This window comes from Streptomyces sp. SDr-06 (genome assembly GCF_003324565.1).
In the GTDB taxonomy this organism is placed as follows: Bacteria; Actinomycetota; Actinomycetes; order Streptomycetales; family Streptomycetaceae; genus Streptomyces.
Window position 1 is genome coordinate 114,784 of the sequence record NZ_QOLA01000010.1, and the last position, 56,750, is coordinate 171,533.

General features: G+C 69.3%; 52 protein-coding genes and 3 pseudogenes (1 of these 55 running past the window's edge). 17 read left to right on the top strand and 38 right to left on the bottom strand.

The genetic code is table 11. From position 1 onward, the window contains the following. Nucleotides 1-575: 575 nt before the first annotated feature. Nucleotides 576-5,102 carry a hypothetical protein gene (locus tag DT019_RS21250; protein ID WP_147267335.1) on the top strand — a complete coding sequence of 1,509 codons (4,527 nt, stop codon included), beginning with the start codon at nt 576-578 and terminating at the stop codon, nt 5,100-5,102. Nucleotides 5,103-5,158: 56 nt separating this feature from the next. On the opposite strand, the gene DT019_RS21255 is transcribed toward DT019_RS21250, so the two are convergent. Further along, a complete protein-coding gene (locus tag DT019_RS21255; protein ID WP_147267336.1) occupies nt 5,159-5,758 on the bottom strand; it encodes an SMI1/KNR4 family protein in 600 nt (199 codons plus the stop codon). Between the two features lie 99 nt (nt 5,759-5,857). Here DT019_RS21255 and DT019_RS21260 point away from each other — a divergent pair. Then, nucleotides 5,858-6,336: pseudogene (locus DT019_RS21260) on the top strand (transposase); the annotation flags it as partial. A gap of 819 nt (nt 6,337-7,155) precedes the next feature. Here the strand turns inward: DT019_RS21260 and DT019_RS21270 are convergent. Continuing rightward, nucleotides 7,156-8,430 (bottom strand): hypothetical protein, encoded by a 1,275-nt coding sequence (locus tag DT019_RS21270; protein WP_223279688.1) that lies wholly within the window; start codon nt 8,428-8,430, stop codon nt 7,156-7,158. 986 nt (nt 8,431-9,416) lie between these two features. On the opposite strand from DT019_RS21270, the gene DT019_RS21275 reads away from it, so the two are divergent. Further along, nucleotides 9,417-10,370 (top strand): hypothetical protein, encoded by a 954-nt coding sequence (locus tag DT019_RS21275; protein WP_114038465.1) that lies wholly within the window; start codon nt 9,417-9,419, stop codon nt 10,368-10,370. A gap of 68 nt (nt 10,371-10,438) precedes the next feature. Here DT019_RS21275 and DT019_RS39170 read toward each other — a convergent pair. Both DT019_RS39170 and DT019_RS21290 read right to left on the bottom strand, forming a co-directional pair. Then, a pseudogene (locus DT019_RS39170) lies at nt 10,439-10,630 on the bottom strand (IS5/IS1182 family transposase); the annotation flags it as partial. Nucleotides 10,631-11,082: 452 nt separating this feature from the next. Continuing rightward, the gene (locus tag DT019_RS21290; protein ID WP_114038467.1) at nt 11,083-12,108 is read right to left on the bottom strand and encodes an ArsR/SmtB family transcription factor; all 1,026 of its coding nucleotides are present in this window, start codon (nt 12,106-12,108) and stop codon (nt 11,083-11,085) included. Nucleotides 12,109-12,650: 542 nt separating this feature from the next. Between DT019_RS21290 and DT019_RS21295 the strand changes: the two genes are divergently transcribed. Beyond that, nucleotides 12,651-13,241, top strand: coding sequence for a hypothetical protein (locus tag DT019_RS21295; protein ID WP_147267337.1), 591 nt, complete (start codon nt 12,651-12,653; stop codon nt 13,239-13,241). A 68-nt stretch (nt 13,242-13,309) separates the two neighbouring features. Continuing rightward, nucleotides 13,310-13,498: a peptidase inhibitor family I36 protein gene (locus DT019_RS39675; protein ID WP_189389794.1), complete on the top strand. Its 189-nt coding sequence runs from the start codon at nt 13,310-13,312 to the stop codon at nt 13,496-13,498. 1,247 nt (nt 13,499-14,745) lie between these two features. On the opposite strand, the gene DT019_RS21310 is transcribed toward DT019_RS39675, so the two are convergent. After that, nucleotides 14,746-15,663 carry an alpha/beta hydrolase gene (locus DT019_RS21310; protein WP_114038470.1) on the bottom strand — a complete coding sequence of 306 codons (918 nt, stop codon included), beginning with the start codon at nt 15,661-15,663 and terminating at the stop codon, nt 14,746-14,748. Between the two features lie 246 nt (nt 15,664-15,909). Between DT019_RS21310 and DT019_RS21315 the strand changes: the two genes are divergently transcribed. Further along, entirely contained in the window at nt 15,910-16,773 is an 864-nt protein-coding gene (locus DT019_RS21315) for an LLM class flavin-dependent oxidoreductase (protein ID WP_114038471.1), read from the top strand. Between the two features lie 269 nt (nt 16,774-17,042). On the opposite strand, the gene DT019_RS21320 is transcribed toward DT019_RS21315, so the two are convergent. From DT019_RS21320 to DT019_RS21355, 7 genes are all read right to left on the bottom strand, one after another. Beyond that, the gene (locus DT019_RS21320) at nt 17,043-17,261 is read right to left on the bottom strand and encodes a hypothetical protein (protein WP_114038472.1); all 219 of its coding nucleotides are present in this window, start codon (nt 17,259-17,261) and stop codon (nt 17,043-17,045) included. A 416-nt stretch (nt 17,262-17,677) separates the two neighbouring features. Beyond that, nucleotides 17,678-18,199, bottom strand: coding sequence for a hypothetical protein (locus tag DT019_RS21325; protein ID WP_223279689.1), 522 nt, complete (start codon nt 18,197-18,199; stop codon nt 17,678-17,680). 887 nt (nt 18,200-19,086) lie between these two features. Beyond that, entirely contained in the window at nt 19,087-19,653 is a 567-nt protein-coding gene (locus DT019_RS21335; protein ID WP_114038473.1) for a dihydrofolate reductase family protein, read from the bottom strand. Nucleotides 19,654-20,167: 514 nt separating this feature from the next. Beyond that, entirely contained in the window at nt 20,168-20,551 is a 384-nt protein-coding gene (locus DT019_RS21340) for a VOC family protein (protein WP_114038474.1), read from the bottom strand. Between the two features lie 415 nt (nt 20,552-20,966). Beyond that, nucleotides 20,967-21,386 carry an arsenate reductase ArsC gene (locus DT019_RS21345; RefSeq protein WP_114038475.1) on the bottom strand — a complete coding sequence of 140 codons (420 nt, stop codon included), beginning with the start codon at nt 21,384-21,386 and terminating at the stop codon, nt 20,967-20,969. Beyond that, nucleotides 21,379-22,485, bottom strand: a complete 1,107-nt coding sequence (gene arsB, locus DT019_RS21350; RefSeq protein WP_114038476.1) for an ACR3 family arsenite efflux transporter — start codon at nt 22,483-22,485, stop codon at nt 21,379-21,381. The genes DT019_RS21345 and arsB overlap by 8 nt, the downstream gene beginning before the upstream one ends. Further along, nucleotides 22,482-22,871: an ArsR/SmtB family transcription factor gene (locus DT019_RS21355; protein WP_114038477.1), complete on the bottom strand. Its 390-nt coding sequence runs from the start codon at nt 22,869-22,871 to the stop codon at nt 22,482-22,484. The genes arsB and DT019_RS21355 overlap by 4 nt, the downstream gene beginning before the upstream one ends. A 103-nt stretch (nt 22,872-22,974) precedes the next feature. On the opposite strand from DT019_RS21355, the gene arsM reads away from it, so the two are divergent. Beyond that, nucleotides 22,975-23,793 carry an arsenite methyltransferase gene (gene arsM, locus DT019_RS21360; RefSeq protein ID WP_114038478.1) on the top strand — a complete coding sequence of 273 codons (819 nt, stop codon included), beginning with the start codon at nt 22,975-22,977 and terminating at the stop codon, nt 23,791-23,793. Between the two features lie 49 nt (nt 23,794-23,842). Here arsM and DT019_RS21365 read toward each other — a convergent pair whose 3' ends face one another. From DT019_RS21365 to DT019_RS21400, 9 genes are all read right to left on the bottom strand, one after another. Next, on the bottom strand, nt 23,843-24,745 hold the full coding sequence (locus DT019_RS21365) for a TauD/TfdA dioxygenase family protein (RefSeq protein WP_114038479.1): 903 nt from the start codon (nt 24,743-24,745) through the stop codon (nt 23,843-23,845). 12 nt (nt 24,746-24,757) lie between these two features. Beyond that, nucleotides 24,758-26,104 carry an LLM class flavin-dependent oxidoreductase gene (locus DT019_RS21370; protein WP_114038480.1) on the bottom strand — a complete coding sequence of 449 codons (1,347 nt, stop codon included), beginning with the start codon at nt 26,102-26,104 and terminating at the stop codon, nt 24,758-24,760. Continuing rightward, nucleotides 26,101-26,874: an ABC transporter ATP-binding protein gene (locus tag DT019_RS21375; RefSeq protein ID WP_114038481.1), complete on the bottom strand. Its 774-nt coding sequence runs from the start codon at nt 26,872-26,874 to the stop codon at nt 26,101-26,103. The genes DT019_RS21370 and DT019_RS21375 overlap by 4 nt, the downstream gene beginning before the upstream one ends. Further along, a complete protein-coding gene (locus tag DT019_RS21380; RefSeq protein ID WP_114038482.1) occupies nt 26,850-27,698 on the bottom strand; it encodes an ABC transporter permease in 849 nt (282 codons plus the stop codon). The genes DT019_RS21375 and DT019_RS21380 overlap by 25 nt, the downstream gene beginning before the upstream one ends. Before the next feature lie 5 nt (nt 27,699-27,703). Beyond that, entirely contained in the window at nt 27,704-28,777 is a 1,074-nt protein-coding gene (locus DT019_RS21385) for an ABC transporter substrate-binding protein (protein WP_114038483.1), read from the bottom strand. 239 nt (nt 28,778-29,016) lie between these two features. Further along, a complete protein-coding gene (locus tag DT019_RS39680) occupies nt 29,017-29,169 on the bottom strand; it encodes a hypothetical protein (RefSeq protein ID WP_189389796.1) in 153 nt (50 codons plus the stop codon). 78 nt (nt 29,170-29,247) lie between these two features. Beyond that, nucleotides 29,248-30,429 carry an ROK family transcriptional regulator gene (locus DT019_RS21390; RefSeq protein WP_114038484.1) on the bottom strand — a complete coding sequence of 394 codons (1,182 nt, stop codon included), beginning with the start codon at nt 30,427-30,429 and terminating at the stop codon, nt 29,248-29,250. A gap of 384 nt (nt 30,430-30,813) precedes the next feature. Then, entirely contained in the window at nt 30,814-32,133 is a 1,320-nt protein-coding gene (locus DT019_RS21395; RefSeq protein ID WP_114038485.1) for a uracil-xanthine permease family protein, read from the bottom strand. Next, nucleotides 32,130-33,266 carry an aryl-sulfate sulfotransferase gene (locus DT019_RS21400; RefSeq protein WP_223279690.1) on the bottom strand — a complete coding sequence of 379 codons (1,137 nt, stop codon included), beginning with the start codon at nt 33,264-33,266 and terminating at the stop codon, nt 32,130-32,132. Before DT019_RS21400 ends, DT019_RS21395 begins: the two co-directional genes overlap by 4 nt. A 131-nt stretch (nt 33,267-33,397) precedes the next feature. On the opposite strand from DT019_RS21400, the gene DT019_RS21405 reads away from it, so the two are divergent. Then, complete coding sequence (locus DT019_RS21405) at nt 33,398-33,961, top strand: helix-turn-helix domain-containing protein (protein ID WP_114038486.1); 564 nt, start codon at nt 33,398-33,400, stop codon at nt 33,959-33,961. Between the two features lie 472 nt (nt 33,962-34,433). Here DT019_RS21405 and DT019_RS21410 read toward each other — a convergent pair whose 3' ends face one another. The 6 genes from DT019_RS21410 to DT019_RS21435 all read right to left on the bottom strand — a co-directional run bounded on the left by DT019_RS21410 (nt 34,434) and on the right by DT019_RS21435 (nt 41,276). Further along, nucleotides 34,434-35,177 carry a GAF and ANTAR domain-containing protein gene (locus DT019_RS21410; protein ID WP_114038487.1) on the bottom strand — a complete coding sequence of 248 codons (744 nt, stop codon included), beginning with the start codon at nt 35,175-35,177 and terminating at the stop codon, nt 34,434-34,436. Nucleotides 35,178-35,182: 5 nt separating this feature from the next. Continuing rightward, complete coding sequence (locus DT019_RS21415; RefSeq protein ID WP_114038488.1) at nt 35,183-36,001, bottom strand: GAF and ANTAR domain-containing protein; 819 nt, start codon at nt 35,999-36,001, stop codon at nt 35,183-35,185. 413 nt (nt 36,002-36,414) lie between these two features. Then, complete coding sequence (locus DT019_RS21420) at nt 36,415-37,548, bottom strand: XdhC family protein (RefSeq protein ID WP_114038489.1); 1,134 nt, start codon at nt 37,546-37,548, stop codon at nt 36,415-36,417. Then, complete coding sequence (locus DT019_RS21425; RefSeq protein ID WP_114038490.1) at nt 37,541-39,715, bottom strand: xanthine dehydrogenase family protein molybdopterin-binding subunit; 2,175 nt, start codon at nt 39,713-39,715, stop codon at nt 37,541-37,543. The genes DT019_RS21420 and DT019_RS21425 overlap by 8 nt, the downstream gene beginning before the upstream one ends. Next, nucleotides 39,712-40,722: an FAD binding domain-containing protein gene (locus DT019_RS21430; RefSeq protein WP_114038491.1), complete on the bottom strand. Its 1,011-nt coding sequence runs from the start codon at nt 40,720-40,722 to the stop codon at nt 39,712-39,714. Before DT019_RS21430 ends, DT019_RS21425 begins: the two co-directional genes overlap by 4 nt. After that, entirely contained in the window at nt 40,719-41,276 is a 558-nt protein-coding gene (locus DT019_RS21435) for a 2Fe-2S iron-sulfur cluster-binding protein (protein WP_114038492.1), read from the bottom strand. The genes DT019_RS21430 and DT019_RS21435 overlap by 4 nt, the downstream gene beginning before the upstream one ends. 327 nt (nt 41,277-41,603) lie before the next feature. Here DT019_RS21435 and DT019_RS21440 point away from each other — a divergent pair, with 327 nt between their 5' ends. Then, entirely contained in the window at nt 41,604-42,182 is a 579-nt protein-coding gene (locus DT019_RS21440; protein WP_114038493.1) for a TetR/AcrR family transcriptional regulator, read from the top strand. A 154-nt stretch (nt 42,183-42,336) separates the two neighbouring features. Here the strand turns inward: DT019_RS21440 and DT019_RS21445 are convergent, their stop codons facing one another. Then, on the bottom strand, nt 42,337-43,113 hold the full coding sequence (locus DT019_RS21445; RefSeq protein ID WP_114038494.1) for an alpha/beta fold hydrolase: 777 nt from the start codon (nt 43,111-43,113) through the stop codon (nt 42,337-42,339). 93 nt (nt 43,114-43,206) lie between these two features. Here DT019_RS21445 and DT019_RS21450 point away from each other — a divergent pair, with 93 nt between their 5' ends. Further along, on the top strand, nt 43,207-44,052 hold the full coding sequence (locus DT019_RS21450; RefSeq protein WP_411292721.1) for a helix-turn-helix domain-containing protein: 846 nt from the start codon (nt 43,207-43,209) through the stop codon (nt 44,050-44,052). 538 nt (nt 44,053-44,590) lie between these two features. Continuing rightward, nucleotides 44,591-44,727, top strand: a pseudogene (locus DT019_RS40345) (GntR family transcriptional regulator); the annotation flags it as partial. Between the two features lie 10 nt (nt 44,728-44,737). Here the strand turns inward: DT019_RS40345 and DT019_RS21465 are convergent. Beyond that, nucleotides 44,738-44,956: a hypothetical protein gene (locus DT019_RS21465; protein WP_114038496.1), complete on the bottom strand. Its 219-nt coding sequence runs from the start codon at nt 44,954-44,956 to the stop codon at nt 44,738-44,740. A 241-nt stretch (nt 44,957-45,197) separates the two neighbouring features. Here DT019_RS21465 and DT019_RS39685 point away from each other — a divergent pair, with 241 nt between their 5' ends. Beyond that, on the top strand, nt 45,198-45,347 hold the full coding sequence (locus DT019_RS39685; RefSeq protein ID WP_189389798.1) for a hypothetical protein: 150 nt from the start codon (nt 45,198-45,200) through the stop codon (nt 45,345-45,347). Here DT019_RS39685 and DT019_RS21470 read toward each other — a convergent pair. Then, nucleotides 45,325-46,173, bottom strand: coding sequence for a helix-turn-helix transcriptional regulator (locus DT019_RS21470; protein WP_114038497.1), 849 nt, complete (start codon nt 46,171-46,173; stop codon nt 45,325-45,327). The genes DT019_RS39685 and DT019_RS21470 overlap by 23 nt on opposite strands. Nucleotides 46,174-46,259: 86 nt before the next feature. Between DT019_RS21470 and DT019_RS21475 the strand changes: the two genes are divergently transcribed. Then, nucleotides 46,260-47,045 (top strand): SDR family NAD(P)-dependent oxidoreductase, encoded by a 786-nt coding sequence (locus tag DT019_RS21475; RefSeq protein ID WP_114038498.1) that lies wholly within the window; start codon nt 46,260-46,262, stop codon nt 47,043-47,045. Between the two features lie 374 nt (nt 47,046-47,419). On the opposite strand, the gene DT019_RS21485 is transcribed toward DT019_RS21475, so the two are convergent. Beyond that, nucleotides 47,420-47,725: a hypothetical protein gene (locus tag DT019_RS21485; RefSeq protein ID WP_223279692.1), complete on the bottom strand. Its 306-nt coding sequence runs from the start codon at nt 47,723-47,725 to the stop codon at nt 47,420-47,422. 446 nt (nt 47,726-48,171) lie between these two features. Between DT019_RS21485 and DT019_RS21490 the strand changes: the two genes are divergently transcribed. From DT019_RS21490 to DT019_RS21500, 3 genes are read left to right on the top strand one after another with little or no spacing between them, the layout of a single operon-like run. Further along, nucleotides 48,172-48,633 carry a hypothetical protein gene (locus DT019_RS21490; RefSeq protein ID WP_114038500.1) on the top strand — a complete coding sequence of 154 codons (462 nt, stop codon included), beginning with the start codon at nt 48,172-48,174 and terminating at the stop codon, nt 48,631-48,633. A 4-nt stretch (nt 48,634-48,637) separates the two neighbouring features. Beyond that, the gene (locus DT019_RS21495; RefSeq protein ID WP_114038501.1) at nt 48,638-48,988 is read left to right on the top strand and encodes a hypothetical protein; all 351 of its coding nucleotides are present in this window, start codon (nt 48,638-48,640) and stop codon (nt 48,986-48,988) included. 9 nt (nt 48,989-48,997) lie between these two features. After that, nucleotides 48,998-49,324: a DUF4288 domain-containing protein gene (locus tag DT019_RS21500; protein WP_114038502.1), complete on the top strand. Its 327-nt coding sequence runs from the start codon at nt 48,998-49,000 to the stop codon at nt 49,322-49,324. Nucleotides 49,325-50,035: 711 nt separating this feature from the next. Here DT019_RS21500 and DT019_RS39690 read toward each other — a convergent pair. Both DT019_RS39690 and DT019_RS21505 read right to left on the bottom strand, forming a co-directional pair. Then, the gene (locus DT019_RS39690) at nt 50,036-50,185 is read right to left on the bottom strand and encodes a hypothetical protein (protein ID WP_189389816.1); all 150 of its coding nucleotides are present in this window, start codon (nt 50,183-50,185) and stop codon (nt 50,036-50,038) included. Between the two features lie 172 nt (nt 50,186-50,357). Beyond that, entirely contained in the window at nt 50,358-51,272 is a 915-nt protein-coding gene (locus DT019_RS21505; protein ID WP_223279693.1) for an alpha/beta fold hydrolase, read from the bottom strand. A gap of 282 nt (nt 51,273-51,554) precedes the next feature. Between DT019_RS21505 and DT019_RS21510 the strand changes: the two genes are divergently transcribed. After that, on the top strand, nt 51,555-52,145 hold the full coding sequence (locus DT019_RS21510; RefSeq protein WP_114038504.1) for a TetR/AcrR family transcriptional regulator: 591 nt from the start codon (nt 51,555-51,557) through the stop codon (nt 52,143-52,145). A 162-nt stretch (nt 52,146-52,307) separates the two neighbouring features. Here the strand turns inward: DT019_RS21510 and DT019_RS21515 are convergent, their stop codons facing one another. From DT019_RS21515 to DT019_RS21535, 5 genes are all read right to left on the bottom strand, one after another. Next, the gene (locus tag DT019_RS21515; protein ID WP_114038505.1) at nt 52,308-53,525 is read right to left on the bottom strand and encodes an acyltransferase family protein; all 1,218 of its coding nucleotides are present in this window, start codon (nt 53,523-53,525) and stop codon (nt 52,308-52,310) included. A gap of 309 nt (nt 53,526-53,834) precedes the next feature. Further along, nucleotides 53,835-54,737, bottom strand: a complete 903-nt coding sequence (locus DT019_RS21520; RefSeq protein WP_114038506.1) for a hypothetical protein — start codon at nt 54,735-54,737, stop codon at nt 53,835-53,837. Further along, entirely contained in the window at nt 54,734-55,072 is a 339-nt protein-coding gene (locus DT019_RS21525; protein WP_114038507.1) for a PadR family transcriptional regulator, read from the bottom strand. Before DT019_RS21525 ends, DT019_RS21520 begins: the two co-directional genes overlap by 4 nt. A 414-nt stretch (nt 55,073-55,486) precedes the next feature. Beyond that, nucleotides 55,487-56,497 carry an aldo/keto reductase gene (locus DT019_RS21530; RefSeq protein WP_114038508.1) on the bottom strand — a complete coding sequence of 337 codons (1,011 nt, stop codon included), beginning with the start codon at nt 56,495-56,497 and terminating at the stop codon, nt 55,487-55,489. 170 nt (nt 56,498-56,667) lie between these two features. Beyond that, on the bottom strand, nt 56,668-56,750 hold the end of the coding sequence (locus DT019_RS21535; RefSeq protein ID WP_223279694.1) for a cupin domain-containing protein. The gene runs 355 nt beyond the window's last position; only the last 83 of its 438 coding nucleotides appear in the window; its start codon lies off the right edge, out of view — the gene reads right to left on this strand; its stop codon occupies nt 56,668-56,670.

Consider the following 56,750-nt stretch of genomic DNA (forward strand, 5'->3'; position numbering starts at 1 on the left):
CCGGCGTGTAGGCGGGAAGCTCAGCAGTGTGTGGTGATCGAGGCCTCGACTGATGACATCGCAACGCATGGGGGCTGGTTCTGTGCCGCCGCCACGGCCGCTGGATCAAGCCTGTGGGTACGAGTCATGTGTGTTTCCCCCCGGAACCGTACGTCGGGCGTGACAGTACCTGACGTGCGCACAGGAAACCAACAGGAACTTCACAGCTCATCTTCCAGATGCCTCAGCCGCAGAGCCAAGGGGATGTTGGCCCTTTTCGAGTCCTTCGACGACCCTCGGAACAACTTGACCGCCCCCCAGGGGCCCGCGCCGGACTGCCGCCCGCCGAGAAGGACTTGACACCCCTGCATCAACAGGGCAGGGCGGGGACGAAGCTGTGTGCTTCATGTTGGTTTCCTGTGAACGCGTCCGGTAGCGTCCGTGCTGCAAGTACGGCGGGGGGAGGCGCACGGGGCGTCCCGTACTGGCTTCACAGGGGGATGGTGTGCGTCGTACCCGGCAGGGAACCGGGAACCACGACGCACGGCCACTGATGACGCCTTCCTTCAGCCTGCGCGACCATTGAAGGAAGATCAGTGACGTTCTCTCCAAGAACGCGTACGTCTTGGGCGGTCCTGACCGCCGGGGCGGCGCTGGTGGGCCTCATACAGGCCACCGCCTGGGCCCAGGAGCCCTCCCCACCATCCGCAGCGGCGGCGGCCGAGGATGCGCGGACACAGATACCGGCGAAGTCCCGGGATTCCATACTGGGCAAAGGCTGGAAGACATCGCAGGACCGGGCCTGGACCACCAGTGGTGACGGTTCAGGCTTCCACATCCTGACGGCCGACAAACGCGACGGGTACGCCTGGCACACCGCTGCCACCCTGTCCGAGCCGGGCTTCGACGTCGATACCTGGATCGGCAACGCCTGTGTGACCGGCTCAGGCAGGCGGGCGGTGGTGGCCTATGCGCCGCGGACCTTCACCAACAAGCCCGAACTCATGGCTCGCGGCGCGTTCACCGCAGTCGTCGATCTGGACACCGGCCGGGTGACCAAACTGAACCGCCAGGCCTCTTTGGCCTACTTCTCCCCCGGCTGCGGCACCGATGAGAGCGCCGTCCTCACCCAGTCCGGCGGCGAGGACAAGAACACCACGCGGCTGCTCAAGGTGAACGCCGCCACCGCCTCTCTGGGCAAGCCGCTGGAGGTCGCCGGCCAGGTCACCTCCGCCGTCCCGGTGAACGGCGCGATCGTTGCGGCCGACGCCAACCGGCTGGTGCGCATCACCGATGACGGCCGACGAACGCAGCTCGTCCGGACCCAGCGCATACCCTTCCTTCTCAAGCCGGACACAGACGGCGGCGTGGTCTACATGGACCGCTCCGGCGCGAGCGGCGACACCGGTGAGGTGCGGCGCCTCGCCCAGGCCGCTGGGCCCGTACTGAACCGTGGCCTGTCGAGCCCCCTCAACAGCCCGCTCGGCGGCCCATCAAGCGCGACGGTGCCCGCGCAGGCCCAGTCCAGCCTTCTGGCCACCGGTCCGCTCACGTCCATGGATCTCACCTCCAGCGCGGCGGGTCGCGTCTACATCACCGGGGCCGCCAAGGCCACGGCCCCGCTGCCCCCTTCCGTGGAACTGCGCCCGCAGGCTCCGGTGGAGTCCGTCGCCACCACCCGCGGTGAGTCGATGGTGACCCGCACCACATGGGCCGACGGAAACGCGATGGCCACCAACGCCGCGGAGCGGCCTGCCGCCATCACGCTGGCGCCCGTTGCCGCTCACGAGACCTACGCCTTCACGGTTGCTCCCTCGGCCCGGGTGCTGGAGCACTCCGGGACGGGAGCCGAGCGGTCGCCCGCCCTGGCCGCGCCGGCCGCACCGAAGGCGGCTGCGGGCAACAAGCCCGCAGCCGGGGCGCGTTCACTGGCGGGGCCACCCGCCGAAGGGACGGACACCCGGTATTGCGCCGTGGCCCGTAATGACCCGAACAAGCAGGCCATGCAGCCCAAGCCGCGCCAGGTGGAGTGGGCGGTGGACCAGGCCATCACCGGAAACCTGAACAAGTTCATCTCCCGCCCGGCGAACTGGAAGAACCTGGGGATGGCGGCCTACCAGCCGCAGTTCCTCTTCCCGCTGCACGATCTCGACGGGGGTGGCCGTGTGCCTGCGCAGGTGATGCTCGGCATCACCGCGCAGGAGTCGAACATGTGGCAGGCGTCCCGCGTCGCGGTGCCGGGTGTCACCGCCAACCCGCTCGTCGGGAACTTCTACGGTGTCCAGACCGCCTCCAGTGGTCAGCAGCCCGACCCGTGGGCGATCAACTGGAAGGAGGCGGACTGCGGTTACGGCATCACGCAGGTCACCGACGGAATGAGGCTCGCCGGCAAGGAGAAGCCGAACGAGACGGCGATGAGTGTGACCCGCCAGGAGGCGGTGGCGCTCGACTACACGGCCAATATCGCCGCCGGGGTCAACATCCTCATCGACAAGTGGAACGACACCCGGCGCGGAGGGTTGGTCATCAACAACGGTGACCCCAAATACTTGGAGAACTGGTTCTTCGCGCTCTGGTCCTACAACACCGGGTTCTATCCCAAGGACAAGGCCGCCCAGAACCACGGCGTGTGGGGGGTCGGCTTCACCAACAACCCCGCCAACCCGATCTGGAAGGCCAACCGGCGGCCGTTCCTGCAGGCCGCGGGTGGCGGCGACAACTACGCTGACGCGGCGCACCCGCAGGACTGGCCCTACCAGGAGAAGGTACTGGGATGGGCTGCCCGGCCGCTGTCGGCCCTCGAGTCGCCCGGGACCATGGTGGCGGGCTACCGGCAGGCGTGGTGGAACAACGACTACTACCGCACCATGGTCAAGCCTGCCGAGTCGCTGTTCTGCACGGCGGCCAACGAGTGCGACCCGAGCAAGATCGGTGACAATGACCGCAACGTGCCGGGATTCGGCGCTTGCAACCGCCAGGATCTTTACTGCTTCTGGAACCAGCCGGTGACGTGGAAGAACTGCGCCAACGGCGAGTGCGGCAACGAAACCCTGCGCTTCAACAACACCCTTCCCGAAGAGCCCGACGGCACGGCCTACCCGCCGAACTGCGCGACCACGGGCCTGCCCGCAGGGGCGCTGATCGTCGACGACGTACCCAACGCGACACCCGTCCACCGGCCCAACTGCACGCCACCGGCCACCACAGGGTCGTTCGACTTCGACTTCGCTACCGAGTCCTCGCGGATGGACCTGCACCAGCTCGGGGCCGGCTTCGCCAGCCACTTCTGGTTCACCCACACCCGCAAGAACGACGCCACCGGCACCCGGATGCAGGTCACCGGCACCTGGAGCCTGGGCCGCACCATCCCTGAGGGGCAGGCCAAGGTCCTCGTTCACCTGCCCGACCACGGAGCACAGACCGCGCAAGCCACCTACCAAATCATCACGACCGACGGCGTCCAGACCAAGACCGTGAACCAGAAGGGCAGCGCCAACCGCTGGGTGGAACTGGGCACCTACCGCTTCAAAGACACCGTGCCTCAGGTGAAGCTCACCAACATCACGGCGGACGGCACCGGGGATCAGGACATCGCCTACGACGCCGTCGCGTTCGTTCCAGGACGCTTCACCGGCGTGGACATCACCCTGACCGAAGTCGACCCGAACGCGCCGAACGTCGACTGGGCCAGTATCAACGGGCCCGCCTCCATGACCCCGCCGACAGGCGAAATTATCTCGCCCACTCAGCAAGGCACCTCGGCACTTCGATCGGCCCTTCCCCGTCTGGACTCCGCCGACCACCGCCCCGCGGCGGCGGCACCCCCAGCGGCGAAGGACGACTGCGGCGCGCCCAACGCCCGTGGCATCAGGGGCTGTCTGCGGGCCCTGCCGCAGCCGGTCAAGCCGGCTGGCCCCCTGGCAATGAAGCGGTCGGCGGCAGCGGGCGCGACCGGTGACCTCGTCTCCTGGTGTGTGCCCGGCACCAACCAGTTCACCCGGTTCGAGGCCTGCATGCACATGCAGTTCCAGTACATCGGTGAGCGCATCTACCCGAACAAACCGCCGGAGGTGATCGGAAGCGCCGATTTCGACGTCAACTGGCAACTCCAACTGAATCAGAAGTCGGGCTCCTTCAAGCAGCAGATGTCCGTGCGGGCCACACGTATCGACACCGCCCTGGGCGGCGTCAGTCTGACCACTCGCTTCCACTGCTTCGAACCCCACGTCGACTGTGTTGACCAGCCCGTGCAGTGGCAGGGCGCGCAGGAATGGGCCCTCGGGGACAGCCACACTGCCACCGCCACCAAGGAGAACGCCTGGACCAATCCGGCCAGCGGAGCCAACGGCGCTCCCGCCCCCGGATGGGACCCCATCAACTTCACCTGGGCCTTCATCGGCAGCTCCCCCACCGCCTCCACGCCGACCCGCGGCCTGCGCGTGATGGACGACGATGCGCTGTTCCAGTGCGACAACTTCGCCATCAACAACACCGTCGGCTGCTCCTTCGGTGCGTACGTACCCACCTACCAGTTCAACTCCAAGAAGTACCCGGCCGCAGCCGCACACGCCTGGCTGGTGCAGAACGTGCTGCCCTCCCACCTGGGCAGCAAGACCAACCCCATGCACTTCCTGCCCAACAAGAAGAACAAGTGGGGACGCGACACCGATGACAACCGCAAGGTGATCTGCCCCGACAATTGGCCTCGCCATCCCGACGTGGACACTCTCATGGCACCGGAGCTCACCACCTCGACCAACCCCGACAGCCGCTCCTGTGACGAGTTCGCCTTCGCTGGAACGTATGAGTCCGGCGGAATGCCGCGCGCCATGAACGGCCGCAATGAGGTGGAGTCGGGCGGCCAGTGCCTGCAGACTGTGGCCAGGCGGGTCGGCGGTGTCCCCATGCTGCAGGAGGACGAACGCTCCGCGCTCCCCACCTTCCAGGAGGCCTGCGGGCGGTCGTCGATGTCGGGCTACGTCAACAGCGGTTCGATGAACCGCATGGGTGGCTTCGCCCAGTATTTCCGGCTTCTCGACTCCGACACGTACTACGTGAGCGTCCCGGGATTCCAGAACTGCCCCACGCAGGGGCCGTTGATCCAGTGCAAGATGACGCCGTGACCCGTCCGGGCCGGTAAAACCAAGGGGGGTGCGCGGGCTGCGCACCCCCCGTTTCTTCAGCGCTGCCAGACGAGAATGTCGTCCGTCACCTGCGGCAGCACTGGCCGCACTCCGACGGCCGCACTCGGCGGCGGACTCCACGCCGCGACGGGCCGCACCTCCTCCAGCGCCCCGGCGGTGTCCGCCAAAAAGGCGCCCAACGAGGGCCACCAGCCCAGCTCACCGCCACTCTCGTCGAAGAAGGAACCGATGTGTCCCCTCCCGGGGCCCACTCGGGCATCGATGAACAGACAGTCCATGACACCTTCGGACTTCGTGGCGAAGGGCACCCACTCCGGGTGCCACCAGTACCCCGCAACTTCCTCATCGACCAGCCCATTCGCTGCCGTGCGAAAGGCAGCAATCTCCTGCACGCACATGAGCCGGTTGCCATGCGGCAGGAACGCGGCACCCCGCGCATCCCGGTCGGCACCGTCATGGATCGCCAGCAACTGCGCAAGCTCGTCGGGCAGACCCGCGGCGCACTCGCGCCGCACGTTGCCCCATCTATCCCCCGCCCCGACAGGCCCCCGCAACGCCGCCGCACTGCGCGGAGCCATAACCTGCAGCCAGTCAACGATGCGTGCCCACTCACGCGCGACATCGTGGTCAGCCAAGACCCCTCCCCCATAGCAAAAAGACCTGCCCTCCACCCTAAGGGCTTCGTCTTCCACCCTGCCGGAGACGACCCACGTGCCCAGGACCGGCCCACCCCCCTGGATGCCCAGTTGATCAGCCAGCTGGTTGACCGGGCCCAGTCCGACGGGATCAAGCTGACCGGCGAGGGCGGGCTGCTGCAGCTGACGAAGAGGATCCTGGAGTCCGCCTTGGAGGGCGAGATCACTGCTCGTCCCGGCCATGAGAAGCACGAGAAGACGGCCTCGGGCAACACGCGCAACGGCATCCGCTCCAAGACGGTGGTGACTGAGGTGGGCCCGGTCCGACCCGATGCTCCCCGTGACCGGGAGGGCTCGAGCCTCAGATCGTGAAGCAGCGTCAGCGGCGGCTGACCGGGGTCGACGAGACGGTGCTGGCGTTGTCGGCCCGCGGCCTGACCCATGGTGAGAACTCCGCCCATCTGGCCGAGGTCTACGGCGCCGAGGTCTCCAAGACCACGATCTCCACGATCACCGACAAGGTGCTCACGGGCATGCACGAATGGCAGAACCGTCCTCTCGACTCGGTCTGTCCGGTCTCGTCCACATGGCCGTCATGAGCCTCGACCCGACCAGGCAGGGACGCAAGCGCTGGTCGCAGCCATGGAAAGCCGCCTTGAGTGCCACGTGATCCACCGCGCACCTGGCGGTGCTTGGCGGGATCGAGGTCACGGAGCATCGCGACGTGATGACCGTGGGGGTGATCGTCGGGTTCGCAAGCCACGCGGTCGGGGGCGGCATCGGCACCGGGGACAGAGGGGCGGAATAGGCCCGCCGAACTCACTTGAATGAGGTGGGACTTGGACGGCCGGGAGGGCGGGCAGCTGTGGTGCCGGATCAGCCCCACCTGTTCCCCTTCGGCAAGACCATCCACTGGCAAGCCTCTGGCTGGGCCCAGAAAACCGCGAGGCCGGCTGGGCCAGCTTGGCCCCGCCCCCGGGCCGAAGACCGCGCCGGGCAGCCAGGAGGAGGCAGAATCCGGTGATGTGGGCCGTCCGCACCGAACGTTCGCAGCGTCGGCGGCCACCGACGACCCTGTAACGGCTTGCGAGGACCCGCGATGGCCTTCCCCTTTCTTTCATCTCGCCGGCCAGCCGCTCGGCCGCGAGGTCGGTGTCGTGGAGGTAGTTCTGGCGGCGGTAGAAGAAGTCGCGGTGATATCTACCGTCGCTTCAAGGGATCCGCACCCAGCTTGTCCACGGGCGATGACCGGGGCCCACCCTTCGCTCCGTATGCAGCAGGGGAGATTGGGCCGCGGGCACCGGTCCTGAGGCCGGGCTCGGGACAAAGGCGCGGAAGGCCCCGCACGGGACCGGTAGGCCGGCACGTGCGGGGCCGCGCTCACGGAGCGGGGGCGGTCAGACTCCGGTCAGGGCGTAGGTACCCGTGCCGTCCTGCCTGCCGCTGGAGTACTGGCGGATCAACTCGCCGTCCGCGTAGCGGTCGTGGCCCATCATGGAGCCGGTGTACTTGTTCTGCAGACCAATCTTCGAGCTGCCGGGTACGTCGCGGTAGATGTAGAAACGCTGGAGGTCGTCCTCCCCGCAGTTGGCCGTAGTCAGGTAGGCCTGCTCCTGGTTGGCGATGTCCGCCGGGATGGTCGCGCATCCCCCGTTGCCCCAGTTCCACAGGGATGCCTCGATGACGCCGTTGTTCTCCGTCACGTTGCACAGGCGCCAGTTGTCCAGGTGGGCGCTGAAGAAGCTGGATTCGCGCAGGCGGATGCCGTCGTTGGCCAGGAGCGGTGCGCTCCAGTTCAGCACCTTGCCGGGGACGTCGATCCGGTAGACGGCGGGCTGGCAGTTCAGGGCGGCGAACGGGGCGGGCTTGGCCGCCTGGGTGGCCTTCATACTCTGGACGGCCTTAGCTGCGTTGTCGGCGTCGCGCTTGGCCTGCTCGGCCTTGGCTGAGGGGACGGGACCTGCCAGGTGCTTCGCGGTGGCGGCGGGTGAGCCGCAGTCCAACAAGCCCTGGGCCTTGGCCATCATGCTGTTGGCGGGAACCTTGTCCTGACAGCGCACCGCGCCTTCTTCGAGAGTGGTGAAGGTGGTGTAGCTGCCGGTGTCGGGGCCCTCGGTCCACTTCAGGCCGCCCGCATCCGAACGGTTGCAGTTGAGGCTGCCGTAGGTGCCGGTGACCTTCTTCGTCCCCTCGTACAGGCCGTAGTAGCCGGGCTGGCGGAAGTTCCACGAGATCGACTGGGAGGTGCTGGATGTGTGGGTGTAGTTGACCTGGACGTTCAGGCCCAGGCTTGCGCCGACGGAGCCGAGGGCCTCGACGGCGAAGCTGCCCTGGACGGTGCCGTTGAGGCCGACGGAGACGGAGATGGTCTCCGTGGTGTTCGTGTTGACGCTCTGGGTGCCGGTCGAACCTTCGGTGACGTACCAGCCCTTGAAGTGCGTGATGGTGGGAGCGACTTCGGCGCTCTTGATGATTGGGTGGCGGGTCCCGAGGTCGGCGGAGGTGCAGGCGTCGCCGAGCTTCGGCTTGTCGGCGGTTGTGGCGGGTTTCGGATGCCCTGCCGCAGCGGCGGGGCCGGCCACGGCAGTTATGGCGGCCAGCGTCGATGCGGCGGTTACGGTGAGGGCGACCAGCCCTCTGGCCCAGCGGCCGGAAGATCTCAAGTGGCTCATCATGCCCTTCCCTGGCCGGGCGTCATGTCGACCCCAAGCCGGAGCTCTGCCAGTTATGTGGTGGGGACCGGTGGTCGATCAATGCGAATTTAGCGTCGGCAGCGACACAGTGGCGACGACGGAACCAGCCGGTCCGAGGCGAAATCCATGACCCTTCATGGGCTGTAAGGAAGCCTTGACCTGCCCCCGGTTCATCAAGATTTCATCGACAGAACTAAGATCCCCCACCGGCGCCGCAAAAATGGGCTGTTTCAGTCGTGATTCCGCTGCTGTCACCTCGCCGCCGGTGACCTCCGGACCAGCCTCTCAACATCCGCCAGCGCAACCGACTGCCACCAAGGCATCACGATATTCGGCCAACTTGCCCATTCTGAAACCGATGACCTTCGCCGACCGTGGCGCCTTGAATGTTTGCGCGCCAGCGTGAGCGGCCCTATGAACGATGGGGCGCAGACAAAGTCGGCACAGCAGAGGGGAATTCAGCGGATCGAGCCAGACGGTGTCTGGCGGTGATCCGGAAGCAGGAACGCCGGTCCCGACGACCGGCCCGGCAGCGTCTGCATGAGTCTCGAGCGCTCCAGCACGGGCACGAAATCCCGGCCAATCGGAAACCTCAGGAGAAAACGAACATGCCCTTACCACGTTTACATCGCCACCACGAACACGTCAGACGAGGCATGGCGGCGATAGCCTCGCTCGCCGTCACCGCCGCCCTGCTCGCCGCGGGCGCCTCCCCGGCCACAGGCGCGCCGACCGCTCCCCGGGGGTACGGAAATTGCAAGGTTGTCCCCGCCGGATCGGATCTGCACAAGCGTGGTGCGGCCTGGTCCTGCTTCGGTCCCGATTCTGACCGCCGGGCCCCCGACATCGCGCCGACCGCTCGGGACATTGCCCGAGCCCCCGCAGACGGTGCGAATGCGGTCAAACTATGCCTCGCGCACTCTAGTGAACGTGTCGTCTCCGACCGTCACGCGTACTGCGCGCGGATGTTCCTCAGAGAAATTCTCCTCGACAGGGACAACGTTGAGATCGGCGTTGGCCACGTCAGCGTTCTCGCCGTGGGCCTGCTCGACTCCTACGCGGGGAAATGGACCGATCACATCATCGTTGTCCCCGGCGATATGACCGGCAGGGTGACCGGTGTGGAGGTGTCCGTGGATTCTGCGTGCAGCGGCATGTGCAGTGTGCAGGGACCGGCCTGGGGTGGCGGATACGCGACCGTGGAGAAGGGCGGAGGAAACGAGGAGGGCGCCATCAATTATGTGTCTAGCGTCGCCGCCAATACGGACATCTCCTACATCAACGTCACCTATACCGTGAGTGGCGCCGCCGTCGGCGGGGTCGGCATCGCCGGGTACGACACCGCGATCTACGACGGCCCCCAGGTGCGCTGTGACGCGACGATCGGCGACACCAAACCTGTACCCGGCTGTATCGTCTTCGCCGGGCACACGCCCAACGTGACGTTTTCCAGGGCGAAATACCGGGGGGCGGCCGTCGCCTACGAGTGGGCGCAGAAGAATCTCACGGGTCAATACGGCACCCCCGGCCATCTGCTGTCGCGGTATGTCGACCCGGATGACCCGGATGCCGAAAAGAGGCGTGGCGTGACCTGTGACCGTGGGCCGTACAAATTCCCCCGGGGCGCCACCGGTATCCTCAACGACTCTTGTGACGAGTACCCCTTCGCCCGGTCCTCGGAGGGAGGGAACCCCGGCGACCAGTGTGTGGACATCACCCCGCGCCCCGTCGGCGGCGTATGGGACGTCTCCGGCGTCACCGTCGACCGGGGCACCGGCGTGAGCCCGTACAACGCGCCCTGCATCCGGGCTCATGTCGACAACAAGGACAACACCGCTGCGGGCGGCGAGCTGGGGCGGGCGGTGCAGTCCGACCGCATCCTCAACAGCGAGTGGTATGAAGTGATCATCGTCCCGTAGGCCCCTGGTCTGCCGCCCCGGGCGCCCGGGGCGGCAGACCAGGGGCCGGTCAGGGTTCGTCTGACGGGTCATGCACGAAGCGACAGGCGTATGGCCGCAAGGGTCACGGTGCCGTGCAAGACATAGGCTCGTTTGTCGAACCTCGCGGCAACTGCCCGGGTGGTCTTCAACTTTCCGATCAGTCGCTCCCCTTCGTTCCTGCGAACGTAGCGGGCCCTCTCAAAGCTGGTGGGCCGGCCGCCTCGGCTCCCACGGCAGCGATCGGCCTGCTGGTGTGATCAGTAAAGCCAGGCCGAAGAACGACAAACGGCGTAACAGGACCTGCGGCACTGGCGGGCCGAACGAGTTCGTGGGGGCGCCACCGGTGTCCCCCGCGGCTCTTGTGACGAGTACCCTCTTCGCTGGGTCCTGGCAAGGCGGCAATGATGGGAACCACAGACATCACCCCGCGTGCCGTCGGCGGCGTGTGGGATGTCTCGGGAGTCACCGTCGACCGGGTCGTCAGCCCAACCCGCCCTGCACCGCGTCCTGTATCCAGGCCCATATCGGCAACAAGGGCGACGGTGACGCAGGTCTGCAGTACCCGCAAGTTCGCGCTTGTTGAGCCGCTCGGGCCTGCCGACAGTGCTGACGCACGTGACACCGAACCTTGATGTCCTGCGGCGGCCGGCCTACCGCTCGGACGGGCCGTCGCGACGCGGCGGCCGCACACCTATGCGCGGGGGCACCCGGCATCGGTGTGGGTGTTAAGGAGAGCGATCCCAAGGGCGGTGGGACTGTGCAGTGCTGTGTGGCGATGCCGTGCGGTGCGGACCAGGCCGGCTGAGCGGAGCGTGGTGGTGTGTTCGCTGGCGCTGGGGGGCGCGAGCCGGGTGAGTGCGGCGAGTTCCTTGGTGGAGCAGCCGGGGTGTTCGGCGATGGTCTGGAGAACGGCTGCCCTGGTACGGCCCAGCAGCGACACCAGTGGGGTTCGCGCTCCGGAGGAATCGGGGGCCGACGGCGTAACGGCGGGGGGCAGCAGGAGGGACGACTGCTCGTTGATCGGGTACCTCAGCACGGGCTGGGGCTCTGCGTCGATGTCGATGCTGGGTGATTCGGGTGGGAAGACCGAAGGAACGAGCAGTAGTCCCCGTCCTTCCAGGTGCAGGTCGCCTTCGAAGCCGGAGACCGTCGCCAGCTCCAGGACGGGCGGATTCCAGCGGACGCGCCGCGGGTGCAGCATGGTGAGGAGGTGTTCCATGCCGCCGTCGAGTGCCTGGCGCATGCGCACCCCCCGATCGGCCGCCGTCGCACTCGTGATCTGGCTCCAGTGGGGGGTCAGCAGCACGGAACAGACGTGGTTGACGCTGTCGAATAGCTGACGCAACAGGGCCGAATCGTCCGTCAGTTGGTGCGCCCAGGCAGGGAGCGGCTGCCACTGGGCCACGTGGTCCAGGTCCTTGCGGATCTGTGCGCGCGGCGTGGCACGGAGGCGGTCCAGTAGTTCCCGGGGGTCGCCGCCATCGGCAGAGGCCAGGAAAGTGGGAGCCCAACCGCGGGGCGGGATCAGATCCAAGACCATGCGTGCGTCGGGATGGAGGCGGGCGAGGGCGTGGTTTCTCCAACCGCCGAACCGGACCGGGTAGCAGCCTGTTTGCAAGGTCCGTGTCGCGGCCGTCAGTTCCAGTAAGGGCGGCGGGTCCTGCGTGAGGCGGGTGCGTGCCAGGTCCTCAACGGTGAAATGGATGCGGTAGACCACGTTCTCCCTCCTGTCCGACCGGGCACGGTCTTGCCGATCCTCCGAGAGTGCCGCCGCTTGGTACAGACCGATTCACGCCGAGGGGCAGCCCTCGATGCCCGGAAGTTGCTCACGGTCCCAGCTGGCGCGCCCGGCCCTTTACTTGCCAGTGCACGGAAGGAGCGCACGACCCGGCCAAGGAGACGGGGGCTTCCTTCTCTCCTCGCCCAGTACGAGAGCGCGCATTCTGTCATGCCGCAGCGCCACCGGGTGGCCACCGCATCGTCGAGTACCGCGGCGCGGTGTTGCAGGACCAGTCGACGGGAGGGCGGCTACGCCCGCTCGGGTGACCCGAGGACGCGCATGCTGTTTGCCCCATATTCGCTGTGGACCGAATCTTGTCGATCGGCTGCGACAGCCACGGAATCCTGGTGGGGCGGGCCGGGACGCAGAAGCACCCCGATTCCCCGAAGACGCACTCCCCAACTTCGGCCGCGCCACCTTCCGTTCGTCCAAACGAACGCCGTCCACAGTGCGTTCAGAGATGAAGGAGATCAACTAAGATGCCCATTCTTGCGTGGAGGAACACCGTCGCGCTGGCAGCTGCCGGTGCCGCATTGACGGGACCTGCCTTCGTCACGCCCGCTCACGCCCAGCCCGCGCCCACCCCCGCGACGGCGTTCACGGCGCAGGTCGAGCACGCGGGGCTGTCGCGGTCCCAGGCCACGTCCCTGCAGCAGGAAGTGCAGCGCTACCTGGACCAGTTGGGCGGCACCCAGGTGTCCGCCAACCGCATCGACTGGCTCGATGGGCACATGCTGGTCGCAGTACCCGGAGAGAAGCTCGCGCGTGACCTGCGGACCGGAGAGGTAGCCAGCGGGATCAACGACTGCGACTACAAGAACTTCTGCGGCTGGAAGGGCGCGAACTTCACCGGGTCGTTCTGGGAAAGGGAGAGCTGCACCTACCACGAGATACCGGACGGGTGGAACAGCGGCGGCTCCTGGTGGAACTACCAGACCCCCGGCACGGTCGCCCGGATGTACGGGAAGAGCTACAACCTCGTCTACCAGACCAAACCCGCCAGCCGTGACTACGAGGTCTTCGACCAGCACGGCAACTGGGGTCCGGTCTGGTATGTGAAGCCCTGCTAGCCCGTTCCGGGCCGCTCGCCCCCGGCGGTCGGCCCGGCCCTGCCACCTCACGTGTCGAAGGAGGCACCGTGACGGCATTGAGGACGAGGCTCGCTCCGCTGGCAGGAGCGGTGCTTGCGCTGGCGGGCCTTGTCGTGGCTCCTCCCTCGGTAGCAGCAGCGGCCGAGGGCCACGGCGGACAGGCCAGGCCGACCTGTCCGCCCGGCACCTTCTGTGTCTACCGGGCGCCGGACTACCAGGGCCCGTCCTGGAGCTGAACGGGTTGTGGTGCGCGCGAGACGCCACTCGCCGGAGTTGGCGCGTACGTCAACAACACACTGTACTGGGTGCGGATGTTCGACCGGCGCGAGGACATCGTCTTCACCGCGCCACCCGGCTCGGAGGCAGCTTCTTTCGACTGGACGGGCGTCCGGTACCTCCAGATCTGCTGACTCGATTTTCACCCGCAGCACAGCAGGTATCAGCCCTGCTCGCCCGTCGGGCTGGCTTACGCGCGCCACCTGTCCGCGCCCGGACCGAGGGAGGGGCGTGACCGTACGGTCCGGTCGGACCCCTGGGTCGGTGATCCCGGCCGCCACTTCGAGGACGGCCCGCCCTGAAAATGGGGCGGGCCACGCGCCCGCGGCGTCGCCGGATCCGACCAGCGCCGGTCGCCGCGGCATACCCGGACGCCATCGCGCACATCAAGCTCATGCTCCTCGGCAACGACCCGAAGAACGGCTTCGGCCCGCTGCTCCGCAAGGACTATGTCGACAAAGCCGCCGCGCTCTCCCGTGCCGGGACCGGTCAGCAGGCACTGCGGCGAGACGGCGCGGTCCGTAGTCCCGGATCGCCTGGAGCTTCGCGTCGGCGCCGGCGCGGAGGCGCCAAGTACCGCCCTGTCAAGGCCGTTCAGCCCCGTGGGCGGGCGCAAGCCGTGGATCGCGACCCTTCATGACCGCGGGGCTGGTTGCCCTCCACAGCTCCGGCACGAAGTGTCCAGAACCACGGACCCTGGAGCATGCCCGACGGTCCAGTTGTCTCGGTGCGCAGTTCAGGAACTGCTGTCCCTGTGGACAGGTATGTCGGCGGCCGGCAACAGGGCAAGGCCTACCCGCCGAGCTGGCGGAGGTCCTCGCCGATGCTGACCGCGGCATGAAGTGCGGCGAGATGTACACCGATTCCGGAGACCTGCGCCGCCTGATCGGCCGCCCGCCCACGACCCTGGCCGAGGCACTCGCTTTCGCCCTGCATCACTGAGGTCGAACTCGTGATGCGGCCAAGCCGCTCAGGTGGGTCTGCTTGTCAGGCAGGCCTCGGCGAGGCAGCCGACCACGAGTTCGCTGCGGTACGAGACGTGCGCCCCCAGGTCAAACCCGCCCCTCGCGCGGGAGGTTGTGACCCTTGCGGGAGGGCGTCGGTGAGAGCACGGCGAGCTGCTTGCCGGTCTGGGCGGGGCTGCGCGAGGCGGTGTCTGGCGTAACCGGCCTCTGGGGCTGGGATTCTTCGAGATCGCGGTCTGTGCCTACGCTCCTGTAATCCGGTCGTGCAGCCAGGATTCGACACCGCTGAGCGCCGTCCTGGCCATTGCCGTGGGGTGGGCCGTGAAGCCGTGGGGCGATTCGGGGTAGACCCGGAGCTCGACGTCATTGCCGGCCGCTGACAACCGGCCTGCCATGGCCAGGTTGTCTTCCAGCAACACGTCCGTGCTTCCGACGATTAGCAGCGTTGGGGGAAGCCCACGAAGGACGCCGTAGAGGGGAGAGATGTCGGGAACGGTGCGGTCTTCCACGTGGCCGACGTACGCCTGGATGAAGTACTCGTCCGCGATGCCGCGACCAGCCGGGGTTCGTGCGCTCAAGTCGTAGGTCCCGAATTGCAGTGCCGCGCCGGTGAATCGGCCGGCAGCACCTCTGTCTCTCAGCCGGAGCAGGGTCGCCAGGGCGAGTGTGGCTCCCGCGGAGTTTCCGCCGATCGCCAGGCGGGACGTTCCGAAGCGGGCCTCGGCTTTCTCGACGAGCCAGAGCGCCGCCGCTTCACAGTCGTCCGGTGCCGCCGGCCAGGGGTGCTCAGGTGCCAGCCGGTAGTCGACGCTGACCACGGCGAGGTGCAGGGCGTCCGCGAGCTCGCGGTTGCGTTTGTCTCCTCGTGCTGCGGAGTCCATGTAGAAACCGCCGCCGTGCACGTCCAGGTAGACGCCTCGCGGCGTACCGTCGACAGGCGTGAAAATCCTGACAGGGACGCGCGCTCCCGCGGCTTCGATGGTCTCTTCGATGGCGGGCGGATCAGCGGCAGGAGGGGCAGACCTTTTCGCCCGGGCCTCGTTCAGCTCTTCCAGTGAGCCGGGGCCACGGCCCGCCGCCCTCGACTTGTAGAAGTCACGAGCTTCATCGACCTGCTCGGCGGGTACCTCGGCCAACAGCGCGTCCAGCGCGAATCGCACGCGCCCTCCTCATCGCTCGGGTCTCAACTCCACACTGTCGCTGGCCTGCGGCGCCGGGCGGTGGCCGTCGCAGCAGTCGGGCTCCGCTTGGACGCGGGGCCCGATGGGGCAGCCTCGATGTCGGTCCGGCCTCGGGTCGGGACCCCGGCGGGGTGAGTGCGGTGCCGCATGTTCGATGTCCTGTCGTGAACTGCCCTGAATCCAAATCCGATTGCTCCCTCACGGCCGGTTGCGCATCCTGCTGGCATGCGCTTCTCCATCAACGTCCCCAACTTCGGTGATTTCGCCGACCCCCGCAACGTCGCAGTTGTGGCGGTTGCAGCCGAACAGGCCGGCTGGGACGGACTCTTCGTCTGGGACCACGTACTGCACCGACAACACCAAGGGCGCCCGTTCGGAGACCCCTGGATGCTCCTGACCGCGGCCGCGCTGGCAACCTCGCGGATCCGGCTGGGCACCTTGTTGACGCCGGTCCCCCGGTATCGTCCGCAGCAACTCGCCCGCCAGGTGGCCACTCTGGACCATCTCAGTGGTGGCCGGGTGATCTTCGCGGCCGGCCTGGGCGGACCAGTCGAGGACGAGTACCGCAGCTTCGGTGACACATCCGAACCGCAGGTTCTCGCCGAGCGGCTGGACGAGGGGCTTGAGCTGTTGAGGCGCTGGTGGTCCGGCGAGCCGGTGGACCACCGAGGCCGGCACTACGAGGTCCGGAACGTGACGCTGCTGCCCGCGACCGTGCAGCAGCCTGGTCCGCCGGTGTGGATCGGCGGGTTCTGGCCGCGTCGCCCACCGATGCGGCGGGCTGCGCGGTGGGACGGGGCGGTGCCTCTCTTCGAGACGGCTCGGCATGGCCACGTGCCTGATGTGACGGAGGTCCGGGATCTTGCCGCTTACGTGCGCAAGCACCGTGGGGACAGGACCGAGCGGCCCTTCGAGCTCGTGCTCGGCGGTGCCACGCCCTCGGATGCCAGGAAGGCCAGGGACGCGATCGGTCCGCTGCGTGACGCCGGCGCCACCTGGTGGGACGAGCGGCAGGTCCAGACCGGCCCTGATCTGGACCGTCTGCCTCCGGTCATGCGCCGGATCGAGGCCGGGCCGCCAGTGCTCTGATCAGCCTTTCGAAAATGTGCCGCCGGATCTGTCGGCGGGATTCTTCGGTTGCTTGTCGGACTGGTTGCTGGGCCGTTCATGATGGCCTGGTGGGGGGCGTTGATCGGTCAGCCCAACGGCAACTCGGCGACAGGGTTGGGGAAGAGGGCATACCGGTCGCCGGGATGCGGCTCGCCTCGGCGACGCTGATGCCTGCGCCCTGGGACGCCTCACCGTCCACCCACAGCAAACAGCGCCCCGGACCAGGTCCGGGGCACTGCCACCGCCGATCAGTCCCGTGAGCGGTGCTGTCCGAACAGTCCGAGGGCGGTCAATACGGAGACGCACAGCGACATCCAGCCGACGAACGCGCCGCCGCCGTACAGCACGGCGCCAGGAACCGGCGCCCCTGCCGCATGGGAGAGCACTCCTGCCACGACCCCTACCAGCAGCGCGGACACCAATGACAAGAGCGCGAGGAGTACCTGCGTGGGAAATGTCAGCCTCACCAGTCGATCCCTTCACGAAGGTGATCGAACCGTCGGCGGACAGCCTCAGCTCGACCACCGAACTCGATGGCCTGCTGAGGCTCTGCGACGATTGGAGGCTCACATTGCCCATTCCCGTCGGCTTCAGCGTGCTGTCCCCCATCGGACACGTCGCCAGCGCACGAAGCTTTCGAATGAGCAACACACAGCCTAGCGAGCCGTGTTCAGGGATACCAGGGCTTCCGTTTGCGCAGGACCACGCGTAAAGGAGTGCTGAAGAGATACAGGGTGGGGCGTCGATGGCGATACCGGCGTAGCCCGAACCGCCCTGCGAGACCACCCCGTCCGCGTACAGCAGGGTGACCCTTCGACTCGTCCTTCGGCCAGCTCGCCCTCGCACCGAGCGCGGCAACTGTCACTGGCTCTCGCGGAGGCGTTCAGGAGGCGGTGCCCGCCCCGGCCCGTCGGCGGCGGGCGTACGCGAGGGTGAGGACGGCGACCAGAGGACCCCAGGCCAGCAGCGGGGCGTAGCAGGCGTCCATGATCAGGCCGGCTGGTCCGTGCGGGAAGTCGGGGTTGGCCAGCGGCCCTGCGGGCGCCAAGGTGACCGCCGCGCACAGGCCGGTCACCGCGAGGGCGCCCGTCGCGGCGGGTACGACGACGACCAGCGGCGGGATACGGCGTCCGCCCAACCGCGGTATCCAGTGCGGCACTTGTTCGCCCCAGGGCCGCACCAGACCGAGCGTCAGGCAGGCGGCCGCCTGCGAGGCCACCGAGAGCATCAGCACGTAGACCATGATCGGCGTCCCCTGGTAGAGAGTCCCGAGCCGCCCGGTGAATCCGACGTCCACGCCGAACCCCAGGGAAAGCCGCCACACACACGAAGGCACGGTGCACAGCACGGTCGCCCAGGCCACCCATACCGCCCACCGGGGCGCGACGGACCCGGTATCCCGCACGGGCGACGTGTACTGACGGGACATCATGAACTCCCCGAAGAGCAGGCCGAATTGACTCCTTCACCCTGTCAGCACCCGTTGCACGGCAGCATCATCCGCCAGTCCAAGGCCTCTCCCCCTCGCGCGGGGCCCTGCCTCCTCCCCCAGGAGGACACGATCACGGCCCGGCGAACCCCGTGTCGCCTCAGCGCCGGTCGATCCACCCTCAGGTCAGCGACCGGCCGTCCGAACAGCACCGCAGCCCTCAGTCAGTCCCTGGCCGCCGACCAGGTCAAGGCTCAGATGGAGCGGCTGCGGCCTCGACAGCGAGGTCGGCCGCTCGAGAACAGCGCATCCCACTCGGCGACCCGCAGGGACCGCTCCTCGCTGGGCAGGGTGCAGGACTGCGGCACCCACGCAAGATCGCTCATCACACTCGCTCCAGTCATCACGTCCCGGCAGTGGGGGCGCCTTTGACGGTAAACCTGTACCTGGGTACCGGTTGCAAGCCCTGACCTCGCCTCGCGACGCTGACACACAGCCCTCAGCGGTGGCCGGGAATGTGCCTGTCCGCACGGTGAGCGCCCCCCACCCCCCACCCGTCGCGACTGGTGCGTAGGGGCGAGACGGGCCCAGCGGCCCGACTCCCTTGTTCGGTCACGGAATTGGGCCGATGCGCACTCGCTGCCGTCCCGGACCGTCGGCCGCGACTTGCACGCTGCGCGCCCCGGGTCCCGGCTTTGCCGTCGCCAATTCAGGATCCGATCGTCTCCTGCCGATCACGGCTCCGCCTGCGCAGGCGTGGCAGCTTCACGCCCGCTTCGACGTCCGGCAGTTGAGTGGACACTTCCCGCCCGTCGGCCGCAGGCCGACTCTCCGCACCTGTGCGACCTGCGGCTTGGCCGAGTTCACCTTTGGCTGGCAGGCTTGCTGGGAAGCTCAGTGCGACTGCCCTGGCAGGAATAGACGATCTCCACGGAACCACCGGGGAGGGCGCGTTCGCGTAGGAAGGTCAGCCTGGTGTCGGCGCTGAGCATGGGCGTCAGTTGGGTCCCACCGCCGAACAGGATCGGCAGGACGACCAGTTCGAGGGTGTCGAGTGCGCCAAGAGTGTGGAACGTCCCGATCGTCTTCGGGCCTCCGATGAGGTGGACGTCGCCACCTCGGTTGGCCGAACGGAGCTTCTCAAGCAGCCGCACCGGGTCGCTGTCGGTGGTGACGTGGTCGGGGGTGCCCTCCGGACGGTGCGATCCGAGGACGTACACGTCGAGGTTCGGCCACGGCCAGCGGTTGTTGTTCAGCGCCGGTTCGAAGGTGGTGCGGCCCATCAGCGCCGCCTCGCAGCCTTCCAGGAACTCCTGGATGCCGTGGCTTTGGCCGGAGACGAACGCGGGGTCGGCAGTCAGAGCGGGCCACCCGCTCGGTGTGGTCACGTAGCCATCGGCACTCATACTCATCCGGGCTCGGATCTTCATGGTGTCTCCTCCAGGCCGCCAGGCAGCCGGCTATGTCGTCGGCACCCCGAAGCGGCGGTCGACGAGCGGACCATACGTGTTGATCGTCGGGGCCGCGACCTGTCCGGATCCCGCTTCGCGGGGTCCCAGAACGCGCCTCCACCCAAGCGTCGAACGGGACACCCGCCGATCGACACGCTGCCGAAATCTTTTCCCACTGATATGGCCCTCGCGCGCAAGCGACTCGGCGCGCTCGGCCTCAAGGCGGCCCGCGGCCCGACCCCAGGACGACGGACAAGGCCGACCAGGCGGGCCCTCGCAAGGAGCGCGGCCCCCGCAGCGGGCGATGGCCGCGGTTCGACGCCGAGGGCTACGGAGCCGGGCACGCAGTCACATTGGGGATCAATCCACTCGAAGTGGCATCGCGCCGCGGCGACCCGCTCCGAGGCGACCTTCCTCGTCGCGGCCATCGACGAGTGGCCATGACCAGCAGCAATCAGGCTTCCGGCCTTGCGTCCCTACCTCACGGCGCCGCTCAGGAAGACTTCGCGGCGCGATCCGACTCGCTGCGAAGCACACAGAATTCATTGCCCTCAGGGTCTGCGAGAACGGCCCATCCCGTGCCATCGGGTTCTCGGCGGTCGGCAACGAAGGTGGCACCGAGGCTCAGCAGCCGCTCGACCTCCTCCTCGCGCGAGGACTCCGGGCGCAGGCACAGGTGGATCCGATTCTTGATCGTCTTCGGTTCCGGCACCTGATTGAAGTGCAGCAGCGGGCCCTCCGGGAGCATCACGTCGACCTCCGGGTCGCCCGGACTGTCCTCTGGATGCAGCGGGTAGCCAGTCACCTCGCTCCAGAACCGAGCCAGCTCATAAGCATCCGCGCAGTCGATCGCCACGTTCTGCAACACCGAGACCATGCGGGTCAGCCTGCCTTAGCGCTGGCACAGCGTTCAAGCGCCGTCACACAGTACGCGCCCTGACGCTCCAGTAGCAGAAGGCTATGTGACACGGCGTCATCGACGCTGGACCGGCTACCGAGGATGACGGGTGGATGCATCGGCATGTGCTGGATCTGCTTCTTGTCCAGCGGACGCCCCCGTTGGGTCGGCTTCACGGCTGGGTGTGGTGCTCGGCGGCGTCGAAGGCGCTCGCGAGCGGGGGCGGCGCCGAGCGGAACTGGTCGGGCAGGGAGCCGGAGGGCACGACGAACCCTCCGCCGCCCAGGCTCCCGGCGGCCTTTGCGTTCCCCGGCGGCCGGAGCCGGCCTCCCAACGCGATGCGCGGCACTACGGGAGGCGGTGCCGCACCTGGCCTGGATGGCGGGGTGAGCGGTCAGGACTGCTCGGGCAGCAATTCGGTGAGCAGCGCGCGGACACGGCGCTCGATCTCGTCGCGGATGGGGCGGACGGCGTCGATGCCCCGCCCGGCGGGGTCCTCCAACTGCCAGTCGACGTACCGCTTTCCGGGAAAGACCGGGCAGGTGTCGCCGCAGCCCATGGTGATCACGACGTCGGATGCCTGCACGGCTTCCAGGGTGAGGATCTTCGGCGTCTCGGCAGACATGTCAACGCCGACCTCCGCCATCGCGGCGACGGCTGCGGGATTCACCGCGTCGGCTGGCGCGGACCCCGCGGAGCGGACGTCGACCCGCCCCTGGGAGAGGCGGGTGAGGAAGGCGGCGGCCATCTGGGAGCGGCCCGCGTTGTGGACGCAGACGAACAGCGCCGACGGCTTCGGCTGGGAGTCAGACATGTGCGGAGCCTTCCGGGGCGGCGGCCGCGGGGGCCTTCAGGGCGGGCTGGGGAAAGGAGCGGCGGGCGGCGAGGGCGACGTAGACGAGGCCGATGAGGACGGGGACCTCGATGAGCGGGCCGACGACTCCGGCCAGTGCCTGCCCGGAGGTGGCACCGAATGTGGCGATGGCGACCGCGATGGCGAGCTCGAAGTTGTTGCCGGCCGCGGTGAAGGCCAGCGTCGCCGCCTTCGGGTAGTCGAGGCCGACCGCGCGGCCGGCGGTCAGAGACCCGGCCCACATCAGTGCGAAGTACACCAGCAGCGGTAGCGCGATCCGGGCGACGTCGAAGGGCTGGGAGGTGATGGCGTCGCCCTGCAGCGCGAACAGCACCACGATCGTGAACAGCAGCCCGTACAGGGCGAACGGGCCGATGCGCGGGATGAGCCTGGTCTCGTACCAGGTGCGGCCCTTGGCCTTCTCGCCCAGGCGGCGGGTGAGGAACCCGGCGGCCAGGGGTATGCCGAGGAAGATCAGGACGGAGCGGGCGATCTCCCACACCGAGACGTCCAGGGCTGTCTGCTGCAGGCCGAGCCAGCCGGGCAGCACGTTCAGGTAGAACCAGCCGAGGCCGGCGAACGCGATGACCTGGAAGACGGAGTTGAGGGCGACCAGGACGGCGGCGGCTTCGCGGTCCCCGCAGGCCAGGTCGTTCCAGATGATGACCATCGCGATGCAGCGGGCGAGCCCGACGATGATCAGCCCGGTGCGGTACTCGGGCAGGTCCGGCAGGAAGACCCAGGCCAGGACGAACATCAGCGCAGGCCCCACGACCCAGTTGAGCACCAGGGAGGGGACGAGCAGGCGCCGGTCGCGGGTGACCGTGCCCAGGCGGTCGTAGCGGACCTTCGCGAGGACCGGATACATCATCACCAGCAGGCCGAGCGCGATCGGCAGCGAGACCCCGGTCACGGTGACCTTCGCGAGCGCGTCGCCCAGGCTGGGCAAAAGGCGGCCCAGGCCCAGACCGGCGGCCATCGCGGCGAGGATCCACACGGCGAGGAACCGGTCCAGGAACGACAGCCGTGCCGCCACCGGTGCGGCGGCCCTGCCGCTCACGAGGCGGTCCCGGCGGGTTCGGCCGGTACGCCGGTGCGGGTCAGGACGGCGGCGAGCCGATCGGTCGTGGCGGGCAGCAGCCGGTAGTACACCCACGTGCCGCGTCGTTCGGAGTCGATCAGCCCGGCCTGCTTCAGCAGCTTCAGGTGGTGGGAGATGGTCGGCTGGGACAGTTCGAAGGCGCGCGTGAGGTCGCAGACGCAGATCTCCCCACCCTCCCGCGAGGCGATCATCGACAGCAACCGCAGCCGCACCGGGTCCCCCAGCGCCTTGAAGACCTTCGCCAGGCCGGTGGCCGTCTCCTCATCGAGGGGAGCACTCAGCACGGTCGGGCAGCAGTCGCCGGCCGTGTCCTGGCCGAGCACCACCAACTCTTGTTTCGACATTCTTCTATATTGACGTTTTTCAATTCACGACGCAAGGTGGGACAGAAGGATGTGAATGCAACCCGGTGAGGGCCTCGCCAGGCCCGTCCTCAAGGAGTCAGCCATGACCGAACGGTCCACCGACCTGCGCGAGACCGTCCGCCGCCGGTACGCGGCGGCCGCCGTCCAGGTGACCGAGGGCGGCAGCGCCTGCTGCGGACCGGCCGCCATCGAGATCGACGACAACTTCGGCTCGGCCCTGTATACCGGCACCGAGCGCGAAGACCTGCCCACCGAGGCCGTCGCCGCCTCCCTCGGCTGCGGAAACCCCACCGCGGTCGCCGACCTGAACGAGGGCGACCGCGTACTGGACCTCGGCTCCGGGGGTGGTATCGACGTCCTGCTCTCCGCCCGCCGGGTCGGCCCCACCGGCCGGGCGTTCGGGCTGGACATGACCGAAGAGATGCTGGCCCTGGCGGTGGCGAACCAGAAGAAGGCCGGCGCCACCAACGTCGAGTTCCTCAAGGGCACCATCGAGGCCATCCCGCTGCCCGCGGCCACCATCGACGTGGTGATCTCCAACTGTGTGATCAACCTATCCACCGACAAGGCGGCCGTCTTCGCCGAGACGTTCCGCGTCCTGGCCCCCGGCGGCCGGATCGGGATATCGGACGTCGTCGCCGACGACACTCTCACCCCCGCTCAGCGAGCCGAACGTGGCGACTACGTCGGTTGCATCGCGGGCGCCCTGTCCTTCAGCGAGTACCGGGCGGGACTGGAAGCCGCCGGGTTCACGGACATCGCGATCACCCCGACTCACGCGGTCGCCGACGGCATGCACTCCGCCATCGTCAAGGCCACCAAGCCCCGCACCGCGAACACCGGCACCGCGCAGGCAGCCGCGCCGAGTGACGCGGGCGCCGCGGCCTGCTGCGGAAACTGATCGGCAGGGGCGCCGGGGTGCGGCGCCCCGCCTTCCGGGGGGCCTTGTGTCACGCCTCCGGCGTGTGGACCGATGTGTAGTGCGAGGCGTCGCCCGCTATCGAGTAGCTCTCCTTGCCCTCGATGCCGACCGGCACATCACCGGCGACGGTCACACGGTGCAGACGGCGCGGCAGGCCGTTGTAGTTGTCGATGGCGTAGTGCTGGGTGATCCGGTTGTCGAACAGGACGAGCTGGTTCGGCGACCAGCGCCAGCGCAGGACGTTCTCCGGCCGGGTCACATAGGCCTGGAGCAGGTCGAGGACCTTGCGGGACTCTGCCACCGACAGGCCGACGATCCGCTGGGCGAACCCGCCGATGAACAGTCCGCGTTCGCCGGTCAGGGGGTGCACGCGAACGACCGGGTGGGCGGTCCGGAAGGTGATGGATGTGAACTGGGCGCGCTGCTCAGCCTTGTCCTCGTCGACCTCCTCGTCCGGCACCGCGTAGTCGTAGTCGTTGGTGTGCTCCGCCCAGAGCGTGTCGGCGAGCTGCCGCAGCGGCTCTGGCAGGCTCCGGTAGGCGGAGGCCGAGTTGGCGATCAGCGTCTCGCCTCCGTACGGCGGGACGGTGATGCTGCGCAGGGTGCTGGCCTGCGGCGGGTTGAGGACGAAGGTGACGTCGGTGTGCCAGTGGTTGGCGCGTCCGCGCTCGCTGTCCACGGGGAGCACGTTGGGTGCGTCGTCCACGGCGGGCACGGTGGGGTGGGCGGTGGTGAGGTCGCCGAAGTGGCGGGCGAAGGCCTGCTGTCCCTCGTCGTCGAGGTCGACGTCGTCGAAGACCAGCGCCTTGTGCTCGTTGAGGGCGGCGCGCAGCGCGGCGACGGTCTCCGTGTCGAGTGGCCTGGCGATGTCGATGCCGGACACCTGGGCGCCGATGTGTGCGGTGACCTTGCGGATCTGTATGTCGGACATGGGAGGGACCTTTCAGACGTGGGTGAGGGTCGGGGAGGGGGTGTGCTGGTTGACGGGGCGCGGTAGGCCGTAGCGGTCGCGCAGGGTGCCTCGCGGGCCGTATTCCGTGCGGAACAGGCCGCGGGCGCGCAGGATCGGCACGACGTGGTCGACGAAGAGGCCGAGGCCGGAGGGCAGGACGGCGGGCATGATGTTGAAGCCGTCGGCGGCGCCCAGGCCGAACCAGTCCTCGATCGCGTCAGCCACCTGCTCGGGCGTGCCGGTGAAGGTCAGGTGGCCTCGTCCCCCGCCGAGGCGGCCGATGAGTTCGCGGACGGTGAGGCGCTCGCGCCGGGCGAGTTCCACAACGAGGGTGTAGCGGCTCTTGGCCCCCTCGATGTCGCTCTCCGGCGGCAGCTCGGCGGGCAGCCGGGCATCGAGTTCGAGGATGCCCGGCTCCAGGTTCAGCAGGCGTTCGAGCCGGTGGAGGCCGTGCTCGTGGACGATGTGGTCCTCCAGGACCTGCTCGTGCGCCCGAGCCTCGGCCTCGGTGGAGCCGATGACCGGCACGATGCCGGGCAGGACCTTGAGGTGGTCGGGGTTCCGTCCGGCCGCGCGCGCCCGGGCCTTGAGGTCGGCGTAGAAGGCCTGCGCGTCCCCCAGCGTCTGCTGCGCCGTGAAGACGGCCTCCGCGTAGCGGGCCGCAAAGTGCTTGCCGTCCTGCGAGGAGCCCGCCTGTACGAGGAGGGGGTAGCCCTGCGGGCTGCGGGGCACGTTGAGAGCGCCCTCGACGCTGAAGTACCTGCCCTTGTGGCGCGGCGGGTGAACCTTGCGATCGTCGCCCCAGACCCCTTGTGCCTTGTCCGCGACGACCAGGTCGTCCTCCCAGCTGTCCCAGAGCTTGAGCGCCACGTCCAGGAACTCGGCGGCACGCTCGTACCGGGTGGCGTGGGTGGGTTCGTCGTCGAGCCCGAAGTTGCGGGCGGCTTCGGCGCCAGCGGTGGTGACAATGTTCCAGCCCGCCCGGCCGCCGCTGATGTGGTCGAGGGAGGCGAAGCGGCGGGCCAGGTTGTAGGGCGAGTTGTACGAGGTTGAGGCGGTGGCGATGAGCCCGATGTGCTCGGTGGCCACCGCCAGCGCGGTCAGCAGGGTAAGGGGCTCGAGCACGCCGGCGGGCCGCTGGCCGACGTTGTTGAACAGGACCGGGCCGTCGGCGAGGAACAGCGAGTCGAAGGTGCCGCGTTCGGCGATGCGGGCGAGCTCGCGGTAGTGGTCGAGGTCGACACTCGCGTACGGGTCGCTCTCGGGCAGCCGCCACGAGGCCTCGTGATGTCCGGTGCTCATGAGGAAGGCGTTGAGGTGCAGTTGGCGCCCGGTCACTGGTGGTCCTCCTGTTGGTGGGCGGGTCCTTCGTGTGCTGTGACGCCGAGGGCGGTGAGCAGGCGTTCTCGGTGGTGGCCGAGGAGCGGGTCGCGGTACGAGCGCGGGTGCGGGCGCTCGATGGCCAGGTCGAGGGCGATGCGGCCCTGGTCGAGCACGAGGACCCGGTCGGCGAGGACGATCGCCTCGTCCACGTCGTGTGTGACGAGCAGGATCGAGGGCCGGTGGCGCTGCCACAGCTCGCGCAGGAGTACGTGCATGCGGATGCGGGTCAGCGCGTCCAGGGCCCCGAACGGCTCGTCGGCGAGAAGGAGTTCGGGCTTCCGCACGAGGGAACGGGCCAGTGCGGCGCGCTGGGCCTCGCCGCCGGACAGTTCGTTGGGCCAGGCTCTCTCGCGCCCCGCGAGCCCCACCTCGGCGAGGGCGGCGCGCCCGCGATCGGCGGCCTCCTTGCCGTCCGTCCCTAGCAGCACGTTGTCGAGGACGCGGCGCCAGGGCAGCAGCCGGGAGTCCTGGAACACCACGGACACCCGTTCCGGGGCGGTCAGTTGACCGCTTCCCGCGACGCGGTGGTCGAGCCCGGCGATGGCGCGAAGCAGTGTGCTCTTGCCGGAGCCGCTGTGCCCGAGCAGGGCCGTGAACTGTCCGGCCGGGAGATCGAGGTCGATGCCGTCGAGGACCGTACGGCCGCCGAAGGAGCGGGTCAGTCCGGCCAGGCGGACCGCCGGGACTTCCTCGATCGTGGTCAGTTGCTCAGTGTGCGTCGCCACGACAGCACCCTCCGTTCGACGAGGCGGACCGCGCTGTCGGAGACGAGGCCGAAGACGCCGTAGATCAGCAGGCCGACGAGAATGATGTCGGTGCGTCCGTAGTTCTGGGCCTGGAACATCAGGTAGCCGAGGCCGCTGGTGGCGTTGATCTGTTCCAGGACGACCAGGGAGAGCCACGAGCCGGTGACCCCCAGGCGCAGGCCCACGAAGAAGCCGGGCAGCGCGCCGGGGATGACGATCTGCCGGACGAAGCGGATCCTGGACAGGCCCTGGACTTCGGCGAGTTCGACGTAGCGGTGGTCGATGCCGGACAGCGCGGCGTGCAGGTTCAGGTAGATCGGGATGTACACGACGATGGCGATGATCGCGATCTTGAAGGTCTCGCCGATGCCGAGCCAGAGGATGAACAGCGGAATCAGACCGAGGGTGGGGATCGCCCGGTTGAGCTGGACGGTTCCGTCGATCAGTGCCTCGCCGACCCGGCTGAGCCCGGCCACGAGCGCGAGGACCACACCGGCGGTCAGTCCGAGGGCGAACCCGTAGCCGGCACGTTCGAGCGAGGTGAGCACATCGGTGGGCAGGGTGCCGTCGCTCCACAGTTGGCCGGCCGTGCGCAGCACCGTCCACGGCGCCGGGACCGCGGCGGGGTCCAGCTTCCCGGCGCCGGACGAGGTCGCCCACAGGGCGAGCACGAGCCCCGGGCCGATGAGCCGGGAGGCGGGCAGCCGCTTGCCGGGAGCGAGGGCGCGGCGTCGGGTGCGCAGTACAGGACGGGCGTGCTCGGCGGATGACGACACCAGCGGTGTGGTCGCGGTGGTGGTCATGGCCGTCACCTCTGGTACTCGGCCGGGACAGCCTTGGCGGCAAGACTCTCGAAGCGCCGGTCGAAGAGCGAGTCGACCTTGAACCGTTTCACGAAGCCGCCCTCGGCGAGCAGGTCCGCGGTCTCCTGCTCCCACTTCACCGCCTCGTCCCAACGGGGCGGGAACAAAGGCTTGTTGGCGAGGGCGGTGATCGACCGGGCCTGTGTGGGGGTGAGGTTCTGGGTCTTGACGTAGAACTCCTCGTTCCAGGCGTCCGGGTGCTCGTACGCCCACACCTGCCCCTTGGCCCAGCGGGGGATGTACGCGGCGACGGCCGCGGCCTTGGCGGGGTCGGCGAGGACGGAGGTGGGCGCCCACAGCAGGTTGAGGAGGTCCACGACGTCGGTCGGGATGGTGTGGGCGCCCTTGGGCCCGTATTGCTTGAGGTAGGCAGGAGCCTGGCTGTTGGCGAGCGGGGCGATGTCGACCTGGCCCGCCTGGAGTGCGGTGAGGAACTGATTGCTCGTCAGCGGTATGAGGTGTACGTCGCCATCCTGCAATCCGGCCTGCTTCAGGGCGCGCAGCAGGACGACGCCCTGCGCCTGTCCCTGCGAGAAGGCCAGCTTCTTCCCCTTGAAACCCTGGACGTCCCGGATGTCACTGCCGGGCTTCGTGGCGAACACATAGCTCGGCTTGCGGGTGATGTCGATCGCCACGATCTTCGCGTCGTACCCCTGGAAGTGCGCCTGGATGGGCGGGATGCCCGCGTTGTTGGCGAGGTCCAGGGACTTGGCGCGGAAGGCGTTGATGACATCGGGACCGGCGCCGGTGTTCACCCAGTCCGACACGGTGAAGGGCAGGTCGGTCAGGCCCGCCAGCTTGAACTGGAGCTGCTGGACGCCCTGGTACGAGGCGATCTTCAGGCTCGTCCCGGAGGGGACGGTGGTGGCCAGCGGGGCGGACAGGGACGCTTTGACCTTGGAGTCGGCGGCGCTGGCACCCGCGCAACCGGTGAGGGAGGCAGCGGCGGCGACGCCGAGCAAGGAGGACAGGAACAGCCGCCGGTCGACACCGGGCACGGCTGGGGACGCTGGTGGCATGGAGGAACTCCGTCAGGTCAAGGGAAACTCACGAGGCTGGAATTCGTGCGCCATTTCCGGTATCCGGGCACGGAGAAGTACCAGAAGAAGAGGGGAAGGGAGCGCAGAAATTGGGCGCACAGTGAAGGCGCGCCAGAAGCATGAAAGGGTGCGCGGGGTCGAGTGCGTCCGTACGTCAACATGGCCGCAACAATGCGTCACTTCATCGATGCGTCAACCCGTCGAGCACACGCGCCACATCAGCGACAGAGGGTGCGGCCGATCCGCATCAGATCGATGAAACGGCACTTGGTCAGCGGAACCTGCCGTGTGGCTGCCGGCGCGACACCGCCGATCCGGTCGCGGGCCTGCCGCGTCCGGATCACCGGGGAGAATTCCTGCGCGCTGCTCATGCCCAGAATGTTCGCGGCCCGGCAGAGCCCCTGTCAACATTCGGAGTTTCTGAATTAATTCGATCCCGCACGCATACCTCATATCGCCGACACACCCAGCGGATCGCGGTAGAGCACGTCGAGCGCGACGGAACCGCCCGCCACAGCGAGGACACAATCCGGGAAACTGCTCGGCACGACCAGCGCGGAACGCCCCTCCCCCACGGCCTCGCGCACCGCGCGGAGGCAATCGTCCCGGTACAGCACCCCGGCCTCGGTGATGACGACCGTCTCCGGGTTGAGCACGTCGAGCAGCAGCCCGGCCGCCCGCCCGACCATCCTGGCCCGCTCCATGAGGAGCCCTACCGCGACCGGACTCCCCTCGGCCGCGGCCCGCACGACGTGCATCGGGTTCGCCGTGCTGATGACCCCCCGCTCGCGCGCGCGGCGGCACAGCGTCCTTTCACTCAGCTCGACTTGGAGGCATCCGGTCCGTCCGCAGGCGCACGGCTCCGTGCCGCCTTCCAGCGGCAGATGGGCGATCGCCCCCGCCTGCGAGCGGGGGCCGTGGTGCACCTGGTCGTGGGTGGCGAACGCGGCGTCGACCACATTGCCGACGAAGAGGTGCAGGACGCTCCGGCTCCCCCGCGCCCGCCCGAACAGCCGCTCCCCCTCGACCAACGCCCTTGCGTGGCCGTCCACGTGGACCGGCAGGCCGGTGTGCGCGCCGATCACCTCGCGGACGGCCACGTCACGCCAGCCGAGGAGTCCGTGCTCGACAAGGGTCCCGGCATCGCGGTCCACCCAGCCCCCGGCGGCCACACCAATGCCCAGCGGTGTCCGGTTGTCGGCCTGCGCGAGGAGTGCGCCGAGTCCGTCGGCGGCGTTCGCGAGGGCCCGGCCCGGCTCAGTTCCTGCGTCATGGAGCAGGCGCCGCTCGGCGATCACCCGCCCGCGCAGGTCGAGCAGCGCGACGGTGGTGTAGTGAACGGCCACGTGCACCCCGCCGACCACGAACCGGGAGGTGTCCAGATCGACGGGGATGTGCGGGCGCCCGGCGCCCTTCGACTGCCGGGGCACGGCAGCCTCCCGGATCAGGCCGAGCGCGCCCAACTGGGCACAGTGCTCCGTCACCGAGGCCGGGGAGAGGCCGGTCAGCCGGGCGATGGTGCTCCGGGCGACTGGCCCGTGCTCAAGGACGGACCGCAGGACGATGCTGGCGCTCGTCCTGCGCCGCGCGCTGTCCGCGGCCCGCCGTGCCGCTGGGGGTGCCGTTGCCATGGGTTTCCTCGGGAGCTGATCCGACACTGCGCCGTCTCGTCGTCGGCGATCGGGACTCGCTCCGGCCGCCTCAGCTCGGGCGACAGGTGGCCGTACCTTGGCGGCGCAGGTCGACATAGCGACGCGACGCGAAGTTCTCAGCCTGGGCGACCATGGCCCGACGCTAGCAAACCGGCAGGCGGCTGCCCAGATGCCGACCACGGTATGGACGGTCCCCTCGCGCTGTTCAGCCAACGGCGACCAGGAGGTCGAGGACACCGAGCGCGAAGTCGGTCGGCAGCCTGCCCGTACTCCTGAGGAAAGCCCGTCACGCCTGCGCGCCTCGTCGTCACCTCGCCCGCCGCCTTGTCCCACGTCCTCGGTGACCGAGCCTGAACAGCAAGCTCATGCGGCCCTGCTGCGGCTCCGCTCCCCCGGCCGAACCGGACCGCGCAGTACGGCTGTTGAGGCAGGTGCGTGCAGCAGCACGGCAGTGAGCGTGCCCGCGACCACCCCGCTGCCCATGACTGTGCGCAGCCAGGCGGGAAGGCCGGTGTAGAGGCCCGGAGAGAGAACGGGCAAGAGGCCCGCCGTCAGGGCGAGGGCGGCGACCATCGCCCCGGAGCCTTCGCTCAGCTCGGCTCGGCCGAGCATCTCCACGCCCATCACCGCGATCACCGCGTACACGACGAGCGCCGAACCGCCGACCACCGGGGCGGGCAGCCCCGCCACCAGACGCGAGAGCGGGGAGCAGAGCCCCGCGAGGACCAGCAGGGCTCCCGCCGCCGCCGTCACATACCGGCTGCGCACCCCCGTGAGCCGGCCGATGCCGATGTTCTCCGCACTGGTCACCATCAATGACGTCCCGAACAGGCCACCGGCAAGGGAGACCAGCGCGTCGGCGCGCGCCACGCGCGGAACGTCGCGGCCAGGGCAGGGAACTCGGCCCGTGATCTCGCTGTTCAGTACGGTCTGGCCGGTGATCTCGGCCAGTGTGGTGAGGCTGAACACCAGCATCGGCAGCGCGGCCAGGACGTCGAAGTGCGGCGCTCCGTAGGGCAGGAACGCGGGCAGGGCGAAGCCCGAGCCCGGCGCCGGCGTGAAGGCGCCGAGCCCGGTGGCCAGCGCGATCAAGGCGCCCGTCACCATGCCGACCAGTACCGCCGCCTGCCGCCACACCCCGGGCAGCACGAAGTGGGCGACAACCGTTGCCAGCACGGTGAGCGCGGCGAGGGTGAGTGCCCGTGCCCCTGTCGTGGCGCCGGGGCCGGCGACGAGCTGGGCGGCGACACGGATCATGGAGATGCCGATCAGCAGCACCGTCACCCCCATCACCAGCGGCGGGAACAGGCGCACCACCCGCGCGTACAGCGGCACGACGGCCAGGAGCAGGGCGGCTGCGAGCAGCACCGAGCCGCTTGCCACGGCGGGCCCGTGGTCATGGGCTATCTGGAGGAACAGCGCGGCCGCCGCCCCGCCGGGGAGCATCACGAACGGCAGCCGGGCCCCGAATGTCCACACCCCGAGCGACTGGAGCAGTGACCCGCCGCCGCACAGCACCAGCACGGTGCTCATGAGGGATGCCGTGGACGCGGGCGACAGGCGCAGGGCGGCCGAAGTCAGGAAGACAGTGGAGACGGGGGCCGCGACCATGGCGAGGACGTGCTGCGCGGCCAGGGGCAGAAGCCGGGCGGGCGGCACGCGTTCGTTGCTGGCGGACGTCATGGCCGTGCCACCAGCCAGGGCAGCTCGGCGGGCGTGTAGCGGTAGGCGCGGAAGACGGCGTTCGGCTCGGCCGGGAAGAGCCGCCGTACCTCCGACTCCTCGTAGCCGCCGAACTGCGGCACGACGAACTCCCAGCACAGATAGCCCTCCCGGGTCACCTCGAAGAGCCGGCCGGCCGGTGAGTCGGTGACCAGGGTGTTGCCGTTGGGCAGCCGTTGGGCGGCGCCCATGAACGGTGCGAAGAAGGACTCGCGGGCCGGATCGTGGTACTCCCACACCACCGCACCGCTCGCCCGGTCGAGTTCGACCAGGCGCGAGTACGGCACGTCGTGCCCCGGACGGTAGACCCCGTTGTCGAAGACCAGAAGGTTGCCGTCGGGCAGTTCGCTCGGATGGTGCTGCTGGGAGACCGTGCCGGGCTCGGTGCGCCACAGGACCTCGCCGGTGTCCCGGCCGATCACCACCACCGCGGACACGCTGCGCAGACTCGCCAGGACATTGCCGTCGGCGAGCGGCGTCACGCTGTTGATCAGTGGCCAGTGCTCGCGCCCGTAGTCCGGGTGGAGCGGATAGTCGGCACGGTCCAGGTGCTCGGCGGCGCTCCACGACCACAGCTCGGTGCCGTCCGGCCCGACCTCCTTGATGGTGTCCGCCCACACCGTGGTTCCGTCCGCCTCCGAACCAGCGACCCCGCCCCGAACCGCGGCGGCCTCGGCGCCGCGCAGCGGTTCGAGGGCCGTGTACAGGATCCGCCCGTCGCCGAGGTGATGGGCGTCGTGATGCTGGTAGGGGTCGCGGTGCTCGCGCAGCACCGTGCCGTCGGGGGCCGCTTCGAGCATCACTCCTCCCCGGTACTTGTGCCACATCGCGAACAGCGCCTTCTCACCCGGCAGCACCCCGTTGTAGGCGAGGTTCCCGTTGCCGAGGATGCGGGCGTGGCGCCCCGGCCGGTACGGCATCCGCCAGGTGTGCACGGCTTCACCGTGCAGATCCACCAGGTACACCTCGCCGCCGCCGGTCAGCGGCGCGTACAGCGTGAACCCGGGGCAGACCGCCTGGGGATCGAGCGCGATGAGGCCGGTTCCACGTCGGCGGCGCTGGTTCTGGTCCACGACGGGCACGTCTGTGGTCACAACACCCTCCTTCAAAGTTTTTTTGATAGCTCCAAACCTGTTTGACAGTAGAGGTGGACTGTGTCGGCGGTGTGACAGGAATACGAAGTCATCTGCGATGCGTAAAGTGATCCCTGGGGAGGGCCTACACGATGAACGAGACAGACGCCACGGGCCAGGGGCCCCGCCTCGGCGGCGCGGTACGCCGCCGACGCCGGGCGCTCGACCTGACACTCGCGGCCGTCGCGGAACGCAGCGACCTGTCCGTGCCCTTCCTCAGCCAGATCGAGAATGAGCGGGCCCGCCCCAGCATGCGCTCCCTCCAACGCCTGGCCGACGCCCTGGGCACCACCGCCGTGGCACTGCTCGCGGCCGCCGACGCCACCGACCGTGTCGTCGATGTCGTACGCGCCGGGGACGACGCGGGCCTCTCGTCCGGGGCCGGGGTGCGCCCGCTGGTGCGGGGCCACCATCAGATGCACGCCCTGGAGTTCACCGGTCCACGCGACTCCGACCGCGAATTCCTTCACCCCAATGACGAATTGATGTACGTGGCCGACGGCACGGCCGAAGTCGAGGCCGACGGCCACACCTACCACCTCGACCAGGGCGACACCCTCTACCTCGCGGGCGGAGTGCGCCACCGCTGGCGCGCCACCGCGCCCGGCACCCGCGTCCTGGTCGTGGCCGTCTCGGACCACGTCGGCGGCGCCTGACAGCCGGCGCTGCCTCCACTGCCGATCACCGACACCAGCTACGCGTCCTCAAGGAAGCAGGCCCCGAGCCATTCAGCCCGCCGGGCACCGAACGGCCCTTGACCGGGGCAAGTTGAAGAAGAAAGAGGCGACCGGGTGACTGAGGCCGCGCTCGCTCGTTGAGCGTGGCGGTCAAGGAAGAAGTGCACGAATACAGTCCCGGGATCCGGTCAGATCCCGGGACTTCGCACGCGACCGCCGCCTCCGTCGTCGTCACGGTCACCGGATGCCCCCAGCACTGCAGGCGGTCTCAGTTCAGGCGGGTGGCGGCGCAGACCTCGATGGCGTCGCGCTCCCAGGCGGCACGGCCAGCCATTCCCTCCACGGCGGGCAGCTCGGATTCACGCCGGACGCGCCCACGTGACGGGGCACCTGCAGCGACGACGCAACCCTCTCCCAGCGCGCTGCCGCGCCCCTGGGCGCGGCGGGACGCTCAGTGTTCGGTGCTTGGGGCGACCGCGGCCAGGGCGCCTGGGTCGAGCTTGCGGTCCACCAACGCCTTAGCGATCTCGATCGGTCTTTGACGCCGATGGCGGGCGTGGGCCACCAGGAGACGCTGTGCCGCGGCGGGGGTGAGGCGGTGCTTTTCAGCGAGCATGCCCTTGGCGATCTCGAGAGTGGCCTTCGCCGAGACCGCCGTCTGGACCTGGCTGAGGATGTCGTGCCGACGGCCTTCGTCGGGCGACCAGCTGACCAGACTCACTGCCGTCACATCGGCGAGAGCCTGGACCAGGGCGAGGGACCCGGAGGCGAACGGGCGGCCGCTGGACAGCAGCACATTCACCGCCCCGATGGGCTGCTCATGTACGCGCAGCGGCACGGCGTACGCGCCGGTATAGCCGGCTGCCCGAGCGGCCGCGACGAAGTGCGGCCAGCTCCCCTCGCGCTGGGCAAGGTCGGCGGCTTCGACGGCCTGACCGCTGCGGAAGGCGTCAGGGCAGGGGCCTTCGCCGCTCTGGAGGGCGACGAGGTCGATCAGGGCAGTGGCGTCATTGGAGACCGACATGATGCGCAGTGTCCCGTGCCGTGTGGTGACCATGACGCCCGCCGCGTCGGCGCCCGCCAGGGCGACACAGTGCCCGGTGAGACGGTCCAGCAGAACGGTGGGGTCGACGTCGTCGGCGAAGGTGTCGGACAGCGACACGAATGCCTCGGCGAGCTCCTGTTCGCGGTTCATGTCACTCACCGTTCCTCATCCAATCCGTCACGCTTCCCGCCGTCGCCCTGCTCCGGGGCATCTTCGTCGTCCGCGTCGGACAATCGCACAACCCGCCTGACGACATCCCGCGCTACCTCGGTCACGGCCCGTCCCTGAGTGAAGGCCCGCGCCCGCAGCCGGTCCAGGGCCTGGCGGGGGTCCAGGCCGAGCTGGACCATGACCATACCGATCGCCTGGTGCACCTCGTCGTGGTCGGCTTCCGCCGCGTCCATCCACGACGCTACTCTCCCCTGAGGTTCCCAGTTCCGCGCCGAGGCGAGAGAGAACAGGGCGTATCCGAGCGCGTCCCTCGCCAGCAGCGCGGCCTCCAGATCGAAGCCGGACAGCGGGCCGGGTGCATCCCGGTACAGGTCGAGCGTTCCGGCAGGGCGGAGGCCGCCGAGCGGGAGCGAGAAAACAGCGTGAACGCCCAGTTCGACGGCCTGCAGGGCGAAGAAGGGCCACCGCCGGGCGTCGGACGCACTGGAGAGGTCCGGGGCGAGCACAGGGACGGCCTGCGCCAACGCACTGTGGCACGGCCCGTCGCCCAGCGTGTACTGGGCCTCGGCGAGCTGGGCAGCGATGGCGTCACTCGCGTACCAGGTGGCCCGGACCACTCGGTCGGGGCTGGCGATCGACACCGAACCACCGGTCACCGGGAGCACATCCACACATGCCCTGCACAATTGCGCCGGCAGCTGCTCGGGGACGCCGTCGTCGCCCACCGTCGACAGTGCCGCGGTGATGCGACGGACAAGCTCTTCCTGGCGCGCCCGCCCGTCGTCACAGTCGTCAACCGCCACTACCCAGTCACCTCCGCCCCGATACGCCCACCAGCACCCAGAGTCACCAGTATCGCCCCGGATGGGACCTGCGCTGAGCCCGGCACCCCGTCAGGAGCCGCCGAAGGTGGTGCGGGACCGCACCAGACCACGTCCGCAGACCGCCCGCACGCCCCGACAGCCGACATCACGGGCGCGCGGTGACGACCGATCGTGCAACGAGTGCCCCTTGCAGTCAATCCACAACACAGGACACCGTGGCGGATTCGCTCCGCTTCGCAATCCCATAGGCGCGTCAGACGGACACCCAGCGGCGGTCGGCATTCAGCGGACCTTCGGGGCGCGGGGAGTGTCCTGCGCCGATCCCCTCACGCGACCGGGCCGAAGGGCGGCGCCGCTGTCCGGCGAGCGGCGCCGCTGCGGGCTGAGCGTCTTCACGCGGCCGCCGGCCTCCTGCCGCGGTGGATCGGCGTGCGCGCACCGGTCAGCGGGGCGCCCGTGCCGCCCTCCCGCGCCGCGATGATCTCGGCCGCGATGGACAGGGCGGTCTCCTCGGGCGTACGGGCGCCGAGGTCGAGGCCGATCGGCGAGCGCAGCCGCGCCAACTCCCCCTCTGTGACGCCGACTTCACGCAGCCTGCGCTCGCGGTCGTCGTGGGTGCGCCGCGACCCCATCGCTCCGACGTACGCGACCGGCAGCCGCAGCGCCTCCTTCAGGAGGGGCACGTCGAACTTGGCGTCGTGGGTGAGCACGCACAGCACGGTGCGCTCGTCGGTCCTGGTGCACCGCAGATAGCGGTGCGGCCAGTCCACCACCACCTCGTCGGCCTCGGGAAAGCGGGCACGGGTGGCGAAGACGGGACGTGCGTCGCACAAGGTCACGTGGTAGCCGAGGAACTTGCCGGTGCGCACCAGCGCCGAGGCGAAGTCGACCGCACCGAAAACGATCATTCGGGGCGGGGGCACGAGTGCTTCGACGAAGAAGGTCAGCGGACCTTCGCCGGCGTCCTCGTCCCCACACTCCAGGGTGAACGTGCCGGTGCGGCCCGCCTCCAGGAAGGCGTGGGCCAGGTCCGCCGCCGTGCGGGCCGACTCCGGGCGCCCGCCGAGCGTGCCCTTGTGGGAGGCGTCGGACCTGACGAAGAGCGCCCTGCCCAGCAGGTCGGCCGGGCCGTCCACGACCCGGGCGAGCGCGGCCTGCCCGCCCTCGGCCGCGGCGGACAGCGCCGCGCACAGCACCTCCCGGTCCGGCGCGGAGCCGGTTACCGGCGTCACCAGGACCTCGATCACTCCGCCACAGGTCAGCCCGACGGCGAAGGCGTCCTCGTCGCTGTAGCCGAACCGCTCGCGCACGGGACGGCCGTCCTGCAAGGCCTGCCCGCACAGCTCGTACACCGCACCCTCGACGCATCCGCCGGACACCGATCCGATGGCCGTGCCCGCGCTGTCGACGGCGAGGGCCGCGCCGGGCCGACGGGGCGCGCTGCCGCCGACGGCCACCACCGTGGCCACGGCGAAGTCCCGCCGCTCCTCGACCCAGCGCCGCAACTCCCCCGCGAGGTCAAGCAACGGAGCCGCCCTCGGGAGTCGCTTGTCCGGCAGGGTGCGTGGCGCTCGCGGCCCGCAGGACACGGTCGGGACGGATCGGCAGATCGCGGTGGCGTACGCCGGTGGCGTGCCAGACCGCGTTGGCGATGGCCGCCGCGACACCCACGACGCCGATCTCCCCGATGCCCTTGATACCGCCGACGGGGTCGTCGGGCACCGGGTCGTCCACCCAGTCCGCCTCGATGAGGGGCACGTCGGCGTTGGCCGCGAAGTGGTAGCCCGCGAGGTCGGCGCCGACGTGCCCGCCGGACGCCTGGTCCCTGATCGCCTCTTCATGCAGGGCCATGGACAGGCCCCAAGTCATGCCGCCCACCAACTGACTGCGTGCCGTCAGGGGGTTGACGATCCGGCCCGCCGCGAAGATCCCGAGGAGTCTGCGGACCCGGACCTCGCCGCTGGTGACGTCCACGGCGACCTCGGCGAACTGCGCCCCGAAGGAGTGCCGTTCCTTCGGCGGGAGCGAGCCCACGAGCTCGGCCGTGTTGGAGCGGGCGGTGATCCCCTGGGGCGGAATGTCTCCACCCAGGGCCAGTTGTTCCCGAAGATCCCCGGCGGCGGCCATGACGGCCCAGGCCCAGGAGCGCGTGCCGGTCGAACCGCCCGCGACCATCGCGGGCCCGAAGTCACTGTCCGCGATGCGGACGCGGACGCGCTCCGCGGCCACCGAGAGCGCGTCGGCGGCGATCTGGGTCAGTGCGGTCCTGGCCCCTGTGCCGACGTCCGCGGCGGTGATGCGTACGGTGAAGGTGCCGTCGGCCTCGGCCGTCACGGCTGCCGTGGAGGGGGCGACGCCCGACGGGTAGGTGGCCGCCGCCGTGCCGGTGCCGAGCAGCCAGCGCCCTTCTCTGCGCAGCCCGGGACGCGGGTCGCGGGCGGCCCAGCCGAAGCGTCGCGCGCCCTCCTGGAAGCACGCGTTCAGGTTGCGGCTGCTGAAGGGCAGTTGGGAGACCGGCCCGGCGACCGGCTCGTTGCGCGCCCGCAGCGCGATCGGGTCGATGCCGCACTTCTCGGCGAGTTCGTCCAGGGCGGACTCCAGCGCGAAGGAGCCGGGCGCCTCGCCGGGCGCCCGCATCCAGGTGGGCGTGGGGACGTCAACGGGCACGACGCGGTTGACGGTGTGGTGCGCGTCGGCGTCGTACATGATCCGCGCGATGGAGGCGCTCTGCTCGACGAACTCGAAGACGGTCGAGGTGAGGCTCTGCGCCTGGTGGTCGAGACTGCGCAGCCGGCCGTCCGCGTCGGCGCCGAGCCGGACGCGCTGCGCGGTGGGGCTGCGGTATCCGACGACGGAGAACATCTGACGACGTGTCAGGACCACGCGGACCGGGCGGTCCAGGACGGTCGCTGCCATCACGGCGAGCACCTGGTGGGGGCGGACGCCCTTGGAGCCGAAGGCGCCACCGACGTGCTCGGAGCGCACCCGAACCGAGGCCGGGTCGAGCGAGAACAGCGCGGCGAGTTCGTCCGCCACCCACTTGCTGCCCTGGTTGGAGTCGTGAACCTCCAGGCGGCCGCCCTCCCACCGGGCGGTGGCCGCGTGCGGCTCCATGGAGCTGTGGTGCTCCTCCGGCGTGGTGTAGCGCGCGTCCACGACGACGGCGGACGCTGCGAGTTCGGCCTCCACATCGCCTTTCGTGGTCTCGGCCTGCAGCATCGGGGAGTTCTCCGGCGTGTACGTACCGGGGCGGTCCGCGTAGAAGGCGACGTCGTGCGGCTCGGTGTCGTAGTGCACCACCAGCGCCTCGGCCGCCTCCCTGGCCTGTTCCGAGGTCTCGGCGACGACCAGGGCGACCGGCCAGCCGACGAACGGCACGCGGTCGTGCTGAAACACCGCCATGACCGGGTCGGGGCGGCCCAGAAGGCCGATGAACTCCCCTTCCACGCGGGGGGCGTTGCCGTGGTGCAGGACGGCCAGGACGCCCGGCATGGCGAGGACGGGGGCGTCCTCCACCTCCAGGATCCGGCCCCGGGCGACGGTGGAGGCGACCATCCATCCGTGAGCGAGGTCGGCGAAGGGGATCTCCCCGGCGTAGCGAGCCGCTCCGGTGACCTTGTCCCGGCCTTCGACCCGGCTGCGCGCGGCCCCGACCGCGCCTGTGGTGACGGGGGTTCCGGTCGTGGTGGTCATCGGACGCTCTCCTCGGCGGGGTCGGCCTGCTCGGCGAGGTCGGTCAGCACCGCCACGACGAGGTTGCGGATCAGGGCCACCTTGTAGCGGTTGTGCGGCAGGGGCTCGGCGGCGGCCAGTTCGGCGGTGGCGGCGGCCGCGAACGCCTCGGCGCTCGCCGGTCCGCCGATCAGCGCCCGCTCGGCGGCACGCGCCCGCCACGGCCGGGACGCGACGGCGCCCAGCGCCAGGCGCGCGTCGCGCACCACGCCGTCCCGTACGTCCAGGGCAGCGGCGACCGAGCCGATCGCGAACGCGAACGAGGCGCGCTCGCGGACCTTGCGGTAGCGGGAGTTGGCCGCGAGCGGGGCGGGCGGCAGGGTGATCCCGGTGATCAGCGCTCCGCTCGGCAGCGCGGTCTCCAGGTGCGGAGTGTCCCCCACCGGCAGGTAGAAGTCCGTGATCGCCAGCTCACCCGGCCCCGCGGCCGTCTCGTACGACACGACCGCGTCGAGGGCGGCGAGCGCGACGCCCATGTCGGAGGGATGCACCGCGACGCAGTGCTCGCTGGCGCCGAGGATGGCGTGATTGTGGTGCTCTCCCGCCACAGCGGGGCAACCGCTGCCCGGAGACCGCTTGTTGCACGGCAGCGCGATGTCGGTGAAGTACCCGCAGCGGGTGCGCTGGAGCAGGTTGCCGCCCACGGTCGCCATGTTGCGCAGCTGACCGGAGGCGCCGGCCAGCACGGCCTGGGCCAACGCCGGATAGCCGCGTCGCACCTGCGGGTGGGCGGCGAGGTCACTGTTGGTGACAGTCGCGCCGATGCGAAGGCCGCCGTCCGCCGTCGCCTCGATGCGGTCGAGCGGCAGTTCCCGTACGTCGATCAGCAGCGCGGGCCGCTCCACGCCGGCCTTCATCAGGTCGACGAGGTTGGTGCCGCCGCCCAGGTAACGCGCCTCGGGCTCCGCCCCGAGCAGCGCGACCGCGCCGGGGACGTCGTGTACCCGCTGGTAGCCGAATTCCCTCATACCGCTGCCTCCTTGGCGGTGCCCGTCGTGACCCCGGCGGCCCGGGCGACCGCCGCCACGATCCCCACGTAGGCCCCGCAGCGGCAGAGGTTGCCGCTCATCCGCTCCCGGATCTCCTCGGCACTGAGCGGTGGTGCTTCCGCCTCTGGGCTGACGTCGGCGCTGACGGCGCTGGGCCAGCCGGCCGCGTGCTCCTCGATCACCGCGAGGGCCGAACAGATCTGCCCCGGCGTGCAGTAGCCGCACTGGAAGCCGTCGAGGTCGAGGAACGCCTGCTGCACCGGGTGCAGTTGGTCGCCGTCCGCGACCCCCTCGATGGTGGTGATGACGCGGCCCTCGGCGGCGACCGCGAGTTGGAGGCAGGAGACCGCCCGGCGCCCGTCGACCAGGACCGTGCACGCCCCGCACTGGCCCTGGTCGCAGCCCTTCTTGGTACCGGTCAGATCGAGCCGCTCGCGCAGGGCGTCGAGCAGCGTGGTGCGGTGGTCGACGGGCAGCGTGTGCTTCTCGCCGTTGATGTTGAGGGTGATGACGCTGGACGTCAACGGGGCCATGAACAGCCTTCTTTCACGTGCGTGCGAGGGACGGCGGGTGGGCCGGGGGCCGGAAGGCCCCTGTCACGTGCGCCTGAGGCGTGTGCGCGAAGCGAAGGGGTACGGAGATGAAGGGCGTGCCGGGGACGGGTGGCATGTGCGGCGGAACGCGGGCCGGATCGTGCGGGCCCTCCGGCCAGTTGCACGAACTCCGCGTGCCGCTAGGGTGCAGTCAAGCGGACAATTGTCCGTTAGCCTCGAACTTAACGGACAGCTGTCCGCTTAGCAAGAGTGCTTCGGGCACGAGTCCCGGGGGCGCCGGAGCGCCGGGCGTCAGGAGGATCACGTATGCGGCACAAGAAGGACGCCCCCCTGCGTTCGGACGCCCTGCGCAACCGCGAGCGCATCCTGGAAGTGGCCCTGGAGGAGCTGACCTGCTCGGCCGACACACCCCTGAGCGCGATCGCCAAGAAGGCCGGTGTCGGGCAGGGCACGTTCTACCGCAACTTCCCCAACCGCGAGGCGCTCGTCCTGGAGGTCTACCGCTACGAGGTCCAGCAGCTCTCGGACGCGGCGGCGCACCTCGTCCAAACCCGGCCGCCGGACCGGGCGTTGCGGGAATGGATGGATCGCCTGGCCCAGTACGTGATGGCGAAGGTCGGGCTCGCGGCGGCGCTGCGCGGTGGCAGCACGGCCTACCGCACCCTGGGCGCCCTGGGCCACGGCCCGATGGTCGCGGCGGTATCGATGCTGCTGCGGGCCAACGAGGAGGCGGGCACGATCCGCCCCGGAGTGACGCCCGACGACTTCCTGCTCGCAATCGCCGGGCTGCTCCAGATCGACCCGCACAGCGACTGGCAGACACGCTCGACCCGTCTCCTCGACCTCGTCATGGACGGGCTGCGAACGGGCGCGCCGGGTTCGTGAGAGGTCGCGCCGGTGCAGGCAGTCTGGTAGGCGTCCAAACTCCAACAAAACCTGGCGAAGGGCGGGTTGACGATTTCGGCGGCGAGGGCCTCCGGGTTGTGGACCGGCCGGTCGGTCCACAACCCGGCCAGTTGTTGTCAGGCCGCGCGGATGGTCAGGCGGCCGGCGCGAAGGCCGTGATGGCGTCGACGAGGTCGGCCGGAGCTTCCAGCGGGATCAGGTGACCGGTGGTGGGTATCACCGTGAACTCGGACTGGGACAGGTAGGGCACAAGGTTGTCGCGGAGCACGTCGACGGGCTCGACCCGGTCGTTCTCTCCAGCGACGACGAGAGCGGGAACGCTGATCATGCGAGCCCGCTCGGTGATGTCCTCCGCGATACCGTGCAGCGGCCATTCGGTGCGACAGGCTTCGACGCCGGCCCGCGAATCGGTCGCCACCTGGGCCTTGATCGATGCGGGCAGTTCGGTCGCGGTGAGGATGTGATCCCGCGCCCCGGCCACGGACTCGTCGGAGTCGTAGGCGTGGGACAGGGCTTCCTGGTACTCCGGAGTGATCTGGGCGGAGGGCTTCGCCGGGCCGGAGCCGACGAGGACGATGCCGCGCAGACCGGCGGGCCGGGTCGCCGCGACCACTTGCGCGACTTTGCCCCCCATCGAGTGCCCGACCAGGACGTAGTCGGTGACGCCCGCGTCGGCGAGTACGGCGAGCGTGTCGTCGGCGAGCCGATCGAGCGTGTAGGGGCCCGGCAGACCACGCGACCGGCTCCACCCGCGGAAGTCGAACGTGAGCACGTCACGGCCCGGGAGGCGGTCGACAACAAGGTCCCAGGTGCGGGCGGAACCACCCCAGTAGTGCAGGAACACCAGGGTCGGTCCGGCCCCGGGCCGATGGTGATAAGTGGGCAGTGGCGTCGGCCGTGTCGAAGGCATCGTGGTTCTCCTGATGACTGCTATGAGCGGTTTCCCTGTGCGTTCATTGAAACTTGCTCACCCAGGGAGGACATCAGCGCGACCGGTCGGCCGATGGTGGAAACTGGACTCGTGAGCGTGATCCGACAGATGACCTACCAGTCGGCGGAGCGCCGTGCCGCCACGGTCGAGACGATGACATTCGACCGCCTTCGCGAGCTGAACGACGGCGGCACACAGCGTGCCGACTTCCATGTCCTGGCCGTCGTCGACGCCGGGCACGGCTCCCTCAGGGTGGACTTCCTCGACCACCCGATCAAGGAACGGTCCGCGGTGTGGGTGCCCCCCGGCGCGGTGCACCGGTGGGACGACATCACCGAAGTGGCAGGCCACGTCGTGCTGTTCGTGCCGACTGCTCCGGTCACCCACGCCACCCGGGAACTCGTAGCGTCTCCGCATTTGGCCGCGCACTGGATCATTCCTGACGCCGGCTGGCCGTTCGTCGACGCCGCCCGCAACCATCTCCTCCTCGAGACATCCGCCCCGCCCGGGGACATCTCGACCGAGCTGCCGGACATCCTGCTCTCCGCGCTCATCACCCGGCTTCGGCCACCTCACGCCGAAGCACGGTTGTCACATCCGGTGTTCCGACTGTTCCGGGCCAGCGTCGAAGCGCACTTTCGGGAACACCACGACGCGGGCTACTACGCCCGCGCGCTGGGATACGCGCCCCGCACCCTCTCACGCAGGGTGGAAGAAGCCACCGGCCGCACGGCGAAGAGGTACATCGTCGACCGGATCGTCCTCGAAGCCAAACGGCTCCTCGCACACGACCGCCTCACCGCGGCCCGCTGCGCCAGCACGCTCGGGTTCCCCGACACATCCAACTTCTCAGTGTTTTTCCGGAAGGCGACGGGAATGCCCCCCGGCGCGTGGCAGACGACGCTGACCCTCACATGAGGGGCCGCACCCATGACGGGTACTCAAGTCCGTGATTCCAGAGCGTCGCGACCCCACCGGGCTGGCGAAGCTGATGTTCGCGTGCTCCGCCGCGATGGCAGGGACCGAGCGCACTCGGACGGCGTCCAGCGGCCGCTGTTGGCTTTGCTCTGGTCTTGCTCGCAGGGAATATCTGTGCCAGATCAGACCGTCCGGGGACGGCCGGGCGTCTCCGCCGCGGCGAACGCGTTGGGGATCGGCGCGACGAGCGAGGCGCAGCGGCGGGCACCTGTGTCGCCGATCGGCGTCCATAGGGCGGCGCAGTGCTTGTCCGTCTCCGCTTCGATGCGCTCGCGTGAGCGCTGTGGGCGTCGGTGACAACGCCATGGGAGTCGAGCCAGCCGCGCGCCGCGGGGCGTGCCGTCGCCGCGCTCCACTTCTCGTCGTTCCTTTGCCGGGTTGTCCGCGCCAGGGCTCTGGGGAGTACAACGCACTTCCCGACATCGCCGGGAAGCAGATCCTCTCCGAGCAGGTCCACACACACCTGCGGGACGCGATCATGCAAGGGGACCACTCCCCCGGCGCCCCCTCAATCCGCAGGACCTGCCCAAGCAGCAGAGCGTAGGCCCGGCCGTGGTGCGCGAGGCGCTCGTGCAGCTGGTCGGCGACGGGCTCGCCGACCGCCTGCCCAACCGCGCCCCACCGCTCAGACCGGATCCCAGTCCTCGGGTCCGCCGCCCCGCCACTCGATCAGCGGGGAGCGGACCACGTCGAGGTCGTCGATGCTTTCGAGCCCCACGCGTCGCAGGTACTCCGTGAGATCCCGCAGATCCTGGGCCCGGCCCAGGATCGTGCCGTCCACCCGCACCCGCCGCCCGCCCATCTCGTCGGGCGGGTACACCACGATCACACGCTCTGCGGCCATGACCCCACCCTGCGACAGGCCGCGGACCGCGGCATCCGGCAACCACGCGGCCGCACAGCCCGCAGAAGCGGCGTCCACCCCACCCTCGCAGCCAAATGATCAAGGAGGGGACGTCTGACCCAGATCTTTCCCACCCCTGCCAGAAGCAGGAAGTACCAAAGGGTGAACCAGACCGCGCACCGGATACGCCGCTGCCGACAGGCAGCGCTCCCGAGCCCGACCGTCAAACAGGCTTGACACCGTGGACGCAGAAGAGACCATCGACGACGAAGCACTGATTCCGCATCGGCGAAGCCGCCACAGCGACGCCCCCGCAGTCACCGCGTGCGACGATCCCGAAGAAAAGGCGACCGTCGTGTCCGGCTTCATCAAGACGGCCCGCCCACGTTGACACTCTCGGCTCCGAGCGCGCTCAGGAAGGCCAGAGCCTCGGCGTCAGGGGATCCCGGCGGCGCGCTGTAGAGCACGAGGTACTGGTCGCGGTCCGTGAGCGTGAGCGCGTCGCAGTCGACAGTGAGCTCCCCGACGACCGGATGGCGGAAGGTCTTCGTGAGCATGGGCGCAGCTTGGACGTCGTGCCGCTCCCAGAGCCGGACGAAATCGGTGCTGGCGGCGCGCAGTTCGTCAACCAGGCAGGTCACGGCGGGGTCGCCGGGGTAGCGGGCGAGGGCGGAGCGCAGTCCCATGACGACGTGGCGGCGGAATTCCGTGGCGTCGGAGATTCCGTACACAGGTCGGTTGGACCCGAGGAATGCCCGGCGGGCCAGATTGCGGTCCTCGGCGGCGAGTTCGGCGAAGTCTTCCGTGAGCGCAGCCGCCAGGTCGTTCCACGCGAGCACCTCGAAGGCGGCGGACATCACGAAGGCGGCCGTCTGCGGCAGCCGCTCGATGAGCGCGAGGATGCTCGGGCGCACATCGCGCCGGTGCAGGCCGTTTCGGCTTGGCGCGGTACCGGCGAGGACGTGAAGGTGGTCGGACTCGGTGTCCGTGAGCCGCAGCGCTTCAGCGATCCCGGCGAGGACCTCGCCCGACGGGCGCGGCGCTCTGCCCTGTTCGAGCCTGACGTAGTACTCCGTGGAGATGTGCGCGAGGACAGCCACCTCTTCGCGGCGAAGTCCCGGTGTCCGGCGCCGTGGTCCGTGGGGGAGGCCTATGTCCTGCGGCCGGAGCCGTGCGCGACGGCTGCGTAGGAAGGCCCCGAGCTCCTGCTTGTCCATGTGCCGATTGTGCACGCTGTGCGCCGGCGCAGCCTGGTACTGGCTGTGCCTGTATCCGGTGGGGAGGCCGATCTGACACTCTCGTCATGACGAAGAACACAACTGACATCACTCCAAGTGGCCTGCTCTCCGGCAAGGTCGTGCTCATTACCGGTGCCAGCCGCGGCATCGGGGCCGCCGCAGCCAGGCTCTTCGCCCGCGAGGGCGCCGCGGTCGTGCTCGCCGCACGCAGCGCCGACGCCCTCCAACGGATCGTGACCGAGATCCGCGCCGGCGGCGGCCTCGCGGATACCGTGACCGTGGACCTCGCCGACCGCGCGAGCATCCATGCGGCACTCGACCGCGTCGAAGAGCTGCACGGGCGGCTCGACGGCGCGTTCAACAACGGAGCGGCCGTCCAGCAGCCCGGCCCGCTGGATACGACCAGCGACGAGGACATCGAGCAGCAGTTCGCGGTCAACTTCCGGGGCCACTGGGCTGCCATGACGGCCGAAGCCGCACTCATGCGACGCAACGGCGGCGGGGCGATCGTGAACACCTCCAGCATCGGCAGCCGCCGCGCGAACCCGGCTCTGCCCGCCTACGGAGCGATGAAGCGTGCGCTCAACAGCATCACCGAGACCGCCGCCGTGACATGGGGGCCGCAGGGGATCCGGGTCAACGGCATCACCCCTGGCGGCACCGCAACGGAGATGATCGAGGCATGGGAGGCGGCCTCCCCCGGCGTCGTCGAGGCGATCACCGCGGCCACCCCGCTCGGCCGGATGGCCGAGCCCCGAGAGGTCGCCGAGGTGGCCGCATGGCTGCTCAGCGACCGGGCCTCCATGGTGACCGGCGCAATCGTGCCGGTGGACGGCGGTGCAGGCGCCTGAAAAGCTGAGCCCTGGCACGCCCTCACCTCGCTGCACCCGACCCAGCAAAGTTCAACGTAGCCGAGTCGGGTGCTCAGCCACGCGCGCAGGGGTCCCCCCCTTCCTCGCGACGTACAGGGCATGCTCCTGTCCCTCGGTGCGGTCGAGGCGAAACCAGTCGAACATCTCCGAGACGAACCCGTCCGCGCTCTTCCAGCCGGGCGGGACGTGGACCGTCCCAGGACACGTCGATCAGGTCGGGGAGGCGGCCGTCCACCAGATCCGCTCCCGCGCCGTACCAGTACTTTTCCCACGGCAGGCCGCCGCCCGCCACAACGTAGAGGCTCACTTCTCCCCACGGTTATCGGGGGACGACACAGCATGCTGGTGACCGGTCAGGCCGGGGAGTGTTGGCCACCCCATCGCGCCCGCAGAACCTCCGCCCAGTCCCCAGCCTCCGGGCCCGGATCCTCCCACTGCGGGACCCGGCCGGTGGCGGTCTCGATCAGGTGCAGGAGCGTCCAGGCGACGCCGTAGCAGTCGTCGGGGCCGAAGCAAGTGGCCAGGGCAGCGGCCTCCTTCGGCGTGACAGGCCGGGAGATCGCCGCCAGCTGGCGTTCACGCTCCTCGATCTCTGCTTCGCTCGCGTCCCAGTCGGGAAGCGGTCCGTCGGCAACAAACATCTGCACTTCGGGTCTCATGACCGCATGCTCACCTCCCCCGCCGCACCTGCACAACGCCACCCCGTTTTCCGCTTGCCGCGGTGACAGTTCCTGATGGCAGAGGCCCTGCGGGAAGTGGTTGCGGTCAACTCCCGTCCCTGCTTCGGAGGACGGCCCAAGCGGCCCGAAGGGTGGCTGAACTGACGATCCCATGGGCGACGCCTTGGGGGGGAGGTCCCGGCGCCGAGCCGCACCCACCAGCCCGCCACAAGTCGCACCGAGGTCGGCCATGCGCCCCTCCGGCGTACGACTCCGCGTTCGTCTGCCCGCGGCCGCAATGTCAGCACGGCACGCACCGACGCAACGCGTGCTTGACCTCCGCACTGCCCTTACGGGTGAGAGCTCCGCGATTCCGGCAACCCATCGCATATCTCTCGATACTCTCTGTCATCGCACGCGAAAAGCGCTCACGAAAGGCAGCTCGCATGAAGAACGTCTCCCGGGTTTGCGTACTGGCCGCGGTGAACCTGATGACTGCCCTCGCGGCAGTGACAGGACTGGCCACGGCCGCCCCCGCCGAGGCCGCTCACGGCGTCCGAGTGCTCGACCAGTGCCGCAATGACGGCACGTCCTTCAGCGACAGGCTCATCCCCGGCCACTGTCTCCGCAACGGCGGCTACCGCCTGGAGATGCAGTATGACGGCAACCTCGTGCTCTACTCCGGCTCGCGCGCCTGCTGGGCAAGCGGCACCGACGGGACCAACGAGGTCTACGCGAAGTTCTCCGGGGACTGGAAGCCCGATTCCCCTTACGTGACGCTGGAATCGCCCGTCGGGGAACTGCGGAAGTACCGCGGGAAGTACACCGGGCTCCACAAGTCCGGAAACGTGAGCCTCAACAACAAGGGCGAAGTCTGGATCGCCTACGGGAAGATGACGGGCTGCTGATCCGATGAGCACCCATCACGACGGAGGCTGGGGTTTCGCGCGGGCGCTCCTGGTCCGCTGCATGCTGGCCGCCGCCCTGACAGGCGGCGTGGTGACCGGCCTCCCCACGGACGCGGCGGCGGCCACCCACCCCGCACACGTCGCCCCCGCACACCATCTCGATGACGCCTGCGTGGCGAACGAGAACCTGGGCGAGATCGCCACCAACTTCATCTCCCGCTGTCGGCGGGGCTCCATCCGGCAGGTGTTCCCCGGGCAGCACTACGGCGACACGCTCAGCTACCTCAAGAACTGCCGGGCGAGTTCGTGCAACACCGCCTGGAAGCTCCTCAACGACAACCGCTTCAAGAAATAGCCCGGGAACATGACCACTTACATCGCCGTCCTGCTGTGCGAGACCTCCGCGGACACCAAGGATCAAGCTCCGCTCTACCAGGAGAGCTTCGTTCTGCTGACCGCGGACGACGAAGCGCGGGCCCGCGAGAAGGCCGAAGCGCACGGCAAGAGCCTGGAGACGAGTTACGAGAACGACGCCGGTGAGCTGATCACGTGGCGGCTGCGGCACGTCGTCGACGTCAATGAGGTGCTCGACGAGCGCCTCACCGACGGCTCGGAACTCTATGCCCGGCACTTCAGGAACTACGCCGCTTATCGCTCCTTCGAGCCGCTCCTCTCGGGCGAACAGACCTGACAAGTCCCGGGCGCAGATGGGCGCCGCCAGCAGGGGCCGATCGCCCCCGCTGGCGGGAACGCCCACGGCAATCGCACACACCGCCACGGCCTCGGCGACCCCACACGTCCGCTGCGTCGCAGTCGAGAACGGGCCGCCTCCGTCGGGTCGGGGAATTCAAAACGGGGCTCTGCCCGAGAACGAACTGCAGATCCTTTCCGCCGTAGCCAACGCATGGTCAGGCCGCTGGACGTTGGCGGCCCCTCCGCGCAACGGCCCCCAGAACGATGGCAGGCGCCACCAGGCAGATCGGCCAGCGCGCAGCGGAATCAACTCCGGTTTTTGCCAGTGCGTCTGACGACAGGACAGCCAGGTCGGCGGTACCGTCTGCGGCTGCACCGGGCCGCCCGCCGGATCGCTCTCCGGCACTCGCGGTTGTCCATCCGGGCCGGTTTCCCCGGCACCTTCTCCGGGCGTCCCAGCCGCATCATGCACCCCGGCCTCACCACCGGGATGGGTCGGCTCTTCACCGCCGCCGATGTCGGCGTACACGTGAACGCCCCACCCGCGCCCGGACGCCCGACCTGCTCTCCGACTTCCGGTGTCGCAGACAACAACCGTCGGAAAGGCCCCTTGACGCGCATCTCCTCCAGCACGTGGCCCAAGATCAGGAACACCACGGTGTCCGTATCTGGATCAGCCGGTCCGATGTACGGACGCTCGGAGCTGAGGTCAGAGATCGATCACGACCTTACCGCGGACATGGCGGGCCGCTTGGAGCTCGACGGCTGCGCGGATGTCCTCGATGGGGAAGGCCAGGGGCGATTCGGCCGATCCGTTGTCGTACGGAACCTGTCCGGGCCGCCGGTACGGGGGCGGCATCACCGAGCCCGCCCTCGACACCGTCCTCGCCCACGAGGCCGTGGGGCCTGCCTGCGAGTCCTCCCGGAACGTGAGTCGCCGTCCGGTGCTGCCGGTACGAAGCCGACAGGTCGACCGCCCGCGGCCAGAGCCCCACTGCAACCGCCAGAGCCACGGGCATGCTTGCGGTACGTCATTGACTGCCGTCGATGAAGTCGGTCATCGCGTCAGTGACGGCTTCGGGCTGCTCATCGGGGATGAAGTGTCCGGCTCCGGTGATGGTGACTCCGGTGATGGTGTCGGCCCACGGGCTGATGGAGGCTGCCATGTCCGGGATGGAGCCGTGGCTGCTTGATATCCCGAGGATGGGCACGGTCAGGCGCTGCCGGTCGAGTGCCTGATGGTTCTTGCGCGCGGACTCGGCGGCGTCTCGGTAGTAGGCGAGGCAAGCGCGGAGGCCGCCGTCGGCGGCGAGGGCCGCTGCGTAGTGGTCGAGGTCGGCGTCGTCGAATGCGCCAGGGGCGAGGGCCTTGGCCTTCAGGAACCAGGCGACGTACTCCCGTTCGCGGCCTGCGAGCAGGACCTCGGGCAGCTCGGGCACGAGGTGGAACGCGAAATGCCAGGTCTTCCACGCCTGGGCCGGGTCGGTGGGAATCGACTGCGGGAGGGTGATGCCGGGGATTCCAGCGTCGAGCAAAGCGACCCCGCGCAGTTGGGACTCGTAATTGAGGGCGAGGGAGAAGGCGACCCAGGCCCCGATGTCGTGGGCGGCCAGCCAATATTCCGTGACCCCGAGTGCCTTCACGGCGGCGTGGACGTGGGCGGCAACCGTGTGGGTGTCGTAGCTGCCTTCCGGGCGCTCGGAGTGACCCTGGCCCGGGAGGTCGACCGCGATGACGCGGAACCGGCGGGCGAGGCTGGGCATGACCTTGTGCCAGGCCCGCCAGGTTTGTGGGAACCCGGCGAGCAGGACGACAGCCGGACCGGTCGGCTGTCCGCCTTCGACGGTGTGCAGACGGACGCCGTCCGTGTCGACCCAGCGGTGGCTGAATCCGGCCCGATCCTCCAGGGGCAGGTCGCGGACGGGGTTGTTATCGGAGATGGTCACGGGATTCTCCAAGTGAACGGACCGGGACCACGCCTCAAGGAGGTGCTGGTCGGCGAGTCCAGGGCTGGTCGGCGGGCTTTCCGATTCTGAAGACGTGCGGAAGGCGTACGGGAAGACGGCGGCGGCCGGTATTACGCAATACACCGGCCTCGCTGTCTCTCTGTCCGGGAACGCCCGGTGGTGATCACGCCGGAAAGCTAACACATCTTGGACCGATCGGTTCAAGATAGGGTGGTGGGCAGCAGTAGCGAGGACACCGACACAGCGGCGAGGAAGTACCACGTGGCAGGCAAGAAGCAGTTCGACATGGACACGGCGCTCGACGCCGCGATGATCCAGTTCTGGCGCGCCGGATACGCCGACACCTCGGTCGACGACCTGTCGCGGGCAACCGGCCTGAACCGCAGCTCGATCTACTCCTCGCTCGGCGACAAAGACACGCTGTTCCTGCGCTGTCTGGATCGCTACGCCGTGCGCTACGGCGACAAGTACGACGCCGCCCTGTCGTGCGCAGCCTCCAATCCCCTTGCGGCTGTCCGCGCGTTCTTCGCCGTCACGCTTGCGCGCATCGCTGATCCCGAACTTCCCGATGGATGCCTCATCGCGCAGGCCGCCATGGCGATTCCCGTGCTCAGCTCAGCCGTCGCGGATCACGCGAGGCAGGCGCTCGGCTTCCAGCGCCTGCGCCTGCGCACCGCACTCAAGGCCGCCCGCATGACCGATCAGGACGCCGAGGCGTTTGCTCTACACACCGCGGCCGTCAACCAGTCTCTCGCTGTCATGAGCAGAGCCGGGGCGAGCCCGGCGGAACTCCGGGCCGTAACGGACGTGACCGTGGGCGCACTCTCGCAGGCGTTGCGCGCGTCCAACTAAGCCACCCGCAACGGTACCTGCGAGGTATGGGTCACGAGATGGGGGGCCGGAGCCCTGTCGTGCGGGCCGGTCAGCACATCGCCCCCGTCCACCGGGCCCAGGCACTGCACCTCTCGTGTTTCTCGACGGGAGGTGACTGGGCGCACGCCGTTGCCGGAGCCCTCACCGTCCGTGGTCCACCCGATCCGCGGCCTTCCCGCGTCCGGACACGGTGCCGTTCCCGCCCGGCCGGACGGCCTCCCGGGGTGCGGGGTTGAGAGCGGTGGTGAGGTGGTGGCGCAGCAGGGGGCCGAATCTGCGGTCGACCAGTCGGTTCAGGAGGGCGGACAGCAGGAGGGAAAGAAGGAGTCCGAGGGCGACGGAGGGGAGCAGACCGAGGCATGGAGCGGTTTTGAGGATGCCGCGGGTCAGGGGTATGCCCAGGCTCTGGTGGACGAGGTAGAAGGGGTAGGTCAGGGCGCCCGCGTAGATGAGGACGCGCCCTCGGAGGTGCAGGGGGCCGGGGCCGGTCAGGACGAGCAGGAGGAGGAAGGCGGTGAGAGCACTCGCGCTGACGGCCCAGCTGGAACTGGCGTGCGCGGAGACTCGGCTGTCGAGGACGGTGAGGGTGTAGCACCAGGCGAAACCGGCCAGCAGCCACAGCAGCAGGTTGGGTCCGAAGTGGTACATCAGATAGAGCGCGATACCGGTCACGAAGAGACCCGCGTACTGGCTGAGCAGCACCTCGTCCAGTGCGGTGGAGTGCAGTTCGCGGCCGATGGCCGCCAGGACGAGCCAGAGGAAACCGAAGGCGACTGCGCGTCGGTAGGTCAGCCCGATCAGCAGCAGTACGGCCATGAGCAGGTAGAAACGGGCCTCCACCCAGAGGGTCCAGGCGACACCGGCGGTGAAGTCCAGGTCCAGCGCGCTGGGAATCATCGTCAGGTTGCCGACGGTGGTGCGCAGGTCGGTAGGTGCTCCGGAACGCTGTCCCGCGAGTACGGTGACGGTGCCCATGGCGACGATGATCAGGACCACCGCCCAGTACAGCGGGAAGAGCCGGGCGATGCGCGAGACGGCGAACTGCGCCGGGGTGCGGCCCCAGCAGCTCATGCAGATGACGAAGCCGCTGATCAGGAAGAATGCCTCGACACCGAGCCAGCCATAGCCACTGACCGCGTGCAGCACGGGTGCTGCCTGTGGCAGGTCGTAGGCTTCGCCCCAGAAGCGCGGGGTGGGAGTGCCGAGGTAGTGGTAGGCCGCCACCGCTGCTGCCGCAAGCAGCCGCAGTCCGTCAACTCCGGCCAGCCGACTGCCTCTAGCCGTCGCACGGGACGTTCGTCTCCTCGTCTCGGATGAGAGCTGGGGCAGGCCGTGCGCGGCGTCGGTGCGGGCGGACATGGCAGTAGAACTCCTGTGGCAAGGCGGCCGGTCGAAGAAAGTTGCTGGTAGGGGCCCGTGTCCGGATCTGCCCCGCAGCAACAGGGCGGGGCCAAGCGGCATTGGTGAAGTCCTGGTCACGGCGGCATCGTTGCGCTGAGCGGCATACCGCAGCCGGGCCTGTCGGTACCCCGGGCTCCTCAAGGCCGCCGCCTCTCCCACTGCGGTGAGGCGCGGCTGACGCCCGCTGCGTCAAAAGCCGTGAGGGGCCTACGCGATGGACGCCGCGCCGCCTGTTCCTCTGACTCCACGGACGACGGCGCGTAGGGGTCAGGCCGGGTTGACCGTGTTGGAGTCGCCGCGGCTGCGCAGTCGCAGGGCCGCGGCGGCGACGGCGAGTACGCCGAGGGCGGCCAAGAGCTCCTCGCGCTGAACCCACCCGGAGAAGTGCATCGTGACGACGAAGGGCGCTGCGGCGCAGGCGAGTTGGGCGGTGGTACGGATCTGGGCGAAAGCCCGACGGCCCATCAGGAACAGCGCTGCTGCCAGCGGGACGCCGTACCGCCAAGGGAGGTGCAGGCCGATCCCCAGGGGGTCGATCACGGCGAGGGCGACGACCAAGAGGACGGCCCAGACCACGACCGCGAGCAGGCCGGCCCGGCCCCGCACCCGAGGGGCCGGACGCAGATCGGGCGGGCAGGCCAGCGGGAGCGCGGCGCTCACGACCGGAGCAAGCAGGAACCCCACCACATTCCCTGGCAGGCCAGTGGGCATGGGCCAGATCTGGATGAGGAAGGCCGCTGAGCTGCCCAGCGCCCCGGCGACCGTGCAAAGCACCCCGGCACGATAGCTCCCGGCCAGCGCGACCACCGCGCCGATCAGGGTCAGCAGGCTGCAGGCGTCCGTGAGTGTCACGAGCGGGCCCAAGCCGCCGGCCGTGCCCGCAGCGCGCATGACGTACCAATCGGCGATGCCCGCGCTGAGGTTGAACGCGGCATACGTGGCCGCGGAGGCAAGGGCGAACGGCGCCGCAGCAGCGAAGAGGCGTCCGCCCGGGTGCGCGGAACCAACCCCGAGACGCAGTCGCAGGGCGTGCGCGACCACGTCGGCGGTCTCCCGGATGCGGGCGCCCCGGCCCGCCCCCTCGACGGCCTCGCGGTAGGACGCGGCTATCTCCTCGCCGAACGCGCGGCGGAACCCGGCGGGATACAGGTACAGCAGAACGGGATTCACGCGGTGGCCGCCTTGCCACTGGCACCCAGGCGCCGGGCCGCCTCGCGCGCGGTGGCCGCCATGCGCTCGGCCTCGGCTGCCAGATTCGCACGGCCCAGAGAGGTCAGGGTGTAGGTGCGCCGCAGGCGACTGCCGACCACCTCTTCCTTGTGGACCTCGATCAGCCCCTGCTGCAAGAGGCGCTCCAGCGCCCCGTACAGCGTTCCGGTCCGCATCTTCACGCGCCCGCCCGAGATCACCTCCACCTCCCGGGCCAAGGCGTAACCGTGACGCGGCTCGTCGGCGAGCGCGGTGAGGAGGAGCAGGGTCGGTTCCTGCATCGCACGATCAGTCATGACACCAGAGTATGCCGGTCACCGGCATATCCTGCCAATCGGCCTTCGCTTTCGTACTCCCCACGCCAATGGGGCGGGAACGACAACACTCCATCCCGCCTTGCCTGCCGGGGCCGCGTGCAGGCGGCCGGGAGAGCCGGACCGGATAGGGCCGTTGACGGGATGCCTCCACCACGGCGCCGTGGTGGAGGAACTCCCCCGTGTCCCCTGCTGGAGGTGGCCCGGAACACCACCGGCCGAGCGCGCGTGCCCCTCGACTGGGACCAGGCGTTGGGGGTCGGCAGGCCGGGCCCGCACGCCCCGGCTTTGTTTCCCGGCCGCCGTACGCGACCCGCCCCATGTGCCGAGCGGGCCGCTCTCGCGGGAGTACGCGAACAAGGCCACGCGTCCGACGACGCCCGGCGGTAGCCCGGGCTACCGGGAGGCCGCCGCAGGCCGGGACTTGTAGAAGGACTCCTCGAGGTAGGCGGCCTCGTGCGGCTGGTAGGGCTCCTCCAGGTAGGCGGCCTCATCAGCGTCGAGTTCGACGTCCACCGCGGCGACCGCGTCGGCCAGTTGGGCCGGCTTGGTGACCCCGACGATGGGCGAGGTCACCACCGGGTTGCGCATGACCCAGGCCAGCGCGACCTGGGCCGCGGACAGACCCCGTCTACCGGCGATCTCGTGGACACGCCGGGCCACTGCCTCGTCCCCGTCGCGGTAGAGGATCGTGCCGCCCACGTCGGTTGCGGCACGCGTCGTGGCGGTGTCCCAGGCCCGCGTCAGCCTGCCCCGCGCCAGCGGGCTCCACGGAATCACGCCGACGCCCTGGTCGGCACAGAGCGGGAGCATCTCCCGCTCTGCTTCCCGATGGATGAGGTTGTAGTGGTCCTGCATCGACACGAACCTGGTCCAGCCGTTCAGGTCGGCCAGATACAGGGCCTTGGTGAACTGCCACGCATACATGGAAGAGGCCCCGATGTAGCGGACCTTCCCGGACCTGACCGCGTCGTGCAGCGCCTCAAGGGTTTCCTCGATCGGGGTGTCGTAGTCCCAGCGGTGGATCTGGTACAGGTCGATGTAGTCGGTCCCCAGCCGCTTCAGGGAGGCGTCGAGTTCGGCGAAGATCGCCTTGCGGGACAGCCCGGCCCCGTTCGGCCCGGGGCGCATCCGCATCCAGACCTTCGTGGAGAGGACGATCTCCTCGCGCCGGGCGAAGTCCTTGATCGCCTGACCCACGATCTCCTCACTGCTCCCGGCGCTGTACCCATTGGCCGTGTCGAGGAAGTTGACGCCGGCCTCAAGGGCCTGCTTGATGATGTCCCGGCTGGCGTCCGCGCCCAGCGACCACGGCTCGCCGCCCCGCTCCGGCTCGCCGAAGCTCATACAGCCGAGAGTGATGGCGGAGACTTCCAGTCCGGTCTTTCCGAGTTTGATGTATCGCATGCGTCCGAACCTAGGAATTGGAGTGCGCTCCAACGCAAGACGTTTCGGTACGCAATTCGCGGGCGAGAGGCGTGTGCGATCTGTCGGGCCCGGGCAGCGCCATCGCGGCACTCGCGACGGCGCCCCTGCCCGCGGGACCTGCTACTGCAGTTTTCTCACCCCCACGGGCCCTACGGCATCTCGAAGTCCTGGAAGTCGAAGCCCGGGGCGACGACGCACGTCACCAGGACCGGCTCGTCACCCGACGGTTCGG

Excerpts from the sequence above, each read along its gene's own strand:
- DT019_RS21270 (WP_223279688.1), bottom strand. The coding sequence starts at position 8,430 with ATGAGCCACTTGAGATCTTCCGGCCGCTGGGCCAGAGGGCTGGTCGCC.
- DT019_RS21275 (WP_114038465.1), top strand. The coding sequence starts at position 9,417 with ATGTTCCTCAGAGAAATTCTCCTCGACAGGGACAACGTTGAGATCGGC.
- DT019_RS21295 (WP_147267337.1), top strand. The coding sequence starts at position 12,651 with ATGCCCATTCTTGCGTGGAGGAACACCGTCGCGCTGGCAGCTGCCGGT.
- DT019_RS21315 (WP_114038471.1), top strand. The coding sequence starts at position 15,910 with ATGCGCTTCTCCATCAACGTCCCCAACTTCGGTGATTTCGCCGACCCC.
- DT019_RS21335 (WP_114038473.1), bottom strand. The coding sequence starts at position 19,653 with ATGAAGATCCGAGCCCGGATGAGTATGAGTGCCGATGGCTACGTGACC.
- DT019_RS21340 (WP_114038474.1), bottom strand. The coding sequence starts at position 20,551 with ATGGTCTCGGTGTTGCAGAACGTGGCGATCGACTGCGCGGATGCTTAT.
- DT019_RS21345 (WP_114038475.1), bottom strand. The coding sequence starts at position 21,386 with ATGTCTGACTCCCAGCCGAAGCCGTCGGCGCTGTTCGTCTGCGTCCAC.
- DT019_RS21355 (WP_114038477.1), bottom strand. The coding sequence starts at position 22,871 with ATGTCGAAACAAGAGTTGGTGGTGCTCGGCCAGGACACGGCCGGCGAC.
- arsM (WP_114038478.1), top strand. The coding sequence starts at position 22,975 with ATGACCGAACGGTCCACCGACCTGCGCGAGACCGTCCGCCGCCGGTAC.
- DT019_RS21365 (WP_114038479.1), bottom strand. The coding sequence starts at position 24,745 with ATGTCCGACATACAGATCCGCAAGGTCACCGCACACATCGGCGCCCAG.
- DT019_RS21380 (WP_114038482.1), bottom strand. The coding sequence starts at position 27,698 with ATGACCACCACCGCGACCACACCGCTGGTGTCGTCATCCGCCGAGCAC.
- DT019_RS21385 (WP_114038483.1), bottom strand. The coding sequence starts at position 28,777 with ATGCCACCAGCGTCCCCAGCCGTGCCCGGTGTCGACCGGCGGCTGTTC.
- DT019_RS39680 (WP_189389796.1), bottom strand. The coding sequence starts at position 29,169 with ATGAGCAGCGCGCAGGAATTCTCCCCGGTGATCCGGACGCGGCAGGCC.
- DT019_RS21390 (WP_114038484.1), bottom strand. The coding sequence starts at position 30,429 with ATGGCAACGGCACCCCCAGCGGCACGGCGGGCCGCGGACAGCGCGCGG.
- DT019_RS21395 (WP_114038485.1), bottom strand. The coding sequence starts at position 32,133 with ATGACGTCCGCCAGCAACGAACGCGTGCCGCCCGCCCGGCTTCTGCCC.
- DT019_RS21405 (WP_114038486.1), top strand. The coding sequence starts at position 33,398 with ATGAACGAGACAGACGCCACGGGCCAGGGGCCCCGCCTCGGCGGCGCG.
- DT019_RS21410 (WP_114038487.1), bottom strand. The coding sequence starts at position 35,177 with ATGAACCGCGAACAGGAGCTCGCCGAGGCATTCGTGTCGCTGTCCGAC.
- DT019_RS21425 (WP_114038490.1), bottom strand. The coding sequence starts at position 39,715 with ATGACCACCACGACCGGAACCCCCGTCACCACAGGCGCGGTCGGGGCC.
- DT019_RS21430 (WP_114038491.1), bottom strand. The coding sequence starts at position 40,722 with ATGAGGGAATTCGGCTACCAGCGGGTACACGACGTCCCCGGCGCGGTC.
- DT019_RS21435 (WP_114038492.1), bottom strand. The coding sequence starts at position 41,276 with ATGGCCCCGTTGACGTCCAGCGTCATCACCCTCAACATCAACGGCGAG.
- DT019_RS21440 (WP_114038493.1), top strand. The coding sequence starts at position 41,604 with ATGCGGCACAAGAAGGACGCCCCCCTGCGTTCGGACGCCCTGCGCAAC.
- DT019_RS21445 (WP_114038494.1), bottom strand. The coding sequence starts at position 43,113 with ATGCCTTCGACACGGCCGACGCCACTGCCCACTTATCACCATCGGCCC.
- DT019_RS21450 (WP_411292721.1), top strand. The coding sequence starts at position 43,207 with ATGGTGGAAACTGGACTCGTGAGCGTGATCCGACAGATGACCTACCAG.
- DT019_RS21465 (WP_114038496.1), bottom strand. The coding sequence starts at position 44,956 with ATGGCCGCAGAGCGTGTGATCGTGGTGTACCCGCCCGACGAGATGGGC.
- DT019_RS21470 (WP_114038497.1), bottom strand. The coding sequence starts at position 46,173 with ATGGACAAGCAGGAGCTCGGGGCCTTCCTACGCAGCCGTCGCGCACGG.
- DT019_RS21475 (WP_114038498.1), top strand. The coding sequence starts at position 46,260 with ATGACGAAGAACACAACTGACATCACTCCAAGTGGCCTGCTCTCCGGC.
- DT019_RS21485 (WP_223279692.1), bottom strand. The coding sequence starts at position 47,725 with ATGAGACCCGAAGTGCAGATGTTTGTTGCCGACGGACCGCTTCCCGAC.
- DT019_RS21490 (WP_114038500.1), top strand. The coding sequence starts at position 48,172 with ATGAAGAACGTCTCCCGGGTTTGCGTACTGGCCGCGGTGAACCTGATG.
- DT019_RS21495 (WP_114038501.1), top strand. The coding sequence starts at position 48,638 with ATGAGCACCCATCACGACGGAGGCTGGGGTTTCGCGCGGGCGCTCCTG.
- DT019_RS21500 (WP_114038502.1), top strand. The coding sequence starts at position 48,998 with ATGACCACTTACATCGCCGTCCTGCTGTGCGAGACCTCCGCGGACACC.
- DT019_RS39690 (WP_189389816.1), bottom strand. The coding sequence starts at position 50,185 with ATGCCGCCCCCGTACCGGCGGCCCGGACAGGTTCCGTACGACAACGGA.
- DT019_RS21515 (WP_114038505.1), bottom strand. The coding sequence starts at position 53,525 with ATGTCCGCCCGCACCGACGCCGCGCACGGCCTGCCCCAGCTCTCATCC.
- DT019_RS21525 (WP_114038507.1), bottom strand. The coding sequence starts at position 55,072 with ATGACTGATCGTGCGATGCAGGAACCGACCCTGCTCCTCCTCACCGCG.
- DT019_RS21530 (WP_114038508.1), bottom strand. The coding sequence starts at position 56,497 with ATGCGATACATCAAACTCGGAAAGACCGGACTGGAAGTCTCCGCCATC.